At 68.8% G+C, this 57,515-nt stretch carries 50 protein-coding genes and 2 pseudogenes (2 of these 52 cut by a window edge); 27 read left to right on the top strand and 25 right to left on the bottom strand.

Translation table 11 applies throughout. The features are described 5' to 3' along the window. Positions 1 to 1,156: the 5' portion of a sensor histidine kinase gene (locus ACGFRG_RS32420; protein ID WP_393269725.1), read on the bottom strand. Its footprint begins 5 nt before the window's first position; only the first 1,156 of its 1,161 coding nucleotides appear in the window; its start codon is at positions 1,154 to 1,156; the stop codon falls past the left edge of the window. Between the two features lie 342 nt (positions 1,157 to 1,498). On the opposite strand from ACGFRG_RS32420, the gene ACGFRG_RS32415 reads away from it, so the two are divergent. From ACGFRG_RS32415 to ACGFRG_RS32385, 7 genes are all read left to right on the top strand, one after another. Beyond that, complete coding sequence (locus ACGFRG_RS32415) at positions 1,499 to 1,693, top strand: hypothetical protein (RefSeq protein WP_393269722.1); 195 nt, start codon at positions 1,499 to 1,501, stop codon at positions 1,691 to 1,693. Between the two features lie 520 nt (positions 1,694 to 2,213). Further along, positions 2,214 to 2,858: a polysaccharide deacetylase family protein gene (locus ACGFRG_RS32410; protein ID WP_361432920.1), complete on the top strand. Its 645-nt coding sequence runs from the start codon at positions 2,214 to 2,216 to the stop codon at positions 2,856 to 2,858. 220 nt (positions 2,859 to 3,078) lie between these two features. After that, positions 3,079 to 3,636 carry a GNAT family N-acetyltransferase gene (locus tag ACGFRG_RS32405; RefSeq protein WP_361432923.1) on the top strand — a complete coding sequence of 186 codons (558 nt, stop codon included), beginning with the start codon at positions 3,079 to 3,081 and terminating at the stop codon, positions 3,634 to 3,636. A 648-nt stretch (positions 3,637 to 4,284) separates the two neighbouring features. Then, positions 4,285 to 4,482 (top strand): hypothetical protein, encoded by a 198-nt coding sequence (locus ACGFRG_RS32400; protein ID WP_361432926.1) that lies wholly within the window; start codon positions 4,285 to 4,287, stop codon positions 4,480 to 4,482. A 44-nt stretch (positions 4,483 to 4,526) separates the two neighbouring features. Beyond that, entirely contained in the window at positions 4,527 to 4,754 is a 228-nt protein-coding gene (locus tag ACGFRG_RS32395) for a hypothetical protein (protein ID WP_393269718.1), read from the top strand. A 216-nt stretch (positions 4,755 to 4,970) separates the two neighbouring features. Continuing rightward, positions 4,971 to 5,189 (top strand): hypothetical protein, encoded by a 219-nt coding sequence (locus ACGFRG_RS32390; RefSeq protein WP_393269715.1) that lies wholly within the window; start codon positions 4,971 to 4,973, stop codon positions 5,187 to 5,189. Positions 5,190 to 5,215: 26 nt separating this feature from the next. Further along, positions 5,216 to 6,439: an aromatic acid exporter family protein gene (locus tag ACGFRG_RS32385; RefSeq protein ID WP_361432931.1), complete on the top strand. Its 1,224-nt coding sequence runs from the start codon at positions 5,216 to 5,218 to the stop codon at positions 6,437 to 6,439. On the opposite strand, the gene ACGFRG_RS32380 is transcribed toward ACGFRG_RS32385, so the two are convergent. After that, complete coding sequence (locus ACGFRG_RS32380; RefSeq protein ID WP_393269749.1) at positions 6,381 to 7,073, bottom strand: sigma factor-like helix-turn-helix DNA-binding protein; 693 nt, start codon at positions 7,071 to 7,073, stop codon at positions 6,381 to 6,383. The two genes, ACGFRG_RS32385 and ACGFRG_RS32380, sit on opposite strands and share 59 nt — an antisense overlap. A gap of 629 nt (positions 7,074 to 7,702) precedes the next feature. Between ACGFRG_RS32380 and ACGFRG_RS32375 the strand changes: the two genes are divergently transcribed. Genes ACGFRG_RS32375 through ACGFRG_RS32360 form a run of 4 tightly spaced genes read left to right on the top strand, consistent with a single transcriptional unit; the run spans position 7,703 to position 12,128 of the window. Continuing rightward, positions 7,703 to 9,718 (top strand): RICIN domain-containing protein, encoded by a 2,016-nt coding sequence (locus tag ACGFRG_RS32375; RefSeq protein WP_393269711.1) that lies wholly within the window; start codon positions 7,703 to 7,705, stop codon positions 9,716 to 9,718. After that, entirely contained in the window at positions 9,715 to 10,314 is a 600-nt protein-coding gene (locus ACGFRG_RS32370; RefSeq protein ID WP_393269709.1) for a hypothetical protein, read from the top strand. The genes ACGFRG_RS32375 and ACGFRG_RS32370 overlap by 4 nt, the downstream gene beginning before the upstream one ends. A gap of 54 nt (positions 10,315 to 10,368) precedes the next feature. Beyond that, positions 10,369 to 11,211, top strand: coding sequence for a papain-like cysteine protease family protein (locus ACGFRG_RS32365; protein WP_361432940.1), 843 nt, complete (start codon positions 10,369 to 10,371; stop codon positions 11,209 to 11,211). Between the two features lie 14 nt (positions 11,212 to 11,225). Then, complete coding sequence (locus tag ACGFRG_RS32360; protein WP_393269706.1) at positions 11,226 to 12,128, top strand: hypothetical protein; 903 nt, start codon at positions 11,226 to 11,228, stop codon at positions 12,126 to 12,128. Positions 12,129 to 12,345: 217 nt separating this feature from the next. Here ACGFRG_RS32360 and ACGFRG_RS32355 read toward each other — a convergent pair whose 3' ends face one another. Then, complete coding sequence (locus ACGFRG_RS32355; RefSeq protein ID WP_393269703.1) at positions 12,346 to 12,786, bottom strand: DUF6233 domain-containing protein; 441 nt, start codon at positions 12,784 to 12,786, stop codon at positions 12,346 to 12,348. Positions 12,787 to 13,473: 687 nt separating this feature from the next. Here ACGFRG_RS32355 and ACGFRG_RS32350 point away from each other — a divergent pair. Next, a complete protein-coding gene (locus tag ACGFRG_RS32350) occupies positions 13,474 to 13,683 on the top strand; it encodes a hypothetical protein (protein WP_361432946.1) in 210 nt (69 codons plus the stop codon). A 41-nt stretch (positions 13,684 to 13,724) separates the two neighbouring features. Here the strand turns inward: ACGFRG_RS32350 and ACGFRG_RS32345 are convergent, their stop codons facing one another. From ACGFRG_RS32345 to ACGFRG_RS32315, 7 genes and pseudogenes are all read right to left on the bottom strand, one after another. Next, on the bottom strand, positions 13,725 to 13,961 hold the full coding sequence (locus ACGFRG_RS32345) for a DUF5994 family protein (protein ID WP_393269746.1): 237 nt from the start codon (positions 13,959 to 13,961) through the stop codon (positions 13,725 to 13,727). Between the two features lie 328 nt (positions 13,962 to 14,289). Then, on the bottom strand, positions 14,290 to 14,493 hold the full coding sequence (locus tag ACGFRG_RS32340) for a cold-shock protein (protein WP_361432949.1): 204 nt from the start codon (positions 14,491 to 14,493) through the stop codon (positions 14,290 to 14,292). 213 nt (positions 14,494 to 14,706) lie between these two features. Beyond that, positions 14,707 to 15,000: pseudogene (locus tag ACGFRG_RS32335) on the bottom strand (MerR family transcriptional regulator). Between the two features lie 160 nt (positions 15,001 to 15,160). Then, positions 15,161 to 16,168 (bottom strand): HTTM domain-containing protein, encoded by a 1,008-nt coding sequence (locus ACGFRG_RS32330; RefSeq protein ID WP_393269699.1) that lies wholly within the window; start codon positions 16,166 to 16,168, stop codon positions 15,161 to 15,163. A 130-nt stretch (positions 16,169 to 16,298) separates the two neighbouring features. Further along, positions 16,299 to 16,838: a DUF5819 family protein gene (locus ACGFRG_RS32325; RefSeq protein ID WP_393269696.1), complete on the bottom strand. Its 540-nt coding sequence runs from the start codon at positions 16,836 to 16,838 to the stop codon at positions 16,299 to 16,301. A gap of 315 nt (positions 16,839 to 17,153) precedes the next feature. Continuing rightward, complete coding sequence (locus ACGFRG_RS32320; protein WP_393269693.1) at positions 17,154 to 18,383, bottom strand: ice-binding family protein; 1,230 nt, start codon at positions 18,381 to 18,383, stop codon at positions 17,154 to 17,156. 870 nt (positions 18,384 to 19,253) lie between these two features. Beyond that, positions 19,254 to 19,847, bottom strand: a complete 594-nt coding sequence (locus ACGFRG_RS32315) for a DUF393 domain-containing protein (RefSeq protein ID WP_361432955.1) — start codon at positions 19,845 to 19,847, stop codon at positions 19,254 to 19,256. A 525-nt stretch (positions 19,848 to 20,372) separates the two neighbouring features. On the opposite strand from ACGFRG_RS32315, the pseudogene ACGFRG_RS32310 reads away from it, so the two are divergent. The 3 genes and pseudogenes from ACGFRG_RS32310 (at position 20,373) to ACGFRG_RS32300 (ending at position 21,643) form a co-directional block, all read left to right on the top strand. Then, a pseudogene (locus ACGFRG_RS32310) lies at positions 20,373 to 20,728 on the top strand (PRC-barrel domain-containing protein). 36 nt (positions 20,729 to 20,764) lie between these two features. Continuing rightward, positions 20,765 to 20,938, top strand: coding sequence for a hypothetical protein (locus ACGFRG_RS32305; RefSeq protein ID WP_345502900.1), 174 nt, complete (start codon positions 20,765 to 20,767; stop codon positions 20,936 to 20,938). A gap of 591 nt (positions 20,939 to 21,529) precedes the next feature. Beyond that, positions 21,530 to 21,643: an alpha/beta fold hydrolase gene (locus ACGFRG_RS32300; RefSeq protein WP_393269688.1), complete on the top strand. Its 114-nt coding sequence runs from the start codon at positions 21,530 to 21,532 to the stop codon at positions 21,641 to 21,643. On the opposite strand, the gene ACGFRG_RS32295 is transcribed toward ACGFRG_RS32300, so the two are convergent. After that, a complete protein-coding gene (locus ACGFRG_RS32295) occupies positions 21,640 to 22,155 on the bottom strand; it encodes a DUF5994 family protein (RefSeq protein WP_393269686.1) in 516 nt (171 codons plus the stop codon). The genes ACGFRG_RS32300 and ACGFRG_RS32295 overlap by 4 nt on opposite strands. A 280-nt stretch (positions 22,156 to 22,435) precedes the next feature. Here ACGFRG_RS32295 and ACGFRG_RS32290 point away from each other — a divergent pair, with 280 nt between their 5' ends. From ACGFRG_RS32290 to ACGFRG_RS32275, 4 genes are all read left to right on the top strand, one after another. Continuing rightward, complete coding sequence (locus tag ACGFRG_RS32290; RefSeq protein ID WP_361432960.1) at positions 22,436 to 23,011, top strand: DUF5994 family protein; 576 nt, start codon at positions 22,436 to 22,438, stop codon at positions 23,009 to 23,011. Positions 23,012 to 23,016: 5 nt separating this feature from the next. Next, complete coding sequence (locus tag ACGFRG_RS32285) at positions 23,017 to 23,205, top strand: hypothetical protein (protein ID WP_158977171.1); 189 nt, start codon at positions 23,017 to 23,019, stop codon at positions 23,203 to 23,205. Between the two features lie 97 nt (positions 23,206 to 23,302). Beyond that, positions 23,303 to 23,569, top strand: a complete 267-nt coding sequence (locus ACGFRG_RS32280; RefSeq protein WP_361432962.1) for a hypothetical protein — start codon at positions 23,303 to 23,305, stop codon at positions 23,567 to 23,569. 54 nt (positions 23,570 to 23,623) lie between these two features. After that, positions 23,624 to 23,905, top strand: a complete 282-nt coding sequence (locus tag ACGFRG_RS32275) for a hypothetical protein (RefSeq protein ID WP_361432965.1) — start codon at positions 23,624 to 23,626, stop codon at positions 23,903 to 23,905. A 27-nt stretch (positions 23,906 to 23,932) separates the two neighbouring features. On the opposite strand, the gene ACGFRG_RS32270 is transcribed toward ACGFRG_RS32275, so the two are convergent. Both ACGFRG_RS32270 and ACGFRG_RS32265 read right to left on the bottom strand, forming a co-directional pair. Further along, the gene (locus ACGFRG_RS32270; RefSeq protein WP_393269682.1) at positions 23,933 to 24,784 is read right to left on the bottom strand and encodes an ATP-binding protein; all 852 of its coding nucleotides are present in this window, start codon (positions 24,782 to 24,784) and stop codon (positions 23,933 to 23,935) included. A gap of 12 nt (positions 24,785 to 24,796) precedes the next feature. Further along, positions 24,797 to 25,201: a GNAT family N-acetyltransferase gene (locus ACGFRG_RS32265; protein WP_393269679.1), complete on the bottom strand. Its 405-nt coding sequence runs from the start codon at positions 25,199 to 25,201 to the stop codon at positions 24,797 to 24,799. Between the two features lie 429 nt (positions 25,202 to 25,630). On the opposite strand from ACGFRG_RS32265, the gene ACGFRG_RS32260 reads away from it, so the two are divergent. The 4 genes from ACGFRG_RS32260 to ACGFRG_RS32245 all read left to right on the top strand — a co-directional run bounded on the left by ACGFRG_RS32260 (position 25,631) and on the right by ACGFRG_RS32245 (position 28,764). Beyond that, positions 25,631 to 26,830, top strand: coding sequence for a GAF domain-containing SpoIIE family protein phosphatase (locus ACGFRG_RS32260; protein ID WP_361432969.1), 1,200 nt, complete (start codon positions 25,631 to 25,633; stop codon positions 26,828 to 26,830). A 192-nt stretch (positions 26,831 to 27,022) separates the two neighbouring features. Next, positions 27,023 to 27,574, top strand: coding sequence for a DUF5994 family protein (locus tag ACGFRG_RS32255; RefSeq protein ID WP_393269743.1), 552 nt, complete (start codon positions 27,023 to 27,025; stop codon positions 27,572 to 27,574). A gap of 357 nt (positions 27,575 to 27,931) precedes the next feature. Continuing rightward, entirely contained in the window at positions 27,932 to 28,255 is a 324-nt protein-coding gene (locus tag ACGFRG_RS32250) for a hypothetical protein (protein WP_393269677.1), read from the top strand. A 308-nt stretch (positions 28,256 to 28,563) separates the two neighbouring features. Then, positions 28,564 to 28,764: a pirin gene (locus tag ACGFRG_RS32245; RefSeq protein WP_393269674.1), complete on the top strand. Its 201-nt coding sequence runs from the start codon at positions 28,564 to 28,566 to the stop codon at positions 28,762 to 28,764. A 324-nt stretch (positions 28,765 to 29,088) separates the two neighbouring features. Here the strand turns inward: ACGFRG_RS32245 and ACGFRG_RS32240 are convergent, their stop codons facing one another. The 4 genes from ACGFRG_RS32240 to ACGFRG_RS32225 all read right to left on the bottom strand — a co-directional run bounded on the left by ACGFRG_RS32240 (position 29,089) and on the right by ACGFRG_RS32225 (position 38,642). Beyond that, on the bottom strand, positions 29,089 to 29,376 hold the full coding sequence (locus tag ACGFRG_RS32240; protein WP_393269671.1) for an HNH endonuclease: 288 nt from the start codon (positions 29,374 to 29,376) through the stop codon (positions 29,089 to 29,091). A 943-nt stretch (positions 29,377 to 30,319) separates the two neighbouring features. Next, on the bottom strand, positions 30,320 to 30,616 hold the full coding sequence (locus ACGFRG_RS32235) for a DUF6881 domain-containing protein (protein ID WP_361432979.1): 297 nt from the start codon (positions 30,614 to 30,616) through the stop codon (positions 30,320 to 30,322). Between the two features lie 375 nt (positions 30,617 to 30,991). Continuing rightward, positions 30,992 to 31,282, bottom strand: a complete 291-nt coding sequence (locus ACGFRG_RS32230; RefSeq protein ID WP_393269669.1) for a hypothetical protein — start codon at positions 31,280 to 31,282, stop codon at positions 30,992 to 30,994. A gap of 154 nt (positions 31,283 to 31,436) precedes the next feature. Then, a complete protein-coding gene (locus ACGFRG_RS32225; protein ID WP_393269666.1) occupies positions 31,437 to 38,642 on the bottom strand; it encodes an RHS repeat-associated core domain-containing protein in 7,206 nt (2,401 codons plus the stop codon). A 764-nt stretch (positions 38,643 to 39,406) separates the two neighbouring features. Here ACGFRG_RS32225 and ACGFRG_RS32220 point away from each other — a divergent pair. Both ACGFRG_RS32220 and ACGFRG_RS32215 read left to right on the top strand, forming a co-directional pair. Then, positions 39,407 to 43,459, top strand: a complete 4,053-nt coding sequence (locus ACGFRG_RS32220; protein ID WP_393269663.1) for an FG-GAP-like repeat-containing protein — start codon at positions 39,407 to 39,409, stop codon at positions 43,457 to 43,459. A 734-nt stretch (positions 43,460 to 44,193) separates the two neighbouring features. After that, positions 44,194 to 45,135 carry an FG-GAP repeat domain-containing protein gene (locus ACGFRG_RS32215; protein ID WP_393269660.1) on the top strand — a complete coding sequence of 314 codons (942 nt, stop codon included), beginning with the start codon at positions 44,194 to 44,196 and terminating at the stop codon, positions 45,133 to 45,135. Between the two features lie 399 nt (positions 45,136 to 45,534). Here ACGFRG_RS32215 and ACGFRG_RS32210 read toward each other — a convergent pair whose 3' ends face one another. Together ACGFRG_RS32210 and ACGFRG_RS32205 are read right to left on the bottom strand one after the other, a co-directional pair. Beyond that, a complete protein-coding gene (locus ACGFRG_RS32210; RefSeq protein WP_393269657.1) occupies positions 45,535 to 46,089 on the bottom strand; it encodes an endonuclease/exonuclease/phosphatase family protein in 555 nt (184 codons plus the stop codon). 128 nt (positions 46,090 to 46,217) lie between these two features. Continuing rightward, entirely contained in the window at positions 46,218 to 46,733 is a 516-nt protein-coding gene (locus ACGFRG_RS32205; RefSeq protein ID WP_393269654.1) for an NUDIX pyrophosphatase, read from the bottom strand. Positions 46,734 to 47,125: 392 nt separating this feature from the next. On the opposite strand from ACGFRG_RS32205, the gene ACGFRG_RS32200 reads away from it, so the two are divergent. After that, positions 47,126 to 48,055: a hypothetical protein gene (locus ACGFRG_RS32200; protein ID WP_393269652.1), complete on the top strand. Its 930-nt coding sequence runs from the start codon at positions 47,126 to 47,128 to the stop codon at positions 48,053 to 48,055. 187 nt (positions 48,056 to 48,242) lie between these two features. On the opposite strand, the gene ACGFRG_RS32195 is transcribed toward ACGFRG_RS32200, so the two are convergent. The 4 genes from ACGFRG_RS32195 to ACGFRG_RS32180 form a co-directional block, all read right to left on the bottom strand. Then, entirely contained in the window at positions 48,243 to 49,766 is a 1,524-nt protein-coding gene (locus ACGFRG_RS32195; RefSeq protein WP_361430884.1) for an aldehyde dehydrogenase family protein, read from the bottom strand. 140 nt (positions 49,767 to 49,906) lie between these two features. Next, complete coding sequence (locus ACGFRG_RS32190) at positions 49,907 to 51,127, bottom strand: GAF domain-containing protein (RefSeq protein ID WP_393269649.1); 1,221 nt, start codon at positions 51,125 to 51,127, stop codon at positions 49,907 to 49,909. 156 nt (positions 51,128 to 51,283) lie between these two features. Beyond that, entirely contained in the window at positions 51,284 to 51,730 is a 447-nt protein-coding gene (locus ACGFRG_RS32185) for a hypothetical protein (protein ID WP_361430880.1), read from the bottom strand. Between the two features lie 218 nt (positions 51,731 to 51,948). Beyond that, positions 51,949 to 52,524, bottom strand: a complete 576-nt coding sequence (locus tag ACGFRG_RS32180; protein ID WP_361430878.1) for an N-acetylmuramoyl-L-alanine amidase — start codon at positions 52,522 to 52,524, stop codon at positions 51,949 to 51,951. 396 nt (positions 52,525 to 52,920) lie between these two features. Between ACGFRG_RS32180 and ACGFRG_RS32175 the strand changes: the two genes are divergently transcribed. Next, positions 52,921 to 53,283 (top strand): hypothetical protein, encoded by a 363-nt coding sequence (locus tag ACGFRG_RS32175; RefSeq protein WP_361430877.1) that lies wholly within the window; start codon positions 52,921 to 52,923, stop codon positions 53,281 to 53,283. A 49-nt stretch (positions 53,284 to 53,332) separates the two neighbouring features. On the opposite strand, the gene ACGFRG_RS32170 is transcribed toward ACGFRG_RS32175, so the two are convergent. Both ACGFRG_RS32170 and ACGFRG_RS32165 read right to left on the bottom strand, forming a co-directional pair. Further along, positions 53,333 to 54,634 carry an SWF or SNF family helicase gene (locus ACGFRG_RS32170; protein ID WP_393269647.1) on the bottom strand — a complete coding sequence of 434 codons (1,302 nt, stop codon included), beginning with the start codon at positions 54,632 to 54,634 and terminating at the stop codon, positions 53,333 to 53,335. Continuing rightward, positions 54,631 to 57,515 carry the 3' portion of a DEAD/DEAH box helicase gene (locus ACGFRG_RS32165; protein WP_393269740.1) on the bottom strand. 46 nt of this gene lie beyond the right edge of the window, so 2,885 of the gene's 2,931 nt are visible here — the last part of the coding sequence; its start codon lies beyond the right edge, outside the window; it ends in the stop codon at positions 54,631 to 54,633. Before ACGFRG_RS32165 ends, ACGFRG_RS32170 begins: the two co-directional genes overlap by 4 nt.

Here is a 57,515-nt window from a genome sequence, read left to right as displayed (position 1 = left end):
TCCGTTCGCTCGGCTGCCGACTCTCGGGACCAGGGCTTGAGCACGGCTCGAAAGCCGTCGGAGCAGGGGTGGGTTCTTGCTGCAGCAGCGGGCATTCGGCCTCCAGGCGGAACCAGCCGCCGTCCGCCGAGGTGCGCAGGCTGCCGTCGACCGCCTCAAGGCGGGCCGCCATGTTGTCGAGCCCGCTGCCCCGGCGCTCCGAGGCGAGCGGCGCGAGCGAGCCGGAGGCGCCGTCGTTGGCGACGCTGAGCCGGATGGTGCGGCCGCGCAGCGTGGAGTGGCGCCTGAGCTGGATCCGGCACTGCGTCGCCTGGCTGTGCCGCAGCAGATTGGTGACCGCCTCGCGCAGGACGACGGCCAGGACGCCGCTGACCCGGGGCTCCACCTTGTCGAACTCGCCCTGCACGCTCACCGTGAGCCCGGCGGAGTCGAGGACCCGGGAGGCCAGTTCGATCTCCTTGGACAGCAGCATCCTGCGGTTTCCGTGCACGACGGATCGGATCTCGGCGAGCGTTCTGCGGGTGATCTCCAGCGACTCGGAGAGCTCACGCCGGGCCCGTTCGTCATTGGTGCCGATCAGTCGGTACGAGAGCTCGCTCTTCAGGGTGATCGCGGAGAGGCTGTAGCTGAGTACGTCGTGCAGATCCTGGGTGAACCGGAGGCGTTCCTTCGACACCGCCACCCACGCCGTCTCCGCGCGCCGCCGGTGCAGATCGAAGACCAGATCCCCGAGTCGGCTCAGCGCGAAGGTGATCAGACCCACGGCACAGGTGGCGAGCGCCATGAAGAGCGTAGTGAGAAAACCGTCCTCTTCGGCCAGGGCTATCAGTACGACAGAAATCGCGATGAGCCCGAAGAGAGACCAGCCAAGACGGGGACCGAGAATGACGGTCGCGGCGCCGGCCAGAAATCCGCACATGATGCCTGATTGATGGCCGGTCTGCACGGGCGCGAAAGCGATGAACGCCTGTAACCAGAGTGTCCAGCGTCCGTACCGGGCCCGTAGCCGCTGGGTGTACGGACTGCAGTGCAGCATCTGAATCGCATAGCAACAGACCACCAGCACGATCGAGCTGTACGAATCGAGTGAACTGTCCGATATCTTCAGCAGGTTGGCCAGCCCGATGGCGGCGAAACCCGCGTACACCGCTGCCATCAGGTAGACGGCATACCGCGGAGCCATCATCGCGGAACGGGCAGGTCGAGCGAGGTACCCGCCAACGGTTCGATGGATTTCTCCCGCGTACCGACCATCTGGGTACCTCGCGCTTCTGGTGGGGGTCAGCGAAAAGACACGCGATCACGACTCCTACCCAGGCCGGTTGAACGTAAAACCGGAGTCTGTGCTAACTGCAAATAGCTGGCCGAAACACCGTGGTTGCGGCCGACGACCCGAGGCGTCCTCGACCACGAGTGGAGGCTTCGGGCCTGTCATTCGGGCCTGTCATACGTGCCCGGGCCTGTCATACGGGCCGGGTAGGGCACAGGGAGGTGCGGCATGGCTGATCCTGATGAATTCGACGTCAGCGCACGGGGGTTGCTGCTGTCCGTCTTCGAGAACGCACGGAGCTCGCTGGTGGCGCGGGTGGACCACGGCGCCTCGGCCGACGGGGGTGCGGCTCGCGCGGAGGCGCATACCTCCAAGGTCTGGGCGTCGGACGATGTCGATGTCCCGGTGCTGCGCTCTGCGTGATCTGCGATGTCCGGTTGCGAATTTCGGTTGCGCATAGGGGAGCCGCGCGGCAAGTGCCGCAGTTCGCGGTAGGCGGCCGAAGAGCCTTGCCGCCCTTCCTTGGGCAGATGCCGCGTCGTGCTCAGCGGGAGGGCGCGGCCGCCGCCCGCTCGACTCGGCGCGCCGTACTGTCGCGCTCACGGCGTCGGCTGCCGTCATCACCCCTCAACGTCGCTAGGCTGACCTCGTGCGGCGAGGGGCGCTGTGCGGGTTCGGAGGATGCGGCGCGATGGGTGTGAGTAGTCGGCGGACGGTGCTGGCGGTTGTGGCCGGTGGGCTGCTCGCCGGGTGTTCGGGACAGGGCTCCCCCCGGGCCTCGGGGGAGGGGAAGTCCACCCCTGCCTCTCCTGCCGCGCCCTCCGCGTCGGCGACACCTTCGCTACCTTCGCCCCAGGCCTCCGAGCCGGTCGCCGGTGCTCCGACGCGGGCCGAGATCGTCGCCCGGTACGGCAAACAGACCCCGCACAGTTGGGGGCTGACGGTGCCCGGGGCGCTGTCCCGGCTGCCGGGCGGCGGGAAGACGGCCGCGCTGACCTTCGACGCCTGCGGCGGCAAGGGCGGCAGCGGCTACGACAGCGCGCTCATCGGCTTCCTGCGCGAACGCCAGGTCCCCGCGACCCTCTTCCTCAACTCCCGCTGGATCGACGAGAATCCGGCGATCTTCAAGCAGCTCGCCGCCGACCCGCTCTTCGAGATCGCCAACCACGGCACCCGGCACCTCCCGCTCTCCGTCTCCGGCCGCTCCGCCTACCAGATCCCCGGCACCCGGAACGCGGGCGAGGTCTACGACGAGGTGTCCGGCAACCGAGCCAAGCTCACCGGACTGCTCGGTCGTCCGCCGCGCTTCTTCCGATCCGGGACGGCCTACTGCGACGACGTGGCCGCCAAGATCGTCACCGATCTCGGGGAGCGTTTCGCGAGCTTCGACGTCAACGGCGACGGCGGCGCGACCTTCACACCCGCGCAGGTGGAGCAGGCCATGCGGGCCGTGCGCCCGGGCTCGGTCGTCATCGGCCACATGAACCATCCGCACGGCGGCACCGCGAAGGGTATGCGCGCTGCCGTGCCGCGCCTTCTCGACAGCGGCTATCGCTTCGTACGCCTGTCGGACGCGGTCACGGCCTGACCCGCGGGCCTGGGACGGGGGCGTTCAGCTGCCCTCGATGCCCGCCGAGCGCATGCTGGTGACCGCGCCGGGGCCGGTGTCGAGGACCGCGTGGACGGTGTGTCCCACAGTCACGGTTGACTGCCGAACGTCCCCTGTATGCCGTGATGACACTGCATGCTCCGCCCCCACCTCGGCCGAAAGTCGCCAATACCGCTCAGACCGGTCGTACGTTCGTGCCATGACCATTGACGACGCGCCCCTTGTGTACCGGTTGGCTCGCCCCGAGGACACCGAGGCCATCCAGAGCCTCGACGGCTCCTTCACGACGCACTCCGTGTTCCAGGTGACCGTCACCGATGACGGGTTCGGCCTCCGGGAAGTCCCGGTGGACCCGCCCATCCACAAGGTCTTCCCCGAGGAGGAGCCCTCGGACGACGGGGACGACGTGGCGGACGCGGACGCCCGGACCTGGGTCGCGCTGGCCGGCGGCGAGCTGGCCGGCTTCGCCGCCGTCTCCTACGACCCGTGGAACCGGCGGCTGACCATCGAGGACATCGAGGTCTCGCCCGCCCGCCGTGGCCAGGGCGTCGGCCGCACCTTGATGGACCACGCCGTCGGCTTCGCGCACGAGCGCGGCGCCGGGCACATCTGGCTGGAGGTCACCAACATCAACGCCCCCGCCATTCGCGCCTACCGGCGGATGGGCTTCGCCTTCTGCGGGCTGGACACCGCCCTCTACGAGGGCACGCCCTCGGCCGGTGAGCAGGCCCTCTACATGAGCATGCCCTGCCTCTGAGCCGCCAGCAGCCGGGTTGCGGCGGGGGCGGACCCGTCGATGAGAGCGACCGTCACGGTCGGCAGCCAGTCGGCCGGTGCCGCCCCCGTTGCCGGGCTGTACCACTCGACGGCGCCTGACGGGTGAAAGACCACGTCAGGCGCCGTTTCCTGCGCAGGAGCCCGACGGCGACGGGGACACCCGCCTCGGTCATCATCAGCGCGTGCACGGCCGACTCATGGACCCCCGATGTGTCCTCGATCCTCGTACGCCGGTGCATCCACCAGTCGGCGACGCCCGGCAGCACCCACAACGGGAGGGCTGAACAGGAACCGCCGGTTGGCGTCCTCGACTCCGGACACGGGCGAGGAGATCGGGAGGTCGGGCCCCCGCCGCCAGCGAGCCCAGGTGCGGCCCCGCGGACCTACGGGTACGGGTGCGGTGGGAGTCGGCATGGCGATCCTTCTCGTCGCTGCTCGTGTCGTGATCTTCCTCGTACGGGCTGTGCGGACCGTACGGACAAGCCTCCCCCCGGGTGACCGGTGCCGCCTTTCGAAAACGTGGGTGGTCACCTGCGTGTGCGCCGACGGGCGCCCGGGCTTACGAGACACGGTCGGCCGCGGAAGCGAGTCGCGCCTCCTGGCCGAGCGCGGCGAGCGGGTCAGGGCGATGACACGGAACCCGCAAGGCGCGAGTCTGCCGGTGGAGGCCGTACGGGGAGACTTCGATGACCGTGGCTCCCGCGACAGCGCGGTGGCCGGGGTCGACGCTGTCTCCCTGCTGGACGCGCCGGGCACCTGGATCGAGCGGCACGACCTGGCGATGCTCGACGCTGTGCAGTCCCACGGCGTCGGGAAGGTGGTGTAGCTGTCCGCCATCGGCACCGAGGAGAACACCGAGCTGAGGGTCGGGTGCTCGGCCGGTCCATCGATACCGTCGACGTGCCGCTGGAGGCGGCGAGGGAACAGATGATCGCCGTCGGCCGGGACCCGGACTTCGCTGACGGAGCGATGCGCGGCCGGCGGTTCATCGCGGAGGGGGCAAACGCCCGGCTTACCAACGACGGGGCAAGCGTGATCGGCCGTACAGCGCGCACCTACGAGACCTGGGCCGACGACCAGCGGGCCGCGTTCGACTAGGTGGTCGAATGCGTAAGTCCTTCGGGGTAGAAGATCACGCTGCGGCGCGACGGTGGATTCTTCCTTGTGATCGGTGGTGTGCCGGTCGAGAGGCACGCTGCGCACCTATGCCACGGAAGTCACCCCCGACCACTGCGCCAACCGTTTCCGCCACGAGCAGCGCCCGCTGGAAGGGGCCGAAGGGCCGCCTTCCTGCTCTGCGGCTGTCTGATGGCGATGGCCGAACACCAACAGGGCAACCAGGCCGAGGCCGTGCGATGGTTCGAACGCAACCGTTCCGCCTGTGGTCCGCCCGGACTGTCCGCCGAGGAGTACGACATCAGCCAGCGCCAGCTCCGCGGCCACCTGCCCGAGGCCCTCGTCCACGCCCTCGTCCACGCCCTCGTGCCGGAGAGCGCCGTCCGCCTCGCCGCCCCGCCCGGCCCCTGCCCGTGAAGAGGGAGGGTGTGGGAGGTGCCCGATTGCCCGAGTTCGCTGACCCTCTCCTCGATTTCGCGCGCCGTCGCCGGGAACCCGCGGTGGTACAGACCCTGCGTTCCACGGCGGCCGCGGTCATTTCCTACGTGGTGGCACTTCAGCTGAGCAGTGAACCCGCGCCGCTCACGGCGCCGTTGACAGCTCTGCTCGTCGTGCAGGTCACCCTCTTCACCACCCTCGTCACCGCCGTGCGCAGGGTGAACTCCGTGGTGGCGGGTGTGCTGCTGGCCATCGGCTTCAGCGCTCTGGTGGGCCTGACCTGGTGGAGCCTGGGGCTGATCATCCTGGTGGCGCTGGTGGTCGGGCGTTTCGTGAAGGCGGGCGAATTCGTCCCCGAGGTGGCGATCAGCGCGATGCTCGTCCTCGGGGTGACACGGGTTTCGGCGACCGCCTGGGACCGCGTCCTTGAGACGCTGATCGGCGCGGGCGTCGGCATGCTGTTCAACGTGCTGCTCGCGCCGCCCGTCTGGGTCGAGTCCGCCAGCGGGGCCATCGAGGAGCTCGCCGGGCGGATGCGGCGGTTGTTGCTGGACCTGGGGGAGGAGGTCGGCGGCCACACGCCGGTGGCGCAGGCGGCGGCTCGGTTGCACGAGGCCCGGCGGCTCGACCACGACATCGTGCAGGTGGACGCCTCGCTGCGGCAGGCCGAGGACAGCCTGCGGCTCAACCCGCGCGTCAAGGAAGGGCTGCTGTCGCGAGTGGTGCTGCGCACCGGCCTCGACGCCCTGGAGATCTCGGCGGTGGTGCTGCGGGTGGTGTGCCGGTCGGTCACCGACCTGGCCAAGGAGCGAACGGAGGAAACGCTCTTCGAGACGGAGGTGAGTCTCGCGCTGAAGGATGTCTTCGAGCATCTGGCCGGGGCCGTGGAGAGCTTCGCTGTGTTGATCACCACGCAGGTCAGCGCGAATGGCGAGGAAGCGGAGCAACGGCTGACAGCTGAACTGACGGCCGGGCGCGCGAGCCGTGATCGGGTCGCCGGCCTACTGCTCGCCCAGGTGCAGCGGCATCCTCGGCAGTGGCAGTTGCACGGCGCGCTGCTCGCGGAGATCGATCGGATCCTCGACGAACTCGACCTGGAGGCGCGGTCGCAGCGCCTCATCGAGGAACTCGACCGGCAGGCGCGAGAACAGCGGGAACGCTATCGCCTCGTCAGCCGCGTCCGACAGCGCTTGCGGTTGCGGGAGCCCGACGAAGAGCGGGGCATCTGACACACCGGCCGCCACACTGCCCCCGGCCGGGATGGCGGCCTCGTTGGCGATCGGGCCACATGGCCTCGTCGCGCAGGAGCTCGCAGCACTGTCCGAGCAGGCGGCACACCTGCATCTGGGAGATGCCGAGCTCACGGCCGATGTTCTTCTGGGCCATGCCCTGGAAGTAGCGCAGGTACAGGATCCGTCGTTCGCGGACGGGCAGCGCGTGCAGCCCGGGCTCGACGGACTCGCGCTCGATGAGCGCACCCCCTCGACGCGGGCCGGGGCCGCCTTCTCGCCCAGGGCGAGCGCGATCTGCTTCGCCCGCATCCCGCCGTCGGCCTCCGGCTCCGGGACCGCCAGGATCCGCTGGTACTCCGGTGTGAGCACCTGCGCCCCCACGCCCTTGGCGCGGTGCGGCACCATCGAGCGCGGCGCCGCAGCGACCTGGACCTGCCCCGGTGTCTCGGCGTCCGGTTCGGCCGGCACCTCGGTGACAGTCTGTCGGGCCTGACCGAGCCGTTCCCGCGGGGCTTCCGCAGCGCCGAGCGCGGCCCGGCCCCGCTCGGCCTCGTCCCGCAAGCGGGCCACCCCCGCGCGGACCTTCTTCTCCCGGGGCTCCAGCAGACCGAGCACCGACGGCATCAGCCACTTCCACGAACGCGACGCGAGCGGACGAACGCCCGAACTCTTACGTCACCAACCGCAGTCCATGCCCGCCAGCCAAAACCCGGCGATTCACATTCGGAATGCGGATGGCTTCTGACACCACCCCACAAATTCACGACAGCGCGCTTGCGGGCTGCTGTGCGTACCTTCGGCTGCCAGGTGCGGCCTACCGCTGATTCGATGCGAGAGGCGAGGACGCCCGGCAGACTCCTCTATAAGCCGTCCTTGTGGTTTCCCAAGGAATACCCCGGGTAACGTGATCATGGGTAACAGCCTTGCCACGCTGCGCCGTTGCGCACAACCGGATTACACCATTCCATGGTAACGATCTTGTTACGGCAATGAGTCTCAATCTGCCAGGGATTGGCATGGACCATTTGTTTCCGGCCGGTAAGCATGCCGACTCCGCAGTCAGTTGACCGGCGATCACTCCGCTTCCCACCCTCTCGGCCGACATTCGCGGCCCGTTCCCGCATCAAGATCAAGACTGTCGGACACCGCGTCTGTTCTGACACACTTCCGGCCAACCACCCAACCCCCCACAGGAATTGAGGTATCGCTTTGCCTGGTCGCAGAAGACAGGTACGGCAACGGCCGCGAAAAGGAGCCCTGTTGGCAGTCGCAGTGGCCGTCACGGCAGGAGCACTGGCCGGTACGGCCGCATTCGGCGGCGTCTTCGACAACGAGTCGTCCCGGCCGCAGACCGCCGCCACCCAGGCGGCGGCCGACAGCCCCGCACCGGCCCCCGCGCACGACAAGACACCGGACCCGGTGACCCGAATACCCAAGGACGACCGTCCGCACGGCATCGTCTACAAGGGCCTGGCCCCCGCCCCGAAGGGCGACCGGTGCGCCGGCGTCCTGCGGACCGCCGACGGCCGGTGCACCCACGGCCCCGACAAACCTCCCCGCGGCGTGGACATCGCCAAGGACACCCAGCCCGTCGCGAAGACGCGCGACACCGCCGACATGCCAGGGACGTCCAACCCGGCCGACGACAAAAAGCCGGCGGACACGTCGTCGCAGAAGCCGACCGCCGGGACTACGGCCTCCGTCGACGCCCGCCAGGCCGGGACCGCCGCCGCCAATACCCCGCCCGCCGCCCCGAGGAAGGGCGTTGCGAGCGGCAAGGCCGGGCCCTCCGACCAGACGGTGCAGTGCGACGGCGACGGCGCCACCGGCAACCGCGTACAGGTCGTGTACGCGCACGGGCCCGGCAACGACCGGTACGCCGAGTACCTGGCCTCGTTCCGCAAGTGGGCCGCCGACGCCGACGCCATCTACTTCGCCAGTGCCCAGGAGACCGGCGGCGTACGGCACATCCGGTTCGTGACCGGCGCCGACTGCACGCCGTCCGTGCTCAACGTCGAAGTGACGGATTCGGCCCTGTCGGAGTTCGGCGCCCTCAACTCCGCGCTCGCGCAGAAAGGTTTCGACCGGCGCGACCGCAAGTACATGATCTTCGCGGACGCCAAGGTCTACTGCGGCATCGGCACCTTCGCCGGTGACGAGCGCCCCGACTCCAGCAACCTCAGCAACTTCGGCCCGTCCTACGGCCGTACGGATGCCGGGTGCTGGAGCGGCTCGACCGCCGCGCATGAACTCGGGCACAACCTCGGGGCGGTCAACAACAGCGCGCCCAACAGCAGCCACGCCGCGCACTGCACCGACGAGTGGGACATCATGTGCTACTCGGACGCGCCGTACTACCCGACGATGCGCACCGTCTGCCCCGACCGCGGCCACGACGAGCGCCTGGACTGCAACCACGACGACTACTTCCACACCAATCCGCAGCCGGGCAGCTACCTGGCCACGCACTGGAACGTCGCGAACAACCAGTTCCTGATGACCGGCAACAGCACCCGGCCCGACCCGAACCCCTCGCCCTCCCCCACGCCCACGCCGAAGCCGTCCGGCAGCACCGACCCGTCGCCGTCGACGGGCCCCGTGCCGGTCGTCGGGCAGCTGACCTCCGACTCGGCCGTCGTCAGCTGGCCGGCGGCGCGCTCCGCCGCCTGGTACCGGCTGCTGCTCGACGGCAACCACCTGGCATGGGTGCAGCCGAACTCGGCGCGGATCTACAACCTGCGGCCCGACACCGACTACACGGTCGCCGTCGCCGTCCGGGACACGGCCGGCCACGACTCCCGGCCCGGCCGCGCGGTGAAGTTCCACACCCCGTCCGTGGGCAGCACCGCCAAGCCCGGCGCGCGCTACACGCTCACCAACGGGTACAGCGGGCTGGCCGCCGAGGTCTGGGGCGGCAAGAGCGCCGACGGCACCGTCCTCGTCGGCTCCCAGCCCAACGGCTTCACGCTGCAGCAGTGGTACGTCGACGACGCCGGCAGCGGCCATGTGCGCCTGCGCTCGGCCGTCTCCGGCAAGTGCCTGCAACTCGGCGGGGAGCCGAGGGCCGGTCAGTGGGTCGCACAGCAGTCCTGCTCCCGCAGCGCCGCCCAGCAGTGGCGACTGGCCAGGTCGGGCGAGGGCCTGCGGCTGACGGCCGGGGACGGCTCGCTCTCGCTCGGCGTGAGCAAGCGGCCCTACTACGGGGACTGGCTGCTCGAACTGCAGAACCCGGACAGCTCCGGCTACCAGGCCTGGACCCTGCAGAAGGCCGCGTGATCAGCATGACCGACATGCCGTGCCGTCCTCGGACGGCATCGGCAGCCGTCGTCCTCGCGGGCCTCCTCGTTCTGGGGCCCGCGGCGACGGCGGGCGCCCACGGCGACTCCATCCGGCTGACCGTCACGGGGGTCACCGCCGGCCATCCGGTCGCAACGGCCGTGTGGGACAACGACGGTGACCCCGTCGACGAGGCGGTCGCCGGTACCGTCACCGCCACCGCGGCCGACGGCACGACGCTCGGGCCCTGGCGGTTCGTGCCGGTGCCCGGCAGGGCGGGGACCCTCACCACCGCCGAGGCGCTGCCCGCCGGGCACTGGTCCATCGCGGCGCAGACGGCCTTCCCCGCGCTCGGCCGCGCCGAGCCCACGACGGCCGAAGTGACCACGGCCTCCCTGGCAGCTCCGGCTGCGGGGCCGTCCGCCGGCCCACCGGTCGGCCCGTCCCCGGCTCCGTCCACGGCCCCGGCCGCGGCGAGCCCTGCCGGAGTCGGCTCCGGTCCCGGCGCGGTGACGATCGGCGTCACGGCCTCGGCCGTCGCCCTCGCAGGCGCCCTCGCCGCCCTGTGGTTCCGGCGCCGATCCCGCCGTCCCTGACCGGCACCGCATCGAAACCCATCGGTATCACTCAGCACCACCAAGGAACCCCCCATGCACAGACTCCGCATACCAGCGCGCAAGAAGGCGCTGCGCACCACCGTCGCCGCCGCTCTCTCCGGCGGGCTTCTGATGGCCTTCGGGTCGCAGGCCCAGGCCACCACCACCGGCACCGTCTACGGCGGACAGGGCAACTACAGCACCGTCAACCAGCGTTCGCAGCCGTCGCTGTCGGCCGGGGTCACCGGAACCTCACGGGTCGGCGACCAGGTCTCCATGGCCTGCCGCACCACCGGTGACGTCGTCGAGAACAACTCCCGCTGGATCTGGTCCGGCTGGTACTACATCGCCGACGCGTTCATCCGCGAGGACACCGGCGGCCTGCCGGTCTGCGGCACCAGCAGCCCCGCCACACAGAAGATCCTCAACATCGGCATGCAGAAGCAGGTCCGCGACCAGTGGTGCTGGGACGCCTCCGGCCTGACCATCGCCAACTACTGGGGCTACACCAACTACAACCAGTACGACTTCTGCCGCCTGGCGGCCCAGGGCAACAACGGCCTGGACTGCAACAACCAGCCCGCGACCCTCGACGACTTGGCCAACGGCCTTGCCAACATGGGTTTCCGCGACAGCGGCCGCGACCTCTACCGCAACGCGTCCTTCTCCGAGACGCGGAACGAGATCGCCAACGGGCGCCCGTTCGCCGTCCGCATCGGCTGGACCTCCGGCGGCGGCCACATGAACGTCATCTACGGCTACGACAGCAACAGCAACATGATCGCGGTCGGTGATCCCTGGCCGAGCACACAGACCTACACGTGGTGGGACTACTCCACCTACTCCGGAAACAGCTCCTTCCGGTGGACCCACTCGCGTACCGGCATCCAGGGCTGAGGAGAGGACCGATCATGCACCGCACGACCAGAGGCGCCGCGATCCTGCTCGCCGCCACTGCCGCGGCCACCCTGTGCGCGGTCGGCCCGGCGCAGGCCGCCGACGGCCCCGCCGCACCCGCCGCCTCCGACTACACCGCCGCCCAGCAGGTCCTCGGCTCCGACCAGGTCCACTCCACCGTGGCCCGCTTCCTGACGGCCGCCGCGCACCAGGCCCAGGGCCCCGCCCCGGCCGTCGGCGCGGACGGCGGCACGGGCGGCGAGCAGCGGGGACTCGCACAGGAGCCCTCCGCCGCACCCCGCTTCGACCTCCGCAAGCCGGTGCCGCTGTACGAGCTCGCCCCCGGGTTCGTCACCGGCAAGGCCCGGCCAACGGCCGGTACGGCACTGCGGCTGTCCGGCCTCGCCTCCCGCGTCTCGGCGGCCGACGGCCACCAGGCCGTCGTGTTCCTGGCGCCCAAGTCCGGCAGTGGCTCCTGGCACCTGGCCGGCATCCGCGACGGCGACGCGGACATCAGCGCCGCCGAGCGCGGCACCGACCAGGCACACACCTTCCTGGAACCACAGCTCCACGCCTGGTACCGGCTGACCAAGGCCGGTTCCGTGGAGCCCCTCAACAAGGAGGCGTCCACGGCCCTGCAAGGCAAGTCGCACGTCACGCTCGCCGCCTATCAGCAGCTCGTCGCCAAGCGCTACGGCGACAAGCTCCCCGGCTCGGCCTACGACCGCAAGGGCCTGGCCGGCGGCTACGCCCAGGCCGAGGACAAGGCCGGGGACAAGCCCGAGGCGCTCGCCGAGAAGCACGACGACGCGGCCGCGGGCGGCTCATGGCTCCCCGCCGCCTTCGGCACTGCCACACTGGCGGCTGCGGGCGCGACAGTGGTCGTGCTGCGCCGCCGTCGTCACACGGTGGGCTGACGTCACTTACGCCCGCAGGTCCGGCCCTCCCTTTCCGGGGAGGGCCGGACCTGCTTCCCCAACAGCGGCACTCCGCCCCAGGCGAGACCGGCAACTACCGCGGCAGCCAAACAAGCCCACAGGGAACGGGTACGGCTGTTCAAATGGCGAACTCCGGTGTCGCCGCGCTGACCTGGATGCCTGGTGGGGAGTCCCCCTCAGAGCCCGCCGCCACCGTTCAACGCCACAGTCCCGAGCAACCACTCACGGCCTGAGGCCTGGGGCGGTGTAGACGTCGCCGCCCGGGACGCCGAGGCCCGGACAGGGCTGCACCTGACAGGCATTGCCCTGTGGTCAGTCGCCGGGGGCGGGGCACGTCGTCCTCCTGGCCGTGCGTGAGGATCGGTATCTGCGCCTCGGCGGCGTCGCACACGGTGTAGGCCGTGGCCGTCGTGCTGGGCCGCGCGAGTACACAGAGTGCCTGCGTGGTGCCCAGCGGATGCGTGCGGTCGGTGGCCTTGGGGCAGCCCTCGGCGTGGACGGTGGTCGGCTGTCCGTGGGTGCGGTCGTCGAGCAGCCACGCCCGCCGGGTCGGCGTCGAGGTACGGGCACGGGGTGTGCGGGGACGCGGCCGAGGTCGACCCCGCGCAGCGGGCGCAGCTGCTCGGCGGTGACTCAATCGGCGAGAACGCGCGTTTGCGGCCGAGCGGCGCCCCGACCTTGCTGCCGGGAATCATGAACATCGCCATCACGAGGGCGTAGGCGGACCGCGCCCTGGATACCCGCCACAGTCGTGCCCACGTCTTCGGCCACCGTTTTCCGCCATGCCGGCAGGGAGAGGTACTGCCGAAAGTTCTGCAACAGCGCGGATCGTCCTGCTCACGTTCTCGGCCGGTCAGTTCCCGATGGCACTCGACGGCTCGGTCATGAACGTCTCGATCTCCGTCCCAGCCCACCCGGAGCGCGGATCCGCGACCTGTCACGCAGGTCAACCGATTAGCGGACTGCGCTACTCCATGCGGACGACTCCGATGCCTTCGGGCTTGTCGCGTGGGTGAGATTTTCGTCATCCGTTTCCATGACAAAGCCCCAGTTCACAGGCCTGGGGCCTTTCGTTGTCCAGAGCTTTCCGGGCTCTCATGCCATGCGCGTGGCACAAGTTCCCTCGCGGGGAGTCAGGTTGAGCCCCGGGGCCATTCGGTGTCGGGTGGCTGCCGTCAGTCGCCCTTCCTGGTGAGGCCGACGGGCGGGCTGGGGCGTCATCCGTGTGCGTCGCTGCGCGGTCGACATGATGCAGGCCGTCGCGGTGCGTGTCAGCGTGATCGCAGAGCAATCCGTACCCCACGCATCGAGAGGAGTCGCCGTCATGGACGGTAGGCAGGACAAGCGTCAGGAGCCGGGCAAGGGGAGCGAGGCGCAGGAACACCGTCGCCCCGGGGATCCCGCGCAGCCCCAGCCCGGCCGGTCGTCCCGAGAGAAGGGCGAGAAGGGACACAAGCCCGGTCAGAAGGAGGCCGCGCGCCGCCGCGAGGACGATCTCCTGCGCGAGGAGGACCTGCACGACGAGGGGCTCTGATCGGCGCACCACTGGACCACTCGGCCGCTGAGGATTCGGGGTCAGCCCGCCGCCCCGGCGGCGCCGTCCTCAGGTTCGGTGGCGATGAGAATCTGAGCGGCCTGCGTGATGTTGTCGGCGCGGACGGCGCGGGCCATCGCTTCGCGGGCGGCGTCGGCGGTGGTGTCCGGGGGGACCACCAGCAGGGCGAAGTGGTCGTTGTGACCACGGGTGATGAGGACGGTGTCGTCGCCGACGGGGTCGGAGTCGAGGTGCACGACCTGGCCGTCGATGACCAGACGGGTCGGGATGTCCCGCCAGGCGGAGGTGTCCAGGCCGACCCGCGTGATGGGTGATGGGCCCGAGGTGCGCGGTCAGTGCCGTGATCAGCAGCGGGAGGGGAGTTCGGCGAGATGCGGCCCGCTGTCCGGCCGCCAGCCCCCTCGGCCCATCCCCGGTCTCGACATGGATGAGGGCCGAACAGCAGCAGCTGCACGGCCCTTATCGCGTGCGCCTCGGATCCTGCCGACGTCGCCGGACAAGTCCGGCGACCAGCTGTTCGGGCCGGGCTGCATGAGGCAGCCCGCACGCCGAAACGCTGATTGGTCCGCAGGTGGGTGGGAAGAGTCAGGCCGGGGTGATGTTCTCGGCCTGCGGACCCTTCTGGCCTTGGGTGACGTCGAACGTCACGGTCTGGCCTTCCTGGAGCTCGCGGAAGCCCGAGGAGTTGATCGCGGAGTAGTGGGCGAAGACGTCCGGCCCGCTGCCGTCTTGGGCGATAAAGCCGAATCCCTTCTCCGCGTTGAACCACTTCACAGTTCCCGTAGCCATGTCACATGCCTCCAGTCGATGACGCCTCCCGCTTGCTGCGGAAGGCAGAGGTGATCGCCCTGGTTCCTGCGGCACAGCACAGCAAAACGCCCACGCCGAAGGTGTGGGCAAGGGGAATTTCCGAACCACGACAGCTGACGCAGACGGTACACGTCCACACGCCCTGTCCCAGGGACAACGACCACGCGTCAGGCCCTGGACGTGCGTGCGGGTCTACCCATGCTGGCGCACCCACCTCAGGCTGCGGTAGCTGGGTTCGGCGGCGCGGCGGTATTCAGCGTTGAGGCGCTGGCATCTTCGAGCCGGTCCTCGAGGATGACGATGCGGCAGGTGGCCTCGATGGGGGCTCTGGTCGGCGAGTTCCCGGGCGCGGGCGGCAATGCGCAGTTGGTGGCGGGAGTAGCGGCGGTGTCCGCCGGCGGAGCGGAGCGGGGTGATGAGGCGGCCTTCGCCGATGGCGCGGAGGAAGCTCTGGGTGGTGCCGAGCATTTCTGCGGCCCGGCCCATGGCGTAGGCGGGGAAGCCGTCGTCATCGAGATGGCCGAATGAGTCGTCTGCTGTCGTTTGATAGCCGTGCGTCCCCCGCCCGGCTGCACTGCCGCAGCTCGCAGTCGAGACGGGCCTGGGGGCCCTGGCCCCGGGCCGCCCGGTAGGCGTTCGGTCATCGCTATGTGCGGGGGGAGGCAGCGGGCTGCCGCGAGCCGGGCAGGCCGGTCCTGCTCTGCTGCGGTACCGATCCGGATCCCGGCCCCCGGGACACCGGCCGCGACGCGCCGGTTCGCCGTGTCGCGCGGCGGCACAGGTGAGCCAGGGAGGTGTAAAAGCGGTCAGGGAGGAACACGGCGTCCGCCACGATCATCGCTCCGGAGAAGAGAGGCAGCCCCATGACCACCGCGATGCCGACGTGCATCCCCAGCAACATGGCCAGAACCGGGTACTTGAGCCTGCCGAAGAGCACGAACGGGAAGGCCACTTGCAGGAGTACCGTCGCGTAGCTGGCGACCGCGATCAGGACCGCGTAGTCGTCCGCAAGGTGGGAGAGCGCGGGCCAGGGCTGGAAAAGTTCGAGGTTGAGGACGTAGTGGAGGGCGGTGCCGCCGACCCAGGAAGCGCCCTGGACCTTGTACAGGCCGGCTGACCCGTAGAGGAAGCAGACCTCTGCCGCCATGACGAAGATGCCGCAGTTGTGCACGACCGTCGTCAAGGTGCTCCGTGCTTGACGGAGTCGGGGCGAAGCGAATCTTCTCGCCCGTTCGGGATCGTCGCCCGCACGAGCCGTCTTGAGACGGTTCCTGCGTGCGTCCAGGGACCAGCGGCGACCGCACGCGGTGAAGACGAGGTAGACAGCCATCAGCAGAATCAGATTGTCGCCGCCGTCCGTCATGAAGATCGCTCTTGCATGGAACGAGGTCACCACGATGGCGAACAGGACGGACATGGCGCGGGTCCGCCACCCCAGCATGAACAGCGCGGAGGTGAAGAGGGCCGTCACATAGCAGAGTTCGAAGTAGGCCGGGCTGTCGGAGAGGGTCAGGATGCTGTTCCAGCCCGTCTGTGCGAAGAGCTGCTCCGCAAGCGCGGGCGTCCACGGGGAGCCGGGGCCCCAGATCTCGTGACGGTGCGGGAATTCACGCAGAAGGAAGACCAGGTAGAGCATTCCGTAGCCGGCGCGCATGACCGACACGGCGTACAGGGACACCGGCCGGCCGGTCAGGAGCGCGACGAACCGCTGGGCTGCGCCCGCGGTTCTCCGGCCGGCGGTGCCCCCCGATGCAGCTGCCGTGGAGGGGGGCTGGGTGATGTGCTCAGTTCCCACGGGGGGTCACCTTCCACCAGGGCAGAAGCCGCTCTTCGGCGGGCGTCGGCGGGCGGTTGCCAGCTGCTGCGCCCTGCGCGGCGACGGGCAACGTGAGGACACGAAGCTGGATGAAGCCGAAGGTGGCGCCTTGGTCGTGGGCGGCGACCCGGTCCGCAGCGATGTTGCGCAGGTACTTCTGCATCATCACGGCGCGATCCGAGTCTGTCCTGTCGTCTGCGCCGTGCGTGTCGACGTAGGAGGTCCAGGCGCGGCGCAAGAGATTCTGTGTCGTATGGCTCGGGAACACGTTGTGTTTGACCGCGGAATTGTCCACGGCAGTCAGATCGACCCAGCTGCTCACCTGAGTCGCACCGTCCGGGGCAGTGCGTGCGGTTCTCGCGAGAATGCGCCGGTTGACGGAGTCGGGATCCGGGGCGAAAAGCCGCCAATTCTGCTCGAAGAGGGGGTACACCCATGCGTTGATCTGTGGGCCGTACCGCTTCGAGACGGCATTGGGGGGAGCCACGTGGAGGAACACCAGAACCACATGGGTCAGAGTCGTCGCCAGGCACAGAGCCACGACGGTTCGCAGTAGCACTGCCAGTTGACGGGAACGCCGGGGTTGCCGGCACGGCGTGGCCGCTTCATCGTGACGCGCCCGGGGGGCCGGATCAGAATCGGACACCCGGAGTTCCTTCACGGCCGCTGATTCAATTCTGCTCGACATCGGCCCACCCTGTCTTTCTCATATCAACTGCTCGCGTCTGGGTTTCCCGCTGGATCCGGCGGCGGCGCACGACGGAATCGAAAGGGCTCCGCCGCGCGCCGCTGTCCGGTGAGCGGACCTCGTGCAGTCCGCTGGCTAGCCCTCGGTGCTCATGGGCTTGCTGCCGTATCCGTAGTCGTGGTCGTAGTGCTCGCCGTAGCCCGGCTTGCCGGGCTTCTCGCCCTGCTCGTGGTCGGGCTTGCCGGGTCCCTCGCCGTGCTCGTGGTCGGGTTTGCCGCCGTGCTGGTGGCCGGGCTTGCCGCCGTTCCCGCCCGTGACGTTCCCGCCGGTGATGCTTCCACCGGTGGTGTTACCGCCCGTGGTGTTCCCCGCGGTGCTCGCTCCCGTCGTATTGCCCGCGACGTTCCCCGAGGTGTTGCCGGAGATGTTCCCCGAGGTGCCGCCCGTCACGAGGCTGGCGATCGGGCCGCCCAGGAGGCCGCCTCCCGTCGTCACGCCACCGAGCACGCCGCCAAGGACGCCCGAGGTCGCACCCGAAGTCGTGGTGCCGGTCGTGGTGCCAGTCGTGGTGCCAGTCGTGGTGCCGGTGGTGGTGCCGGTCGTCGTTCCACCCGTGCCGCCGGTCGCGCACGTCCCGAGGAAGATCCGGTTGTTGTCGAGCGTCACCTCGCCGTTACGGGCCAGCGCCCGGCCCTCGATGTTCGCCCTCGTTGTCACGAAGATCGAGGTCAGAGCCATGATGGTGCCCACGAAGGTGGAGTCGGTACCGAGGGTCGCCGAACTCCCGATCTGCCAGAACACGTTGCACGCCGAAGCGCCGTTCGTGAGCAGGACCCGGCTGGAGGATGCCGTCGTCAGGGCTTCCGGAATCTGGAACACCCACACCGCGTTGGGGTCTCCCCCGGCGTTCAGGATCAGGTCGCCGGTGAGTCCGACACCGGACGTAGCCTTGTAGACGCCCGGAAGCAGCGTTTGGCCCGCGCCGATCCCCGCCGCAAGTGCGAAGTCCTGGGCCTGACCCGCCGCATTGTTGTACGCCACGGTCAGATCGCTCTTGGCCTGGAGGGCCGCAGCGTCCGCTGCGTGCACGGCACCGAGCACCAGGCCGGGCGGGAACCCGGTGATGGCCGGGTTCGGGTGCGTCCCGAGATCGTGGCTGATCACTGAGGGGCCGGTGTTGGTGACTCCCTGACCTGCCAGAACGGAGTAACTGGCGGTCGTGCCCAGAGGTACGGGTGTTGCGATGGCCGACGCCGGCGTCGACGTCGTGGCGACCATCGCAGCGGCAACTGTTGCGGCAAGGGCCGAGGCCAGCCAGCCGGACAGAGGACGGAGTCGAGCCGCTTGAGGAAATCTCAGCTTCATCGAGAGGCCATTTTCTGTGGGGGCCGTGGCGTCCCGGGCCCTAACCGATTGCCCGGGAAGCTGTACTAGTGAGATGGCATATTACGCGGGCAATTGGGTGCATCGATTTCAAGCGGCAGGGCGAGGCCCGTGATTGAGGACGGAGCACCGTAATATGCGCCCTTAATATCTGAGTTCATATGGATGGTCATCCGATGTCATGCCCGGGCGTAGGGGTGTCATTACCCCTATGTGGGCCATCGGCCTCAAATCAGTCCGACAATCCCACCCCGGCGCACATGTGAAAGTGTCGCCATTCCAGTGATTCGACGAGATCTGGAGTGAGTGGGCGTGGCGGCGACAAGGAAACCCGCACCGTACCGTCACCTGGGTGGAAGCATTCGCCCATCAATATGCCCCTTTCCTGCCTGGACCATGCTCGCGCACCAAAGCGACCTCTTCGACCCTCTGATGCCGGATGGGGCGAGTGGCGCACACTCCCACCGGTGCACCGAGAAGGCTCTGGACCTGCTCCGACCGAAAGTGCTGTTCCCGGCGAGACCCCGCCTCGCCCATACGACGGAGCGTTCTTCTTGGACTTGCGGAGCGGGGCCGTCACCACGCGCCCGCCGGTCCAAGGGCCCCAGGTGCATCGGCGAGGATCTCCACAGCGGGCCCCTCTGCAAGGAGCTTGAAGGACCCCGTGGTCGTGCGGGGGTCAACGCCGCCCTCGCCGGTGACTCCCAGCACTGCGCCCGGAGCGCTCAGGGCGCAGTGCTGTGACGCCATCTCAGTGGTCGGCAGGGGCCTGGGGTCGCCCGGTGCCGATGTCCCCGTCGCAGCTGGTGGCCACGATCACTGTGTCGTCTTCAGGCTTTGGCGGGTTCGCTGTCATGCACCATCACGCGCGGCAGATCGCAGATGAGCAGGCAGGGAACAGGCCACCGTGCCCCCCGGTAGATGGTGCCGGTTCAGGGCCACCACCCGGTACACGAACCGGGCGATCCAGCTGATCGGGGGCAGCGTCATGGCCTGCCCTGCGAGCCGCCAGGGCCGGCACGGGCCCTGTTTGAGCAGCTGCGCAACCGCCTCCGCGCCGCCGTGCACATCGGCCGTACCGGGCTCGATCCAAAGGGCCTCCCGGTCGGCTCGTTCGGCGGTGACGCCCAGTGCGTCCAAATCCGCGTACTGCCAGGGGGTGACGACGGCGTCGGGATCCAGCAGGCGCAAGGCGATGTTGACGGCTTGGGTGCAGAATCCGCAGTCGCCGTCGTACAGCAGCGTCGGCCGTTCGGCCATGGTGGATCTCCTTGTCTTACGGTACGTCCCCGGAAGCGGCCGCCGGGTCCGGATCTGCGGGCGCTTCAGGGATGCCTTGAACTTGTCGTTTCGTTTAACGAAGGGCGCAAGTGCCTCGAACGACGGGAGTTCCTGCAGGCCGTCGAAGCCGACGATTGGCGGTTTCTTCTCCTGATGGGCGGGCACAGGCCACGACGGGGACGGCGGCGAGGCCCCGGGAGAGTGTCGCGGCGGTATCTGGCTGTTCTGGGCGAGGTTGCTGGACGAGCTTGCTCTGAAGTGCAGCGTCATCGCTTCGCACGCAGGTCGTTCGCAGGTAATACTCGCCGTCTTCCCAGGGCGGCAGAGCCATGACAGGAAGACTGTCATGTGGACCGCTCAACTGGTGCCCCGTCTCGGATTGGCCGCCTGCTTGTGGTGGCTTGGGTGGGACTGCGGTCCGCCGGATTTCACGACCCGATCGACGTCGTAAACGACGGCCCGAGTGGCCACGATCGTCGTCGCGAGCCTCTCGATCGAGGTGCGCTAATTCCATGTCGATCGACCGGCCTGTATCGGCGGGACAAAGTCCCCACTGCCGGAGCGTCGCCAGGGGGCATATCCTAGTAGTAGGTCGTCGCACTCTCACGTGTGGCGTCCGGAAGGGCGACCCCGGCGTGTGAATGTGCCGGGGTCGTTGTATCACCGTCGTAGCGCCTCAGGGGGCGAGACATGATCCCTTCAGCCGATGTACGGGACTGGCGCGACTGTGACGTCCTCGACACGAAAGGGCACCGGATCGGCGCTCTGGAAGCGGTTTATGCGGACACCGCCACTGACGAGTCGGCCATGGCCACCGTCCGCACCGGATTTCCCACCCGCCGCCGCCTGTCTTCGTACCTCTCGGCGAGGCAATCCTGAGGCCCGGCCACGTCAAGGTCGCGCACGCCGGGGCAGTCGTGAAGGAGTACCCGGCCATCGGCACCGACGACATCCTGCCCGCCAAGCAGGAAGAAGCGATCTTCAAGCACTACGGCGTGCCCTATCAGCCTGGCGTCGGCGGCGAACGCCGACCGGCGCGCCGCTGAGCGCCCCAGCCCGACATCGGAGGAGGTGTTCGGCGAATGGTGATCTTCTTGTTGCTGCTGCTTGTGGCCTTCGTCCTGGGCCTCATCGGCGCGGTGATGGACGGGCCTGTTCTATCTCCTCGTCATCGCCCCATCGTGCTCGTCGTGGCCGACCTGGGGTTCATGGCCGTACGACGTTCCCGGTCCTCGAATCGTCGCCGCCTTCGGTAGCACCGGCCGCGATGTCCTACACCTCACCACTGCGGCAGGGCGCCGATCCACCGCGTCGGCGCTCTCCTTCAGGTGACGCCGGCAACTCCCCTCCGCGCTCGTCGTACAACGCGTGCGGGCGGGGTGTCGCGTTGCACAGCCTGGTGGAGGTCGCAAGACTTGATCGCCGGTGACCGTACGCGATCACCTGTTGCGCAGGGAATGTTGTGACAGGACTGGTCCTTCCGCACGACGTAGTGGGTACCGGCTCCGAGCGGGTCCTTCTGCTGCACAGCTGGTTCGGCGACCGGTCGGGCTTCGACCCGATGCGCGAGCACCTGAGCGGGGACGCGTTCAGTTACGCGTTCCTGGACTGCCGCGGGTACGGCGAGGCAATCGGCGCCGAGGTGCGTTCACGATGGAGGAAGTTGCCGAGGATGCCTTGGCCGTGGCCGACCATCTGGGCTGGGAGTCCTTCTCGGTCATCCGGTCATTCCATGGGCGCCAAGGCGGCCCAGTTGATGCTGCTGGACGCCCCGGAGCGGATCCGCTCGATCATCGGCATCTCGCCGGTGCCCGCCGCTGGGAGCCGAGGCCCTGCGGGCCCCCTGGATGCAGTGGTATCCGAACGCCCAGCTGGAGGTGCTCCCGAACACGGGGCACTACGCACCGGAAGAGTCCGCCCAGGCCGTCGCCGCGGCCGTCGAGCCGTACCTCGGCCGCTAAGGCTTCGGGAAGACCGCCGGGTCGGTGGGGCCGCCGCCCGTGCATTCGGTTGTGGTGGCGATGAGGATCTGTGCGGCCTGGGTGACGTTGTCGGCGCGGACGGCGTGGGCCATCGCTTCGTGGCCGGCGTCGGCGGTGGTGTCCGGGGGGACCACCAGCAGGGCGAAGTGGTCGTTGTGGCCGCGGGTGATGAGCACGGTGTCGTCTCCGACCGGGTCGGAGTCGAGGTGCACGACCTGGTCGTCGACAACCAAGCGGGTAGGGATGTTGTGCCAGGCGGTGGCGTCCAGGCCGATCCGTTCGATGGGCCCAAGGTGCCCGGTCAGCGCCGTGATCAGGGCGGGCAGCTCGGTCTCGATGTCGCGCGTGCGCGGCCACCACGCACCGTCCAGGAGCCCCTCCCGGGACCGCGTCGTCTCCAGCCGCAGCAGGGCCGTACCCGGTTTGACCGCCTGGTGGATCTCATCTGGCAGGAGCAGCGAGGAAGGGTGGGGGATGTCGGAGTCAGCCATGTGGGTCCGCCCGTCTACGGGTGCTGCGGTACTGCGTCACAGGTCAGCGTGGGTGCCGGTCGGGCGACGTGCGCGGGCCTGTCGTCCTTTCACGGTACTCCCGCCGCCCGCTCCGCCGCCCGCCGGAAAAATGCCTGGTCAGATCGGCCATGGCCAGCCGAACAGGCGTACAGTGAAAGCACCGGGAGTACTTCGCACACCGGCTTTCACGCGGGTGTCATTTCCGGCGATCGCCTAAAAACCGGACTGCTGACGGGCAGTCCGGGGGCAGGTCCGCATCATGACCTCCACCCTCGACCGGACCGCGCCCCGCGACCTCGCCGCAGTAGTCCCGGCCCGCTTGTCCCTCACCCCCAAGACCACCCTCGCCGGTCAGCTGGACGGGGCCTGGTGGCCCCACTCACGTGACCTCGAAGCCGAGCTTCCGGCGCTCGCCGCCGCACTGGACGAGGCCTGGGGGCGCATCACCCGCGTCACCGTGAATCCCGCCCGCTGGCCGGTCATCCCCCACACGGTTGCTGTGGACGGGCGGACGCTGCACGTGGGCTGGTTCACCGAGCAGGACCCCGACAAGCTGATCCTGCTCTCCTACACCGTCGGCCGCTGGGACCTCCTCGTCATCCCGCCCGAGACCGAGCCCGCGGCCGCGGCCCGGCTGATGGCCGCCGCCGCGATCCCTGGCAGCGTCCTGGCCGCAGACGTCCTGATGGCCAACGAAACCGTCATCGGGCGCGGCATCCGCGACGCCCGCCGCCGGGAAGCCACCTGGGAGGGTGAAGGCGGGGCCTGCATGTCCCCCTTCGGGGAGCCGATGGGCCGAAGCGCCCTGCCGCTGTCCGGAAACGGGTGGAGGTGAGCTCCGTGGAGACCGTCGTCCTCATCGCGGTGATCATCTTCATGATCGGCATCGGGATGCGCTGGATCCACCTGCTGAACGCCCAGCACGATGCGCGGATCGAGGCCTACCGCTTCAGCGACCCCCTGCCGAGGCCTCCCGGCCTGCCGGACGACACCGGTCGTCGAGCCCACCACACGGGTGCCGACCGGTGAGGAACAGACCTTCCTCCGACCGGGGGCAGCGGGCGGGACGCCTCGGCGCCCCGCATCCGCCGGCCTCCTCACCCACTCAGAAAGGGAACACGCCTACGTGAAGTTCATCGAGACCCAGACACTGCCCTCGCTCGGGCACGCCGAGGTCCGGATCATCGCGCACACGCCCGAAGCCGCCCGAGCGGTCGCGGAGGCGCTCCGCCGCTGTTTCGCAGGCGCGGAACAGCGCAGCTACCCCGCCCTCGACGGCGACACCCGCCTGCACCTCACCGTGGACACGGCGACACCCGCGGGCCTCGACCGCTCCCGGCCTGCCGCCATCAGGCCCTCCGCCGGCACCGGCGCACACTCCGACGAGATCTGAGAAGCCCCGACCGGTACCGGAGCCCACTCCACCCCACACACAAAGGACGCGGTCATGGCCACACTGCGCGAACGCAAGACCTACCGCGACCAGGTGCTCCGGGTCCTGTACGAAGCCGTCGAGGGCAACCGCCTCCTCGGCACCACCGGAGCACAGCTGCGGCGCGACCTCCACGTACCGGAACAGGACCTGGCCGCCGCCTGCACCTACCTGGCGGGCGAAGGACTGATCACCGTCGACTGGGAACCCGGCAACACCCCGGCGATGGTCACCCTCGCCCACGAGGGAATCCGGCACATGGAGGCCCAGGAGGAAGGGACGGCGGGCTCGGCCTGATCCGAGAGACAGGCCCCAACACAGGTCCTATACACGGGCGAACTTCTCGGTCTGCTGGGCGAACTCCTGGGCCATGGCCGCGCTGACCGTGGGCCTGGTTTCGCCGATGGTGCGCAGGTAGTCCTCCGTGGTGGGGCGGGCCCGGGTCCCGGTGTCGAAGGTGTGCTCGAACTGGACTTGGGAGACGGTGCGTGCCACATGGGCGATGTCGGCGGGGGTGAACCCCTCGCTGGTTGACGCCAGCGCCGCACTGTCGGCCTGCGCTCCCGCCCGGGTCAGGTAGCTCTCCCACAGCGCAGTCCTCGCGCGCTGGTCCGGGGGGCCGATCGGCAGGACGTAGTCGAAACGGCCGTGCCGTAGGAACGCGGAGTCGAGGGTGGTCACGTCGTTCGTGGCGCAGACGAGAAGCCTCCCGTCCTGGCCCCGGAACCGGACGATCGCCTTGAGCAGTTCGTTGACGACGCCGACCGCGGTCGCGTCCGCACCGCTCCGGGTTCCGGCGATCTCCTCGACCTCGTCGATGAAGACCAGGACGTGGTCGAGCCCGGCGATCTCGTCGAAGCGCCGGTACAGCCCGCTCGCCAGCCCGTACTCGGCGGCCAGCCGGGCGGGGAACAGTTCGAGGAACGGCCATTGCCGGCGGCTGGCGATGGCGTGCGCGAACGTGCTCTTCCCCGTCCCGGGCGGTCCGAACAGCATCACCGCCCGTGGCAGCTCCACGCCGTGCTGGGCGGCCATTTCGGGATGGGCCAGTGGCAGGACCAGGCGCCGCTCGATGAGCTCCTTCTCCTTCTGCATGCCGGCGACCTTCTGCCACAGATTCCCGGGCGACAGCTCCGCTCCCAGCGACGCGAGCATGCTGACCGCCTGAGGGGTCACTCGCCCACGCTTCTAGAAGAAGACCAGGCCCGGACGGGCCTCGAAGCCGCAGTTGTGCAAGGCGGTGGCGCCGGTCTCGCCGTCGGGCAGGACGGCGTGCACGGTTCGGACGCCACCGGCGAACAGCCGGTGCTCCAGGGCCGTGATCAGGTCGCTGCCCAGACCCTGGTGCCGCCAGGCGGGCGCCATGCTGATGCGCAGGATCCACGCCCGTTCACCGTCCACCCTGCTCACCACGGCGCCGACCACCACGTCGTCCGCGGTGGCCACCACCGCCGGGTGGAGGGCCTGGAGGGCCGCCACGGCGTCCGAGAGCGGAAAGAGCAGTGGCCCTTCGGCCGTGCCGCTCTCGGCGTCGACTCGGAGTACCGATTCGAGATCGTCCTGGGCGTAGTCCCTGACACGCCAACCCGTCATGATCAGCTCCGCGTGTTCGGCCGTACTCCCATCATCAGCCGATGTGCGCGGGACGCGCCCATCGGCCTTGAGGCCGGCGGCACTGGACGGTACGGCGGCACCTCACTGCGGCAGAGCCCCGCGCCTCGGCTGCCGTCCTCCGCTCAGTGAGGAAGTCCCAAGCCGGCGACGGTCTGGTTTGTCGCCAGGCGGCTCCCTTCTCACCACCGCGGGCCGGAAATGCCTGGTTGCAACCGGTCAGGCTCCCCCGACGCGCGACGGGACCCGGCCGCGCCGGCCCTGCGTGAACCGGCCCGCCGGGGAAGCCGGGCCGTGAAGGCCGCCGGGCACGAAAGCCGTGTGGCGTGCCCGGTCGCCGGGGAGCATCCTGGAAGCCACGCCGCCCGTGCAGCCCGGACGCCGGCCCGCCGCCCGGTTGGAGGCAACAAGATGACCGTCGGAGGCCGCGCGGACCCGGATCGCTCGGAGGGCTTCGGGGAAGAACTGCTCGGGCTGCTCCTGGATGGGGCGCACGAGCTGCCGCCCCATCTGGTCGGCCCGCTCGTTGCCGAGACGGCGGCCCGGATGGGCGGCCGCGAAACACAGATCCTGCTCCAGGACTACGGACAGCAACAGCTGGTCCCCCTGCCCACCGGCGGCGTGGCCGCCGGTGACCCGCAGCCCATCGACGGGTCCGAAGCCGGCCGGTGCTTCCTGGAGTCACGCCCCGTCGAAGTCCTGACGCCCGATGGCATTCGGGTGCACCTTCCCCTGCTGGACGGCGGCGACCAGGTGGGGGTACTCGCGGTCACCCTGGACGCGGTCGACGACGACACCCGCCGCCTCCTGCGCAGGACCGCGGGCCTGGCGGCCGACCTGCTGCAGACCAAGAACGGCTACACGGACCTCTTCTTCCGGACCCGCCGCGGTGAACCGATGAGCGTGGCTGCGGAGATCCAGTGGTCCCTGCTGCCCCCGTTGTCGATGGTGATGCCGCACGTCGCGGTCGCCGGAGTCCTGGAGCCCGCCTACGCCGTGGCGGGGGACAGCTTCGACTACGCCCTGAACGGCGACGTCCTGCACCTCGCCATGGTCGACGCCATGGGGCACGGCCTGGACGCGGCCACGATGGCCACCGTAGCCATCGGCGCGTACCGTCACGCCCGCCGGATCAGCATCGAACTGTCCGAGATCTACCTCTTCATGGACCGGGCGGTCGCGGAGCAGTTCGACCCGGACCACTTCGTGACCGCCCAGATGATGCGGCTGGACACGGACACGGGGCGCCTCCAGTGGGTCAACGCGGGGCATCCCGCGCCCATGCTGATCCGCGCGCACCGCGTCATACGCCGTCTGGACAGCCCCACGACCCTCCCCGTCGGCTTCGGAGGGGCTCAGCCACAGGTCAGCGCGGTGGCGCTGGAGCCCGGCGACCGCGTCCTCTGCTTCACCGACGGCCTGATCGAAGAACATAAAAGCGGGCAGGAGCAGTTCGGCGAGAAGCAGCTGATCGACTGGGTGAACCAGCTGGAGCAGGCCGACCACGGGATCCGCACGGTGGCCCGGGACCTGTCTCACACCCTCAAGCGGGCACGCGGCGAAGTCACCTCGGACGACGCCACCCTCGTCCTGGTCGAGTGGCGCGGATAACGGAGCGCGTGGGCACCTCGTCCCCAGGCGTCGCCGCCCAGGCCGACTTTCGAAGCCCCTCGTTTGACCCCGCCGCGGAGTAGGCTGGGATTACCGGGAGTAACTCGTGCACCCGTGTCCACGCGGACGTCGTTTCCGGCGATCAAGACATTGCCCCGCCCGGCAGGGCGGTCCGGGAACGAGTCCGCGATCATGACCACTACCGCTTCCCTGTTCTCTGCACGTTTGGCCCTGACACCGAAGACCGCCCTCGCGGGCCTGTTGGACGGCGCGTGGTGGCCCAGGTCCCGCGATCTCGCAGCTGAGCTCCCGCCGCTGGTCGACGCGCTGGAGGGCCGCTTCGGACGCATCACACGCGTCGCGGTGAATCCCACCTGCTGGCCCGTCGTCCCGCACAAGGTTTTCGTCGCGGGGCACATCGTGCACGTGGGCTGGTTCACGGAACAGGATTCCGACAAGATGATCCTGCTCTCCTACGCCATCGGGCGCTGCGACCTGCTGGTGATCCCGCCCGAGACCGAACCGACCGCAGCAGACCGGCTCATGACCGCCGCCGCCCTCCCCGGCAATGTCCGGGCCGTCGGCACCCTGATGACCGACGAAGCCGCGAACGGCCTCCGCATCCGAAACGCGCGAAGGGCCGAGGATGCCCGGGAGACCGATGGCGGAACCCCCGCGACGCCCCGTCGGCACCCCGTCGTCGGAGCCCGGATGATCCCGCTGCCGTGGAACATGCGGAGGTGACCGGCCGTCGCCTTCGAGAGCAACGCGCTCGCCGCATCGGCACTGCGAGCCCGGGGGGAGGTCCTGCTCGCCGAGGGCGATGCGTCCAGCGCGTCCGCGTCCTTCACCGATGCCGTCCGGGCCTGGAACGAGGTCGGCGCCCCCTACGAGACGGCCGAGTGCCGGCTCCGGCTCGCGGACGCCCAGCGGCCCTGGGCAACCTCCGGGCCGGGATCTTGGAGTGGGAGGCGGCGCGCACCGAGCTCGACCGGATCACCCGAGCTCCCACGACCGAGGAGCCGCGGACGGACACGGCCGAGCAGGACTCCTTCGTCCGGGAGGGCGACTACTGGAGGGTCGTCTTCGAACGGCCGGAGCGTGACCGCACGCGACAGCAAGGGCATGCACCACCTCGCCCGCCTGCTCGCCGCTCCGGGCCGGGAGTTCCACGTCCTCGACCTCGCCGCCGCCGACACCGCCGACCCTGACGCCGCAGCCAGGCGCGCCCGCGCCGGCGACGCCGGTCCCCTCCTGGACGCCCGCGCCGAGCAGATGTACCGTCGGCGGCTAGCGGAGATCGACGACGACAATCGGCAGGCAACCTCGGCCCTGTTCGTCACCGATCCCGCCCTGCCGGACATGGACACCCTCCACCACGGTTGGGTGCGGGAATCACGACGCCTTACGGACTGCTGCCGCTGATCAGCCGCAGCGGGAGAGGGCCGGCCCTCGGTCCGTGACTGGTCCGGAAGTGACGCGTGAAACACGATGACGATCGCTCAATACTGCCGTCCGTTCATGGGTGATGGAATGAGTGTTGCCTGGAGGGTGGCAACACCCCGTCCAGGCATCCGACTTCCTGCTCTAGAAGAGGCCCAGCTTCTTGGGGGAATAGCTGACCAAAACGTTCTTCGTCTGCTGGTGGTACGCGGGCTGCATCGTCGTTGACCAGCGGGAACAGATGAGTTTGGTGTGGTTGGCGGGGCGCTGGACCGTAGCTGGTCCGGATCTTGGATCTGCAGGCGGGATGGGGCCGACGCCCGAGAGAGCTGTGGTCGAACTTCATCGGGCGGATGCAGGCGGACATCGAGGAGGCGTGGGAGGAGTGGATGTCGGGGGCGCGGTTCGGTGAGGTGAAGGGGTACGACGGGGAGCGGCTGTCGGCGCCTGCGTTGCCGGCGGTGGCGTTGAAGGCCCGGGGGGGGCGCTGAACAGGGGTTTTGCTCGTTGAGCGTCTTGTCTTGGGGTGCGGTCGGTGCCTGTCCGGATCGGCTCGGGCGGCCGGCATGTGAGGCCGCGCCTCGTTGTGATCTTCTCGGAGGTCCTTCTGTCATCGCAGGTGTGAGCACGTGTGACCAGGTCTGATCAGACCGATGCTGATCCTTTGCTGACTCTACTGACTCGTCATCAGATTAGGCGGTGGAGTCCGGAGGGGCCGTGGCGGTGAGAGGGGGTGCAGTGCGTTGCCTAGGCAAGGGGGGCGGTGACGCTTGTCTGCGGCGGCGGCCCTGCTGTTATGAGATGCAGGTCGAATTTCATGCGGGTCCCAGCCAGCGCTGCCGGTGGTGGCGAATGTAGCGGGCGTCTATGAAGTGCCACTGATGGAGACGGATTTTCCCGTGAGGCTTACCAGTGACGGTGTCGATGATGGTGCAGTCGTCCGTCAGGACGCGTGCCCCGGCGTCGAACAGGACGTGGCAGTTCGGGCAGAGGCACAGCAGATTCTCGACGATGTCGGGGCCGTGGTCTTCTCTGGCCTGGATGTGCGCGGCTTCGCTGTAGCGGGCGCGCGGCGCAGGCAGCGTCAGAACGGTGTCGCACATTTGGCATTGGTCTTGGTACCAGTGCTTGAGCTGCCTGGCGGCGCGGTTACTGCGAGGAGCACGAACCGCAGCTGGTCGGCCCGGGGAGGGTCGGGACGGTTCTGCCGTGGCAGCGCTTGAAAGCAAGGGCGGGGCGGCATCTTCATACGCCGTCACGGCGAATACGGCTTCATCCAGCTGCGTGAGGACGGGCTGTACATTGCCGGGATCCGTACCGAGCAGCTGCAGGGTCTCCACTATGGACCGGCGGACGAGCGACCATGCGGATTCCACGTGGGAGCTGTGGATCGAAGTGCACCTTGCCGGCTCCGCTGCCCGCCTCGACCGGGGCCTCGGGTGCAGGTTCCGGGCTGTCGTGGGTGCCCGTGCGAGGCTTGCCGGTGTCGGCGGGCTTGGGCCGGGGGTGTGCCCGCGTCCGGGTCGTCGCGGAGCATCCTGCTGACGGTGCCCCCGGCTTCGCCGACCTCGCCTGGGCAGCAACTGCTGCCTTTTCGGCCTTGTAGTCCTTGGCGAGCTTGTAGATGCCGTAGCCGTCTGCGGCTACCTGGGCGACGGTTCCGGTCACCTCGCCGACGACGTAGCCCGTGGACTGTTTGTCGACGCCGAAGAGGTCGGCCAGCTGATGGCCGTCCGACTCCCAGGAGTTGTGCGGCAGTTCCAGGCCGCCCAGGAGGCCAGGCGGGCCTTCCCAGCCGGTCCACTCGTTGAAGGGTTCGTTTTCGCCGTTCCAGATGCTGGAGATGGAGTTGCCGAAGTATCCGAGGCCGTTGTTTCCTCATCCCCGAAGCCTTGCACGGGGATGAGGAAACAAGGAGGCAACAAGGTCTGCTCGAAGAATTTACCTGCTGTCAGCAGACGCGCTGTCGCCAGAAATTTCGCACTGAACGATCAGATTGTTAACACGCCCTCTCGCTTCTGCAGCCGATCCATCCCTGAGCTCTAGTCACCTTGTGCGGCGAGCACGCGCCCAAGCCGCCTCGAACTCTGCGGCGGTGATGTTCTCCGCGTGGAACTCCTCCTGGGAGTTGATCTCCTCCAGATCCGGGAACGGAACCTCGCCCAGGCCAATCGTGCCCGTGTCTCGGCTGGCATCGGCCCAATCGAGCCGTCCATCACGGTAGACCTCAACCTTGCGGACCTCGTAGTGGTCGTCACCGAACTCGCTGAAGACCTCCACCGGTTCCTCCGAGAACTCATGGTCCCAGCGCACCCTCACATACGACGTCATCAGCTCTGCCACAAGCTCACGACGCGGTTGCTCACGTCGAATACCCGAGTGGGGACCACGAACTCATTCGCCGTTACTCGATCACTCCCAAGCCGGTCACATCGTTCTCCAGCTCTTGTAGGTCTGCCGAAGCCCGTTTACGAACGCATCTGCCAGTTCACACCTCTTGGATCCGCCGGAGCGCGATTCCCTTCCACTTCTCCATGCTCTCCATGATGGACGCCTTCCGGGGTGGAACCCATCTCAGATTCCGCCAAGAGGGATCAAGGCCACTCCAGGCTGACGCCGCATTTGTAGCGACCACGGCCACCGTGCGCTCCGAGAAGCAGACGAACGCGATACCTACCGCTTGCATGCGTCCGCCTCGCCACTCCGTCAATCGGTCACCTATTCGGTGAACTGAAGCGCTTCCAAGTCCGCCACAGTCGCTCGCAAGGTGTCGGCTAGTTCACGGCGCTCATCTTGGGCGCCGCCTACTTTGCGCCCCGTCTCCTCATACCGAGCACGATAGGTGTTCCATGCCTGATAGAGCTTTGCCGTGATGCTCTCCAATGCGGCAGCACGCGCTAGGAGTTCTTCCGCATCGAGAGAACGCTTTCCCTCACGCTCGATCCAAAGATTGAATCTCGCATACCGCGAGAGCACGTCTCCCAGCATCTCAGTCAGGTCATTCCCCATGAACCCGCTTGAGAGCATAGAGATCGCCAGGTTATGCATCCAGTTTGAAGTGGGTGCTGTCAATTCCGCCGGCGGATCCCACCCAGGTTTCTCCATAATCCACTCCCACCCTTCCGGTACACACATCGGTTCACCCATCAATTGCACTGAGTCACTACCCGTGCTGCCGAATCAGCCATCCGGTGGCGCCGATCGTAGTGGAAGGGATATCCGTTACGCCACCAGCTCGCAGCACGTTCGCACAGTAGGTGACACAACTGTTGGTGGCGAGGTCGTAGGCGTGCAGATCGACCCCCATCGTAACCTCCTGATATGCCAAGGCCAGGTTTGCTTTAGGAAGTGGAACCCTGACTGCGATCGTAATGTTGCTGTGCGGCTCGACTCTGACTGCCCCCGTAGTCGTATTGCCCACAATCACCTGCTCGGTGTGAAGTGACTCCGCCCCGGACTCCACCATGATCGTCGCATGCTTCTCCGTTTGGTCCAGGTAGACCGTAGCCATACCGGGCTTCTCAGAGCTGAGCGCATGCACAATCACCCGAGGCGCAAGGATGGCTCTTGATGCCACCTTTTCGCCGCTCTTGATTCCAGCCCTCAGGGCGACTGACGCCACCGCCTCCTCTGCTGCCCCTGCGGGACTAGGGACCGGCAACGCGGCTGCTTCGCCCAGTACTTCACCGACCTTGAAGGGCAGCGAATTGTGATTCAGGGCCGGATTGTCGGTTCCGAACATCTGCTTGGCGATTTCGGAGGGTGCTGCCCTTTCGATCATGGGGCCCTCAAAGGGCCTGTCACGGTGGCAGTTGTGATCATCGCTGCCGAAGTAGCAGGAAATGTCCTCGAGCTTCCTATAGGTCTTCGACACGCCCTGGCCTATGCCGCCGAGCAGGTCAAGAAGGACACCGCTTCGGGGGTGGTCTCCCTGCCCTGGATTTTCCGGCGGGGTCCCCGGGGGCGGCGGGCCCGGGCTGGGCGTAGGAGTTGGAGTCGAGGAGGAGGTTCCCGAAGTGGCCGGAGGCGGGTCGGTATTGCAGGTGTGGATGGCGCCGCAGTCGCCGCCTCCATCCCGCATCAGGCCGGTTGGGTCGCTGCCGTTGACGGGGTCGTTGCCGGCGTAGGTGTAGCCGCCCATCTGGTTGGGGTCGCCGACTTCGAGTACCGGGTCGACGCTGAGGAACCGGCCGAGGGCGGGGTCGTAGTTGCGGGCGCCCAGGAGGTCGAGACCGCTGGCGGCATCGACCGGTTTGCCGAGGTAGCCGTGGTTGTCGATCCAGTTGGCGGGGGTGGTGCCGCGGGGTGCGCCGTAGGGGTCGTAGGCGCGGCGGGTGACGGTGAGGGTGGAGGCGTCGACCTGGAGTTGGGCGGTCTTCTGGGGGTTGGTGGGCTGGTAGGTCAGGGTTCCGGCGGAGGAGCGGGTGAGGCGGGTGCCGTCGGGGTTCGTGTAGTAGCGCAGGCCCGCGACCTTGTTGGTCGCCTTGGTGAGGGTGAGTTGCTCGGCGCCGCCGAAGAGGTAGAGGACGTTGGTGTCCGCGCCCTTTTGGAGGAGCAGGCCACCGTCGGCGTCGTAGAGGTAGTTGGAGGTCTGGGTTCCGCCGCCCGTCTTGGGGCTGGTGACGGTGTCGGTGCGGCCCTCGGTGTTGTAGGTGAGGGTCTGGGTGGTGGCCGCTGCGGTGCCGGTCTGGGTGTCGCGGCTGGTGGTGTTGCCCGCGATGTCGTAGTGCGGTGTGAGGGTGGTGGTTCCGCTCGGCCCGGTGGTGGTGATGCTGGTAGCGGTGTTGGGCCGCGCGGCCTGGGCGGTGCCGCCGCTGGGGTAGGCGCTGGTCTGGACGGTGTTCTTGAGGGCGTTGCCGGTGGTGTCGTGTTTGACCTGCTGGGTGCGGTCGCCGAGCAGGTTGTAGGTGAAGGACTGCCAGTACGGGGCCGGGCCGCCGAGGGTCGCGGCAGACGGGGAGCTGGTGTTGCACTGTGCGAGCTGGCCGACAGCCAGGCTGGTGGAGCCCTTGGTATCGGTCCAGGCCTCGGCGAGCCGGTTCAGCCCGTCGTAGGTGAAGCACTGGGTGTCGGTGCCGGTGATCGTGCCGCCTGCGGACTGGACGTCAGCAGTAGAGGTGAGGTTTCCGGCCTGGTCGTAGCTGTAGGTGGTGGCGTCGATCGGGTTGGTGCTGTTGGTCTGCAGGCTCACCGTGTTGGTGGCCAGGCGGCCGGTGGCCTGGTCGTAGGTCTGCGCGGTGCGCAGTTGCTTGCCGTACAGGCCGTAGGTGGACTGGATCACCTGGCCGAGCGGTGTGTAGAGGGTCTTGTCGAGGTACGGGGCCAGGTCGGAGCCGGTCTCAACGAGGCCGCCCTGGAGGTTGTAGCCGTAGCCGACGGTCTCCCCGGGCAGTCCTGCGTCGGCGCCATAGGTCGTGGACTGCAGCATCCCGACGGTCGGGGTGTAGGCCGCGCTGGTGGTGTAGGTGCCGGCGAGCTTGTCCTCGGCAGCCGGGATGACGGTGGTGGTGCCAGTGGGCTGGTAGGCGGTGTTGTAGTCGTTGACCTTCTTGACGTAGGCGCTGCCGTTCGCGCCGCCGACATAGCGGGTCGAGGAGGTCGGGTAGCCCTTGGCAAGGGCGTCGTAGGTCCAGGCGGCGAGCTGCTTGGTCGGGTCTGTGGTGCTGGTTCCGTCGTAGAGGCCGGTCTTGCGGCCAAGGCCGTCGTAGGTGGAGGAAAGGGTCTGTCCTCGACCGTCGGTGCTCTGGATCAGTCGGCCGAGTTCGTCGTAGCTGTAGGTGCTGGTGCCCGAGTCGGGGTCGGTCTGAGCGGTCTTCCGTCCCAGCAGGTCGTAGACGTAGGACCAGGTGTTGCCCAGGGTGTCGCTGATCGACTCTGTCTTGCCTGCCGCCGTGTAGGTGTAGCTCGTCGTCACATCCGCTGCCACGGCCTTGCCCTGAGTGCCCGAGTTCCAGACGCTCTTTCCTGCGGCGTTGTACATCTGCACGCTGGCGTCGTCGCCGACCATCGCGTACGCGCCGGTCACGCCAGTGGTGCCGCTGCCGGAGTTCCACAGGACGGTGCCCGTGGTACCGGTGACCACCAGGCTGCCGTCGGTGCGGACGGTGGCATTCGCGCCCGGGTTTCCAGCGGTGTTGGACGACCACAGGCTCTGGCCGCCGGATATGCCGGTCAGGACCAGGTTTCCGTCCGGTTGCATGGACAGGCGCACGCTGTTGGAGGCGATCTGGCTGCCCGAGGCGATGACGGTTCCGGCCGCCAGCTTGCGATCGGGGGTGGTGTCCTTGAGGCGGGTGGCGGTCTTCTGGCCCAGCCCGTTGGTGTAGGTGACGGTCGGCTGACCGCCGCCCGGCGGGGTGGTCTCGGTCCGGTCGGCGCCCGGGTAGGCGGTGGTGGACTCCCAGAGCTTGACGGCCCTGGACCACTGCTGGTTGGCGACGGTCCGGCCCTGCCCGTCGTAGACCGTGCGGGTCTGGGACGGGACGGTGTTCTCCTTCTCCACCCACAGCGTCGTGGAAGGCGAAGTCGTGGGCTCGGAGTAGGCGGCGATGCTGGAGACGGACCAGCCGTGGCTGTCGTAGCCGGTGGAGGAGATCAGCCGGCCCGCGGAGTTGTCGGCGGTGGTCGTCTGCTGCTGGCGGGTGCGCAGCAGTCCATCGTAGATCGAGATCGCTGTGCTGTACGTCCCGTCCTCACGCAAGGTCTGCGTGGTGACGGTGGACGGGTCGGGACTGTCGCCGCTGCCGTGGACGGCGTAACCGAACTTGCGGTCCGGGGTCTGCGTCGCCTTGTTCCGCCCCGGCATCCATACCTGGGTGCGGCGGCCGAGGGCGTCGTAGGTCATGTCCGTGACGCGATTGTTGGCGTCGACAGACTGGGTCGTCAGGCCGCGCCCCGGGTCGACAGTGACGGCGGTGGTCCAGCCGAAGGGCTGCGGGTTGGTCGTGGTGACCTTGGTCGGCAGGATCCCGGTGCTCGGGGAGTAGGCGGTGGTGGTGGCCTGTGACGCGGTGTCGAGCGTTTTGGTCACGCGCCCGTAGTCGTCGTAAGTGACGGCTGCGAGGGTCTGGTACACGAGGTCGCCGGAAACGTCGTACTTCGTCAGTGCCTGGGTTGCGGTCGCGTATCCGAGCGAATGTGACTTGCCGTCGGATTCCCAGGTCTGGCCGAGCTTCCCAAACGCGCCGGGTGAGGAGACCGTTCCGTCACCGTCGTAGAAGGTCCTCTCATGGCTGAGGGTCGTCTTGCCGTCCGGTTTGGTGTCGCATGCCCCGGAAACGGCCAGGGTTTCGCTCGGATAGGCGAGCATCATGGAGTTGCTTGCCGGGGCATCGGCGTAGTTGGTGATGTTGCATGACTCCAACTTGGGGTCGGAGACATCGCCCTGCTTGTCAAGCTGATGAACACGCCCGAAGTCGTCGTAACTGGTGACCGTCTTCGCAGTCCGCCAGCTACCGTCGGCAAGCACGCTGAGGCTGCGGCTGGTAGCCGAGGAGGTGCGGTGTGCGGCGAGGTCCGGCAATGTCGACAAGGTATCCGGTGCCGGGTCCTTGGACGTCCATGCGGTACGGGAGCTACTGGCCGTCGCAGCAACGGTGAAAGGACCATCTACCGTCTTGGAGACAGGGCTGCCGCCAGCGTTGCTGTAGCCATCCGTCTCCAGGACCATACCGGCCAGCCAGTCACTGTCGATCACCGACTGGTCGCCATCGACGGAATTCTTGATGGTGACGCTGCGCTTGCTGCCGTCGGCCTTGTAGTCGCCGTCCATACCCTGGAAGTAGGTGGAGACGGTCTTGGTGATCGGGTCCGGTGCCGTGCCGGTGGTGGTGGTGACGGTGCGGTAGCCGCGGAAATCGCTCCAGTCGCGGTACTGGTCGTCGGTGAGGTCGGAGTCGTCGCGGTGCCAGGCCGCGCCGCCGCCGTAGGTGTAGTTGGTGACCTTCGGCGGGGAGTTGGCCTTGGTCAGATCGCTGTCGGTGACCTGAACGACGAGCGTCTTGTGGAACCAGTCGTCGATCGGAGTGGCCGCGCCCGGCGGATACCAGTGCGCCGGGTGGCAGGCCATGGTGTTGCTGTCCGCAGAGGACGGCATGGTGTGGTTGACCCGCGAGCACTCCGGGTCCCGGTAGGTGACGGCGATGGACTCGCCGCTCTCGGTGCGAATGCTGGAGATCCGCGGGTGGTACAGCGGCGGAGCCCCAGGAACCAGGCCGTCGACCCGGTTGTCCGTCTCGATACCGCTGAAGGCAACGGGGTCCAGGGCGACCGGGTCGCCGCCGCCCGCGCTGCTGTCGAGGCCGGTGTGCTGGACGGAAGAGAGCCACATGACCGACTGCAGCTTGCCGGCGTTCTTCGGGTCGGTGGTCTTACCCGTGACCGGGTCGATCACCCCGCCCGCATCGGAGAAAAGATGGGTGAGGGTATAGGAGTCGACATCCTGGAAGCCGCTGTCGGTCTTGACCTGGGTGGTGATCTTCTTCAGCCGGTAGGTCGACCAGAAGGTCGGCGATGCGAACTTGCAGACGTCGTCGCCCTCGCCCTTCGTCTTGTACGTCGAGGGGCAGTTGGTGTCGTAGGGCACGTCCGGCCAGTTGGTGGCCGTGTCCTTCTTGAGGTTGTCGTACGTGCAAACGCTGTCGGAGGTGGTGCAGCGCTGGGCGGTGGTGAAGTTGATGCGTGCCGCGGGGTCCTTGCCGGCGATCGCGTCGGCCAGCTTGTAGCCGTAGGAGATGCGAGTGAGGTAGCCGCCGCGGGTGTATTGGGTGAGCGTGCCGCCGTCACCATTCGCAACGACTTGGCCGTAGCCCATGTTGTAGTAGTTGGACTCGGTCGCGTACTCGTAGCGCTGGGCGTTGCCGTGTGGGTCGACGACGAAGTCCAGGTTGAAGCGGTAGCCGACCGGCTTGGCGCACTGGGAGTCGTTTCCCTTGCCCGAGTCGTAGCAGGGGTCGCCCGACTTGGGGTGGTAGACCGGCATGCCCCAGGCGCTGTTGGTCGCGTCGTCCGAGGTGGTGCCGGGGGTGTGGTTGAGACCCAGGTAGTAGGCGGTGCCGTCGGTCGTGGTGACCTTGAAGTACTCGCCGTCCCACAGCCCGTTGCCCGCGCCGGTCAGGCGCTCGATCTTCGTGCCGTCGTCCGAGGACAGGTGGTATACGCCGTCCTTGTCCCGTACCAGCTGGCCGGTGTGGGAGCCGAGCGAGAGGGTGGCGTTGTAGCCAGCCCAGCACTCGTCGCCGGAGTCCTTGATCCCGTCGTACCGGCACGGCTTGTACGAACGCTCCAGGAAGCCGGGGCTGTACGACCAGCCGTCGCCGATCCACGAGGACTGCGAGTTGCGCGCGGAGGTCTCGCCGTCGATGGACTGGGAGTTGTACGAGAGCGCCACCGCTGGCGCGCCGCCACCCAAAGCCGGCGGGGCGGCGATCGGATAGCTGTAAGTGAACGCTCCCGACGCGGACTGCACCCAGGACCCCGAGGCCGACAGCGAGGTCGCCGTGTAGTCACCCTGGGAACCGCCGGTGCCGGCCACCGCTGCGACCGCCAGCGACATCGGCGCCATCGCGGGACTCGCCGCAGCTCCCGAGGCGGCCTTCGGCTTGAGCGTGCTCAGCAGGTCGCCAGCCGGGAGAGTCACCGAAGCGGTCAGCTTCTGCGCCGAGGCGTCATTGGTGGCGGCCAGCGGCGTCTGGACCTGGCAGGCCGACACCTGCGGGGTGGTCAGGGCACAGCCCGGCATCGTGACCAGATGCAGCCGTGAGCCCCAACCACCGCCGTACGCCTGGGCGATCGCGCTGTAGTCGAGTGTGACCTGGACCTGGCCGACGTCGTTCTTGCCGTCCGAGCGAGCCAGGCCGACCAGCAGGCCGTCGACGTTCGCGGCCTGCGCCTGGCGCCTGTCGGCTGTCTTGACCGTGACCGATGACGGCGGTGCCGTGGGCTGGGACGGTGCGCCGTTCTTCAGCTCCTTGGGTGCATTGTGGGCTGCAATCGGCCCCACCCACACTGGGGAGGTCCCCGCCCGCTTGGGCGGCACCGAAGCACTGATGCCGGAGCCACGCGACGGGCTTGCGCCTGCGCTCGGCGTCGACTCCTTCGTTACGCCCGCCGGGGCCAGGTCCACCGAATCAGTGCTGCCCGCAGGCCACTTCGGGGCCTGCGGGGCATGGGCACGCAAGGCATGGGCCCCCTTGGGAACGCCCGCGCGAGGAGCTCCCTTGGCCGCGGTGACCGGATACCCGTCCACGACGGGCTGGGTAGGCAGCTTGCCGACCGCCCACACCTCGCCGTCGTAGTGATAGCCACCCACTCCTTCGGCAGCCGCCAGCGGTACGACCAGTGACAGCGCGGCCAGTACGGCTGTCGCCATGGTGGCGCGACGTGCCGCGCCGCGCGTCCACAACCCGGAAAAAGGGCGTGCTGAAGAACGCACTCTCAAAGTCCCCACCCCAAGTGCGTGACCGTAAAGGCCCCCGTTATTAGCAGAGCTGTTGCCCAGCCCCGCGAGAATCACCGAACCGTATTGCTACACGCGTACGATTCGCAATAGCCTGCCTCGGCAGTGCAACCGGGACGACTCCCGGAACTTTTCCTTCTCTTTACTCCGTCACCACACGAAACGCACGGGGAATCGGAGACTTCACGCCACAGGGGGAGTGAATCGGCCATAACCCGGTTCACGGATCGCACACGGCGATCTATCGCCCGAGCAAGGACTTCTTCGCGAAAATCCATGGGGGGTACCACCACATGCGCAGACACCATCGTCCGACACCAATGCTCAGGAGACTTGGGCGAAAATTGACTCTCCTGTCGGCGTCACTCGGCCTGGCCATCTCGCTTTCCGGCCAAGCAATGGCCGACATCACGCCACCGGAATATCCGACTCAGCCCACCTCGGGCAATCCGCTCCTGGAAGCACTCAACAAGGCGAAGGCCGACGGGAAGTCCATTCCCGTTGAGAATCAGACAACCCAATTGAGCCAGACTCTGGCCAATCCGGACGGCACAGTGGCGACCACAACGAATCTGAAACCGGTTCGGGTGGAGAAAAGCGGAATCTGGAAGTCACTCGATGCCACGCTCGCGAGAAGCAGCGACGGGACCTACAGCCCTGCGGCCACACCGGGCGAGGTGGCACTGTCCAGCGGAGGCACCGGGCCGTTGGCGGCATTGGCCGACGGCACCGGGCACCGGCTCGCCATTTCCTTCCCCCACGAGCTGCCCGCCCCGACCGTGAAGGGCAACACCGCGCTGTACGCGCAGGTCCTGCCCGGGGTGGACCTGCAGGCGTCGGTCAGCGACCAAGGCGAGTTCAGTGAAGTCCTGATCGTCCACGATGCGACCGCGGCGGCCAATCCGGAGCTCAAGAAGCTGCGCCTGGCCACCAGCACCGACGGACTGGCGCTCAGCGCGGATGCCACAGGTCGCCTCGCCGCCAAAGCGTCCGACGGAAGCCTGATCTACGCCAGCGCCGCGCCCTTGATGTGGGACTCCTCCACCGGCCGGCAGTCGACCGCGGCCTCGCCGAAGCCCCTGACCCGCCGCAGTGGTGCGACCGCCGACGATCCCACCGGGACATCCTCGGCCACCGGTCCCGGCACCGGCGCCAAGGTCCAGCAAGTCGGTATGACCGCAGAGGCCGGTGCCCTCACCCTCACTCCCGACGCGGGCCTGCTCACCGGGTCCGCGACCACCTATCCGGTCTACATCGACCCCACGTTCAGCAGCCCGCTCCCTGGCCGGACCGGTCACTTCACCGTGGCCCAGGAGGGCTGCCCCAGCCCCGGCAACCCCAACCCCGCGTACGACAAGGCACAGGACAACGGCCAGGGCGTCGGCTACCAGCACTACTCCTCCCGCTGCTACGGCATGCAGGAGGCGTACTACGAGATCAACACCCGCAACCTCTACAAGAGCATGGTGATCTCCAAGTCCACCCTGACGCTGGCGGAGACCTACGGCGCGGACGCGGGCTGCGACAACACCTGGCCGGTCACGCTGAAGGAGACCGGTGCGATCAGCGACAGCACATCATGGGACAACAAGCCCAAGGTGTTGGCCACGATCGGCACCCAGGATGTCAAGAGCGCCTGGTCCGACTGCGGAACGCGGTATGTCAACTTCGACGTCACCAGCCGCATCAGGTCCGTTGCCGCTGCAGGGAACGACACCTGGACGTTCGGTTTGTACGGCGACGACAGCACCTCGTCGACGAACTACGGCTACATGCGGTTCAGCGCCAATCCGTACATCACCACGGTCTTCGACCTCCACCCGGCGGTCGACAGCCCGAGCACCACACCGGACTCGATGAACCCTGGCGGGGCCGCCTGCAACAACGGCACACCCGGCTGGATCGGCGCGACCAGGCTCACCGGGGGCAACAGCAACATCGACCTGAACGCCCGCGTCGCCACGTATATGAGCGGGGTCAACCTCAAGGCCGTGTTCAGTGTCTGGGACAACCGGAAGGACAACGGGAAGGGCGACGGCAGTACGGTGTCCACGCCCAGCAGCCCGTATGTGGCCTCCGGCACGACCGTGCACACCAACATCGGCACCGCGGTGCAGGACGGGCACGCCTACGGGTGGGAGGTCCACGCCACCGACGGCACCCTCGACAGCCCCCTGGTGACATTGTGTCATTTCAACGTGGACCTCACCCCGCCCACGCCCGCGGCCTTCGGTGATTCGGTCGCCTACCCGCCGCTCGGCAGCGACCGCACACCCACCGCGCACGCCGGCGACACCGGCATCACCATCCCGGTCACCAGCACCGACCCCACGCCGACCGGCTGCGAACTCGCGCCGTGCGTCAAGAGTGGCATCCGGCGCTTCGAGTACTCTCTCGACACCCCCATCCCGCCCACGGGCGCGAAATCAATCGCGGCCACGCCCGATGGCAGCGGCACGGCCAAGGTGGACATTCCCGTCAACCTCACCGCGCAGCAATGGGGCACCCACACGCTGTACGTGCAGGCCGTGGACGGCGCCGGCAACGCCCGCCCTTCCAGCTACCGCTTCTACGCTCCCTGGAACCCGGCGACCAAGGTCACCGCAGGCGACGTCACCGGCGACGGCATCCCCGACCTGCTCACCCCGGACAAGAGCGGCAGCCTGCTCCTCGTCCCCGGCAACACCGACCCGGCCGCGACCCCGGTGACCGCATCCGCCGCTTCCCAGAGCCCTGACGGCACCGGCTGGGACAACTACCTCGTCACGCACCGCGGCAGCCTCAGCCAGTCCGGCGTGGACGACCTGTTCGCGTACAACAAGACCACCCACAACCTCTATGCCTACAGCAACGACGCCTCCAGCAACGGCACTCCCGGCCACTTCACCAACACCAGCGGCCCCATCCCCATCACCGCCAAGCCCGCCTGCAACACGGCATCCGCCTGCGACGGGTACGACACCACCTGGTCGTCCGTCACCCAGCTCCTCGCCCCGGGCGGTTTCGACAACACCCGCGGCCTCGCTGATCTGATCACGGTCGAGAACAAGAAGCTCTGGTACTACCCCGGCAGTTCCACCGGCGGGCTTCACCTGGGCAAGGGCATGCTTCTGGGCACCGGAGACTGGTCGCACGCCACGCTCATCGCCCCCGGGACGGTCGGCGGCACGCCGACCGTGTGGGCCCGCGATGATGCGAGCGGCGTCCTCTACTCCTACCCCCTGCAGTTCGATGCCAACGGCGTCCCGACCACCATGCTCACCGCACCGGCCAGCCACGCACTTGTGTCCGGGGTGGCCGCATCAGGTGGCGGGAACCTCTGCCTGGACGTCGACCACGGCTCCACCACCAACGGCACCAAGATCCAGGTCTGGAACTGCAACAACAGCGCACCGCAGCAATGGGTCCTCGGCGCCGACAACACCGTACGCAACTACGGCAAGTGCCTGGACGCGACCGGCGGAGCCACCGCCAACTGGACTCCCATCGAGCTCTACTCCTGCAACGGGGGCGGGGCCCAGCAGTGGAAGCCCGGCCCGGGCGGCTCGCTCGTCAACCCGGCCTCCGGGCGCTGTCTGGCCGACCCGTCGTCCAATGCGACGCCCGGCACGCAGGTCATCCTCGCGGACTGCGCCACCATCGCGGACCAGGTCTGGTCCGGCAACACCACGAACCCGCTCCCGGCCCAAGCCGCACTCCTTGCCCCCTACCTCGACAAGGCGACCTATCCTCTGGTCGCCTCGCCCGGAGACGTGAACAGCGCGGGCGGCGACCCGGACGGCAACCCCGACCTCTACGCCACCACCAACCGCGACGCGATCACCGAATACTCCGGTAAGACACCCGCAAGCGGCCTCGCCCAGTTCAACGCACCGGTCACCCTCGGCTACCTGCACAAGCGCACCGGCGCCGACGCCGAGGGCGACCTCAACGGCGACGGCATCCCCGACCTGACCGCCATCGACAAGGACGGCCAGCTGCGCATCTACCCCGGAACCGGAAACGGCGGCCAGGCCAGCGGCCCGCACCTTGGCGGCGGCTGGGCCGGGGCCGACATCAGCCACCGCGGAGACTGGACCGGCGACGGATACGAAGACCTCGTCGCCCACCTGCCCGGCGACGCCTCCCACCTGTGGCTCTACCGCGGCACCGGCTTCTCCGGCTTCACCGCCCGCTACGCGCTCAACCGGCCCGCAGGCTCGCCCTCGCCCGACTGGTCCAAGACCACCCAGGTGATCACCGCCGGAGACCTCACCATGGACTCCCACCCGGACCTCCTCGCCATCGAGGACGACGCCCTCTACCTCTTCCCCGGCACCGCCGACGGCCAACTCGCCACACCCATCAAGATCGGCACTGCCGGCTGGAACGACATGCAGCTCCTCGCCCCCGGTGACGTCAACGGCGACGGCCTGGGCGACCTGTGGACCCGCCGCAAGTCCACCGGCGACATCTACCAATACCTCAACGACCCCCTCAACCCCGGCGTCACCCTCGGCATCGGCAGCAACGCCCAGACCATCGGCGGCGGCGTAACCACCACCGGCTACCCGTCCGTCGCGGCCATCGGCGACGGCAACCAAGACGGCCACCCCGACCTGTGGACCACCGTCACCTCCGACGACCACCTGCACTTCTTCGCCGGAAACGGCAGCAACAGCACCGGCTTCGCACCCGGCACCGACGTCAGCGGAGGAGGCTGGACCACCACCATCAAGCAGATCGCCTAACCAAAACCATCCGCCCCGCTTGCCCCTCCTCTGCGGAGGTACAAGCGGGGCTTCGTCTGCGATGAACACCGCCATTTCGGGCGCCTGGATGGTCATGGTGGCCATGTGGGGCTCTTTGCAGTCCGGATCACGAGCCGTCCGAGCAAGGCCAGGCCGGTGTCTCGATAGGGGCGCCGTCACGCCTGAACCGTCGGTCACAGCAGCGGAAGCGGCCGCATGACGAACACGTGCTTGCGCTGACAGCCCGAACCGGCGATGAGGGACCGCTCGCCGAGCCGTCAGGAGCGCGAGGTGCGGCCGAGGCCCCACGCCGGGACAGACGGGCGCCGCCGCTCGGGACCGCTGGACCTATCTCCGGGTACGGACGGGCAAGGCGGGCCGAGTTGCCGAACCGTGATTCCGTGTCGATCGTCCTTCTGCGGCACGAGCAGCACCCCGTTCTCGCCCCCTGCACATTGTTCCTCGACCTGACCGAGCCCGCGAGATCGTCCGCAGCCGTTCCGGTGGTCCGGCGCCGGGCCCATGGCGAACACCATGAAAAAGACCCCGCCCGCGCGGGTCGGACCACCTCGCACACCATCACTCTTCACACTTCACATGTGCGACTACACAAGCCGGATCCATGCGGGGACCCCGAATGTGCAGCTATGGATCGCCTGTGTGTAAGGTGCGGGAAACCTGCCGGCGCGGTCCAGACCAATCGCGCCGTGTGTGCTAACTATCACGGGGATCCTATGAGTTTCATCAAGCGTGGCCGCGCCTTCAAGGGCGCGCTCGCCTCCACCGCCGTTGCGGCCGCGCTGGCCGCGACCGCCGGTAGTGCGTTCGCGGCCGGGAACCCTGCCGATGCAGCGGCCCAGGCCGCCAAGGCTGCCGAGCAGCACCATGCCCCGGGCGTGAAGGGCAAGCTGGCCGCTCCGCGCGCGGCGGCCGGTGACTGGGAGCAGACGGCCACCTTCCCGATGGCGGCCATCGAGCGGGACGGGTGGCTGGACTGGTACGACCCGGACGGCCGGGGTGGCTTCAAGGCGGCACGGCTCACGGCCTCCGACCTCAGCTCCTTCAAGCACGTCATCCAGGTCGACCAGGACAAAGACGGGGAGAAGGACGGTGCCTGGAGCATCCTGAAGGACGGCACGCTCTTCTACGCCAGCACCAAGCAGGGGTCCGCGAAGACGATCGGCGGGGGCTGGCAGATCTACAACAAGGTGTTCTCCCCCGGCAATCTCGCCGGGGCCCGGGAGTCGGACCTGCTCGCGGTCGACAAGTCCGGTGTCATGTGGATGTACCTTGGCTACGCCGACGGTCGCGTCACCGCCCGCACCAAGGTCGGCGGCGGCTGGGGCCAGTACACCGAGATCGCAGGCCAAGGCGACCTGAACGGCGACGGCCGTACCGACATCGTCGCCCGCGACAAGGCTGGCGTGCTGTGGCTCTACACCGGCAACGGCGACCGCCAGGACCCGTTCAACCGCCGCGTGAAGATCGGCGGCGGCTGGAACACCTACAACCGCATCCTCTCGGTGGGCGACCTCGACGGCGACGGCCGCACCGACCTGGTGGCCCGCGGCAACGACGGCACGCTGTGGCGCTACTCCGGCAACGGCGACAGCCGTGACCCGTTCGACAACCGCGTCAAGATCGGCTGGGGCTACAACTCCCTCAACCTCATCTGATCACCGGTTGCGCCGGACCGTGGGAACGGGACCCCGGCGCGACATTCCCGTGGAAGGGCGGCCTTGCGAACAGGGCCGCCCTTCCGGTGTGCTGCGCCCCTGACCGGTTTTATTGTGTCAGGCGTAGGCGTGGGTCAGGGCCGTGTCCACGCGGGTGAGCTGGAGGGTGAACGCGATGCCGTAGTGGTCGGAGTGCTCGCCCGGGTCGATGCGCCGGTAGCTGTCGACGGCCGGAAGCAGCGCGGAGGTGACGTGGGTCTGGTCGACCCGGCCCCGCCCCGCTTTCCCGTGGGTTCCAGCAGCGACGGGTCGCCTTGCAGCGCGGCCTGGATTGCGGCGACATCGGTGAGGTCCACGTCGCGGAAGACCTGTCCGACGATGCGGTTGTCCCGCCACGGCTCATCGGGATGCTGGTGGCGCAGGCAGCGTGGCGCGGTTGTAGGGCGGGACACGGTCCCAGTCGGGCTCCGGATCACCCAGGGGCAGGTGGTTGATGTCCCCGCCGATCAATCCGATGGCGCCGTGCCGGTAGACCCGCGCGCACAGCAGCTGTGCTTCCTGTCCTGCGGCCTCGGCGGAGTACGGGGTCAGATGGGTGCTGATCGCCACCAGCGGCACCGGCCAGGCAGCGGGCAAGCCCAGGGGCCACAATTGGAGTGCACAGTAGCCGTGGTGCAGGTCCGTGGTGCTGCACTTCGTTTCGGTGCCCATCAGTTCCAGGTGCTCGGGGTCCCAGGCGATAGCGGTGGGTAGATTCCGGGACAGGGCGACAGCCAGTCGCAGCCCCAGGGCCTTCTCCGCCGTCGCGGCCTGCTCGGGGTCGGCGAGGAAGTCGACCTCCTGGAGCAGCAGGAGCTGCGGCTGGACAGTACGGATGCGGTCGACCAGCCCGTCCCATCTGCTGGTGTCGGTGGCTCCGTACTGGACGTTCTGGCTCATCACGATGAGTGTCATATCTTCCCCCTCATTTCGAATGCCACGACCTGGTCGCCGACTTGCGCTGCTCAGACGGCCAGCGGCAGACCGACAAGCCTTGGCCGAGGATCACTCTGCACAGTGGTCAGAGGATGCGCTGGGCACTGTCAATGGACCGGTCGGGGCAGGTCGGCGGCCAGCAGACGCTCGTGAAGTTCACTCAGAGCTGTGCGGTTGCTGTCGAATCGCAGCAGTTCGCTGGCTGCCTTGTAGTCCAGCCACTGGACGGCGGTGTGTTCGTGAGAGAGCTTGATCTCCACGTCGGTCAAGTCCGCAGCGAACGCGTACTCAGGCACAACGTACGTGCTCGTCGGCCAGCTGTCTCGGTCGGCGAAGAATCGTGCGGGGATGCTGGTGGTGGTCTGCAGCGGGTAGAGCGCGACTGTCCGGTCGAGGCCGAACTCTTCACGTGCTTTGCGGACGGCGGCCTGCTGCGGACTCTCGCCTGACTCACCGCCGCCTGCGACTGCCTGCCAGATATCCATGTCCCGGCGGCGGAGAACAGCGCATTCGCTCTCCTCGCCGACTCGGCGGAACGGGATGACGAGGATTTGGAATGGTGCTCGGGACATGTGGCTCCTGGTTAGGAATCGGATGGTTTCGCTGATCGCGATGTATGCCATCGTGATCAGCGCCAGGGTGGCGGGGCGAACAACCGAACGCGACGGGCTGGAGCAGGATCCCTGGATTGTCCGCTGTCTCTGTACCACCGCCGACCGGTGGTGCGACGGCGGAGTCGGACGCTGCCCGGGGGTACTCGCGGCCGGTGTGGCGGTGTGGCGGTGTGGCGGTGTCGGACATAGCTGTGTCCCCTGGATACCGGAGCCGTCTGCCATTGCCGTGTTCCTCCTGGTCCGTCGTATGTGCGGTCAGTCGAACGCGGTGATGAGCAGCCACATGAAGGCGAGCCACAGTCCCGCGATGGCCCCCAGCACCAGGAATGCCGCGAGTAGCGCCGGGCCGCTCCGTTCGCCTTCCTGTTCCTTCGCCAGGGCCTTGGCTTTCTCTTCCTCCCGTGCGGCTTGCCAAGAAGGCGTGGGAGGAAGAGCCGACCGAGGAGTGGCAGAAGGCTCTGGACTGGATCAAACGGAACTCTCTGCCTGTCAGCGCGCTCACTGAGGCAGATGTGTTGCGACGGGCTCTGGACGCCCTCTGCCGCAAGCTGGACGGCAAGGCGGCTGCGGCCAAGACGGCGCGACGGAAGAGGGCTGCTTTCAATGAAGTCCTCAACACCGCAGTGGAGAAAGGCTACTTCGCGGACAACCCGCTTAACGGATTGAGGTGGAACGCTCCGGCGGTCAACGAGGAGGTAGAACCAGCCGCTGTTCCCAACCCGGCCCAGGTGGTGCGACTCCTCGCGGGAGTTGCCCAGCAGCGAGGGCGTGGCCCTCACCTGGAGGCGTTCTTCGGCTGCATGTACTACGCGGCTATGCGGCCGGCAGAGGTCATCCGCCTACGCCTCGATCAATGCCACCTGCTCGAGAGCGGCTGGGGACTCCTTAATTTGTCGGGTGGTGTCGTGACAGCGGGCAAGGAGTGGACGGATGACGGCGCCGTGCACGAGGTGCACTCGCTCAAGCGTCGCGCGGCTACCGCAACCCGGCCCGTGCCCATCCCGCCGCAGTTCGTGCGCATGCTCCAAGTGCACGTCGAACGGTTCGGCGTGGCGCCGGACGGGCGGCTGTTCCGCAACCAGAAGGGCAAGTACGTGGACGCTTCCGCCTACGGCATGACGTGGTCGTGGGCACGGAAGGATGTGCTGACACGTACAGGCATGCCGGGATCTCGTTCTGGCTGTATTCCGGTGTGGACCCGGCCGAATGCGCTCGCCGCGCGGGCCAGAGTATCGAGGTCCTCTTTCGTCACTATGCCAAGTTCCTGGACGATGTCCGGGAGCAGGCCAACCGCCTCATCGAGCAGTCCATGCAGGAGTGGGACCGCGTGAGCCACGGCGCGCATCCCGCGGGCTGAGCCGGGACTTGGACCGGAAATAGACCGGAACAGCTGGTCAGGAGCGGGATAGCGGAGGGATGAACTGGGAGTTGCCACGCATTCCAGACCCGGCTCCCAGTGGATTGAACGGAAGGCGCCTGACCAGCAAAAGCCATGGTCAGGCGCCGTTTCTTCGGCCCCTAGAAGAAGCCCAGCTTCTTCGCCGAATAGCTCACCAACAAATTCTTCGTCTGCTGATAGTGGTCCAGCATCATCTTGTGGTTCTCCCGCCCGATCCCCGACTGCTTGTAGCCGCCGAAGGCGGCGTGGGCCGGGTAGGCGTGGTAGCAGTTGGTCCAGACTCGGCCCGCCTGGATCGCTCGGCCCGCTCGGTATGCCTGGCTGCCGTCGCGGGTCCAGACTCCTGCGCCGAGGCCGTAGAGGGTGTCGTTCGCCGTGCGGATGGCGTCGTCGAAGTCCGTGAAGGACGTCACGGCGACGACCGGGCCGAAGATCTCCTCCTGGAAGATCCGCATACGGTTGTCGCCCTCGAAGATCGTGGGCTGGACGTAGTAGCCGCCCGCCATCTCCCCGTCGTACTCGATCTGCTGACCGCCCGTCAGGATCTTCGCGCCCTCCTGCTGGCCGATGTCCAGATAGGAGAGGATCTTCTGGAGCTGGTCGTTGGAGGCCTGGGCGCCGATCATCGTGTCGGTGTCCAGCGGGTGGCCCGCCACGATGGCCTCGGTGCGGGCGATGCCCGCGTCCAGGAACTCGCCGTAGTGGCCGCGCTGGATCAGGGCACGGGACGGACACGTACAGACCTCGCCCTGGTTGAGGGCGAACATCGTGAAGCCCTCAAGTGCCTTGTCACGGAAGTCGTCGTCCGCCGACCAGACGTCGTCGAAGAAGATGTTGGGGGACTTTCCGCCGAGTTCCAGCGTCACCGGGCGGATGTTCTCGGACGCGTACTGCATGATCAGGCGCCCGGTCGTCGTCTCGCCGGTGAAGGCGATCTTCGCCACCCGCGGGCTCGACGCCAGCGGCTTGCCCGCCTCCACGCCGAAGCCGTTCACGATGTTCACCACGCCCGGGGGGATCAGGTCGGCCACCAACCCCAGCCACACGTGCACGGACGCCGGGGTCTGTTCGGCGGGCTTCAGGACCACCGCGTTGCCCGCCGCGAGCGCGGGCGCCAGCTTCCAAGTGGCCATCAGGATGGGGAAGTTCCACGGGATGATCTGGCCGACGACGCCGAGCGGCTCGTGGAAGTGGTACGCGACGGTGTCCTCGTCGAGCTGGCTCAGCGACCCCTCCTGGGCGCGCAGCGCGCCCGCGAAGTAGCGGAAGTGGTCGATCGCCAGCGGGATGTCGGCGGCCAGCGTCTCGCGGACCGGCTTGCCGTTCTCCCAGCTCTCCGCGACCGCCAGCTCCTCCAGATGCGCCTCCATCCGGTCGGCGATCTTGTTGAGGATGTCGGCCCGCTCGGTCGGGGCGGTCCGGCCCCAGGCGGGGGCCGCCGCGTGGGCCGCGTCCAGCGCGCGTTCGACGTCCTCCGCCGTGCCCCGGGCGATCTCGGTGAAGGGGCGGCCGTTGATCGGGCTCGGGTTCTCGAAGTACTGGCCGCCGACGGGCGGTACGTACTCGCCGCCGATGAAGTGGTCGTAGCGGGACTGGTACGTGACGATCGCGCCCTCGGTGCCGGGCGCTGCGTAACGGGTCATCTCCGTGGCCTCCCTCCGGCGCCACCCGCCCTCGGATGGCGCTCGGTGCGGAGGTTAGGCCCCCGGACGTTGCGCCCCCGTTGCGCCCATCGCGCCCCGTCGCGACGACGGCCGTCGCGGCCGGTCGGCGCCGAGCCGTGTCAGGTCGCCGTCGTCCCCCGCAGCGCCCGCCACGCCGTCCGGTCCTCCGCTCCCCACGGGCTGCGCGCCCAGTCGGCGAGCAGCCCCGGATCGGCGCGTTCGATCAGCGCCGCCCGCAACTGTCCGGCCAGCCGGGTCCGCATCCGTACGATCGCGGGCGCCTGCGAGCTGGGCAGCAGCGGACCCGCGTACGCGTTCATCGCCGCCGCGACCGCGCCCGAGCCGAGGCGGCGCGCCACCGTGTCGAAGTCGGCGTCGACCGGCAGAGCCAGCCGGTAGGGGCGGGAGCGCAGCAGGTCCGGGCCCAGGAGGCGGCGCAGCCGGGACAGCTCGGCGCGGATCGTCACGGGGGTGACCGACTCGTCCTCGTACAGGTCGACCAGGAGCTGATCACCCGTCAGACCCTCGGGGTGGCAGGCCAGGAGCACCAGGAGCTCGCTGTGGCGGCGGCTGAGGGGGACCTTGCGGCCCGCGGCCATCAGGACCGCTTCGTCGCGGCCCAGAGCGTTCAGGCCGATCGCCGCGCCGGTGGACGGTGGGGCGAGCAGAGCGAGTTCCGTCTCCGCCGCGCGGGCCACCGCCTGTACGAACGCCAGGCTGTGCGGGTGCGCGAGACCGTCGCCTCCGGTGATGTCCACGGCCCCGAGCAGCCGTCCCGTGCGCGGGTCGTGCAGCGGCGCCGCCGCACACGTCCAAGGGTGCACCGGCCGCCGGAAGTGCTCGGCGGAGAAGACCTGTACGGGCCGGTCCTCGGTCAGCGCGGTCCCGGGGGCGTTGGTGCCGACCGCGGACTCCGCCCACCGCGCGCCCGGCACGAAGTTCATCCGGTCCGCCCTGCGCCGGGTCACGGGATGTCCCTCGACCCAGAGCAGTCGGCCCTGCGCGTCGCAGACGGCGACCAGATGCTCGCCGTCCCGGGCGTACGCGCCCATCAGTTCCCTGATCACCGGCATCGCGCGGGCGAGAGGGTGTCCGTCGCGGTACGCGGCCAGCTCGTCCTCGCCCAGCTCCACGCTCGCGGTCCCGTCCGGGCACACCCGGGCCCGCGCCGAGCGCCGCCAGGACGCCGCCACCAGCGGTCGTACGGGCCGGACCACCCGCCCCGCCGAGGTGAACGTGTCGTGGGCGCGGCGCAGCGCACCCGTACGTTCGGCGGGATCGGCACCGGCTTCCAGGGCGACCCAGGACTCGTGCCGCGACTCGTACCGCGTATCGGTCAACTGGGCCTCCAGGAGGGCGGGGTGCGCTGCGACCGGTCCATCGTCGGCCCGTGCCGCACACCCGGCAAGGCACCGCGCACGCGCCTGGCGCATTGCCGCCCGTGCCCCGGGGGCGACCGGCTCGAACGAGCACCGGTCGCCCCGGGGATTCCCGTGCTACTCCGAGTCGATCGGGCGCACGAACTCCAGGGTCCACGTCTCCTGGAAGTCGGGCTTCGGCGGGACGAGTTCGAGCTGTGCGCCGCGGTGCCCGGCACGCAGGGCGAGGCCCTTGTCCGAGAGGATCTTGACGCCGCCGAGGACGCCCTCGAACGTGAACTTGGCCCACTCGGCGCGCGGCACGCTGTTGACGTAGAGCTTGTCCTCGGCGATCACGAGGCCCGTCGCCTCCTGCATGGCGAGACCGATCACATACGGCGACCCCGGGACGGGCTCGGCGGGCTCGATGGCCCACTCCTGCTCGATGGGGAGCGGGTTGAGCCGGTCGGCGATGACGGGAGCGCCGTGCTTGATGGCGTACTCGGTAGCCGTCACCAGGGTGGCGGGGCCGATGATGTGTGCGTGGATCTTGTAGATACCAGGTCGTACCGGGATGGGAGGCATATATGGAATTCCTCTCTCGCGGTTCGCTTTCACCAGAGTGTGGTCAGTTCCACCGGTGTGTGGTCAGTTCGGTTCCACCAGTGGACGCCCAACCTTCGCCTCATGTGCCGCCGCGCCAACAGGGCGCGATACCGCCAAGTTGGTACGGCTCGGACTGATCGGGCATAGGTGCGAATCTTGGTGCCGAGAGCGGAGTGCGTCCCCGTTGACGCCCCGTATCAGGCGAAGTTGACGAGGCGGATGTAGCGCACCCAGTCCCAGTTCGGCCCCGGGTCGGTGTGGTCGGTGCCCGGTACCTGGTAGTGGCCGATGATGTGGTCGCGGTCCTTGGGGATGCCGTACCGGTCGCAGACGGACGCGGTGAGCCGCGCCGACTGCTCGTACAGGGCGTCCGTGAAGTACGCGGGCTGGTCCACCCACCCCTCGTGCTCGATGCCGACGCTGCGCGTGTTGTAGTCCCAGTTCCCCGCATGCCACGCGATGTTCTGCTCACGCACCATCTGCGCCACATAGCCGTCGGCCGACCGGACCACATAGTGCGCCGAGACCTTCTTGGCGGGATTCTGGAAGATGCCGAGCGTGGTCGCGAACGACTCCTGGGTCACATGGATGATCACGTACTCGATCGGATACGTTTCGGGCCGGCCGGACGCCGTGTAGTTCGAGGGCGACGCCGCGACCCAGTGCGCACCCGGGTAGTCGGTGTCCCCGGCGGCCTCGGCGCGGGTCGCGGGGAACAGCATGCCGGCGGCCGCGCTGGCGGCCGCGCCCTGGAGGAGTCTTCTGCGGTTCACGGGAAACGGCGCTCCTGTACGTCGGGTGCGTCGATCGTCGCCACCGTGGGTCGGTGCCGATCGTCGACGTCAGTCGTTTCGTTCGGTCGATCGTCTCGTTCAACCGGCAAGAGCCGCGCCGAGGTTACGGTACGGGCCGCCGAACGCGGGACGGAAGGCTCGGTACGACTGACCGACTTTGGCGTAACTTCGGTACAGGGGTCGCGAGACGACCGATTCGGGCGGACTCTGGTCGCTATGGCCACGCCGCCCGTTCCGCCGCGCCCACCGGGGCCGCCACCCCCGTCCGGCGGGGGCTTCGGTCCTCCCGCCTGGCAGCCGCCGTCCTCACCACCGCCTCCGCCGTCGCCGGAAGGGGCGGGCGGGCGCAAGGGCGTCTTCATACTGCTCGGCATCATGCTGGCGGCCGCAGCCGTCGTCGCGGTGGTGCTGGTGGTGAACGGCAGCAGTGGTGGGTCAGGTGGGAAGTCGACCAAAAGCCCGACGCCGACGTCGACCGGCACCGCGACCCCGAATCCGACGCCCTCGCTGAGTCTGCCGAGCGTGCTTCCCTCGGGGCTGCCGTCGACCCTTCCGTCGGGGCTGCCTAGCGACTTCCCCAGCGACCTGCTGCCCAGCGACTTCCCGAGTGACTTTCCGAGCGGTGTGCCCACCGCGCTTCCGGGCGACATACTGCCGTCGGCGGGCTCCGACGGCGGCGACGAGCTGCCCTTCAGCGAGCTTCAGGCGGGCGCGGCGCTTGGCGGCAGCCTGGGATAGGGGATAGGGGAGAGGGAGGGCCTGGTGTGACGCCTCCCCGCCCCGTACCTCACCCCTCGGCCGCCACTTCCGGAGCCACCTGCAGCGCCATCTCCAGCGCCGCACCCGGATCCGAGTCCGCCGGCCCCGCCGGGGCCCAGGTCCCGCACTCCTTGCGGTACGGCCACCACCGCCCGTCCCGGCCGAGCCGCAGCTGTGCCCCGGCGCCGACGACGGTCCAGCGGTTCGGGCCGGCCGCGCGCAGCGTGGGGCGCCGCTCGTCCCGCCAGGCCCGGTCGAGGCCGTCCAGGGCGCGGGCCAGGGCCTCCGGCCCGGGCGTCCACTCCTCCTCCAGCACGGCGAGCGACGCGGCCCCGCCGCACCGCCAGGCCCGTACGGCAAGGTGCAGCTCGGCCGCCCGCCGCCCGGAACCGGTCGCCAGGTGCTGCGCGATCCGCTGGTCCTCGCAGGCCGCCGCCAGGCGCACGGCGTCCTGGTTGAGCGTCAATTCCGGCTCCGTCTCATGGTGTTCGTGATCGGGCGCCAGCGCATCGGCCAGCATCGCCCGCGCCCGTCGAGCCGCGTCCGCCGCCAGGAACTCCAGCGCTGCCGGGTCCACGCCCGGCTCGGGGCCGGTTTCCGTGTCGAGCCGTGGGGGCGCACCCGGCTCGCTCGGCACCTGCGGCACGCCGGGCAGCGGCGGCACGATGTCCCGCGCGGCGAACGTCTCCGCCGCCGAAACCCCCGACGGTCCGAACGGCTGCGTCGGCGGCGGCGCCGCGCTGCGCTCCTGCAGCTCCTCCAGGAGTGCGCGCTCACCCCGCCCCCGCATCAGCAGCAACACGAACGGGTCCTGGTCGAGAAGCCTGGCCACCTGGTAGCAGAGCGCCGCCGTGTGCGGACAGTGGTCCCATGCCTCACAGGTGCACTGAGGCTCCAAGTCACCTATGCCCGGCAGGAGGTCGACCCCGGCCGCCGCCGCGTCCTCCACCAGATGCGGAGGCATCTCACGTTCCAGCAGTGCCGCGATATGGCCCGCCCGCTCCACCGCCATCGACAGGAAGCGGTCCCAGTCGTCCTCGGAGAGCCGCTGCAACAGCACATCGCTGCGGTGCGACGTGCCGTACCGGTCCCGTACCACCGCGGTGATCCGGCCGGGCCGAACGGACACCGCGCCGACCGCGCCCTCGCGCGCGTGGGCGCGCCCCTTCTTGAGCTGCTGCCCGTCGAGCGCCGTGTCCTCAAGGGCCTTCAGCCACGCCTGACCCCACCACGTCTGCGCGAAGCCACGCCCCTGTGCGGGCGGCAGCGCTTCAAACGTCCGCTCGGCATCCAAAGGGGCCTCCTTGGACGGATTTCCGTACGCGCTCATCGTCCGCTCCCTCGTAGTGCCACCAGATCCGCCAGCTCGGCGTCGGACAGTTCGGTCAGTGCGGCCTCGGCCGACCCGCCCGTTCCCAGCACCGCGTCGGCGAGCTCCCGCTTGCGCGTCAGCATCTCGGCGATACGGTCCTCGATCGTGCCCTCGGCGATGATCCGGTGGACCTGTACGGGCTGGGTCTGGCCGATGCGGTACGCGCGGTCGGTGGCCTGCGCCTCGACGGCCGGGTTCCACCAGCGGTCGTAGTGCACGACATGACCGGCGCGAGTGAGGTTGAGGCCCGTCCCCGCCGCCTTCAACGAGAGCAGGAACACGGGGACTTCACCCTCCTGGAACCGCCGCACCATCTCCTCGCGCCGCTCCACAGGTGTACCGCCGTGCAGGAACTGCGTCGCGACTCCGCGCGCCGACAGATGCCGCTCGATGAGCCGCGCCATCTGCACGTACTGGGTGAAGACCAGGACCGAGCCGTCCTCGGCGAGGATGGTGTCGAGGAGTTCGTCGAGCAGTTCCAGCTTTCCCGAGCGGTCGGGGATGCGGGGCTGCTCCTCCTTCAGGTACTGCGCCGGGTGGTTGCAGATCTGCTTGAGCGCGGTGAGCAGCTTCACCACCAGGCCGCGCCGCTCGAAGCCGTCCGCGGCCGCGATCTCCGCCAACGTCTCGCGCACGACGGCCTCGTACAGTCCGGCCTGCTCCTTGGTGAGGGAGACGGCGCGGTCGGTCTCGGTCTTCGGCGGCAGCTCGGGCGCGATGCCGGGGTCGGACTTTCGGCGGCGCAGCAGAAACGGTCGGACCAGGCGGGACAGCCGCTCGGCGGCCGCCGGGTCGGTGCCGCTCTCGACCGCCTGTGCGTACTGCGTACGGAACGTGCCGAGCTTGCCGAGCAGTCCCGGCGTCGTCCAGTCGAGGATGGCCCACAGCTCGGAGAGGTTGTTCTCGACGGGTGTGCCGGTGAGCGCCACGCGCGCGCGGGCGCCGATCGCGCGCAGTTGCCGGGCGGTCGCCGAGTGCGGGTTCTTGATGTGCTGGGCCTCGTCCGTGACGACCATGCCCCACGCCGTCTCGCCGAGCTTCGCCGCGTCGAGCCGCATCGTGCCGTACGTCGTGAGGACGAACTCGCCGTCCGCCAGGTCCTCCAGGCGCCGCGCGGAACCGTGGAAGCGGCGTACGGGGGTGCCGGGGGCGAACTTCTCGATCTCCCGCTGCCAGTTGCCCATCAGCGACGTCGGGCAGACGACCAGCGTCGGGCCGGCGGTGGCGGGGGTGCTCTGGCGGTGCAGATGGAGCGCGATGAGGGTGATGGTCTTGCCCAGACCCATGTCGTCGGCGAGACAGCCGCCGAGCCCCAACGAGGTCATGTCGGCGAGCCAGTTGAGGCCGCGCAGCTGGTAGTCGCGCAGCTGGGCGGCGAGGGCTGCGGGTTGTTCGACGGGGTGCGCACGGGCGCTCTCGGGCGCGGCGAGCCGGTCGCGCAGCCGGGCGAGCCAGCCGGACGCCTCCACGTCGACGCGGCGGCCGTCGATCTCCGTCGAGCCGGTCAGGACGGTGCTGAGCGCGTCGACCGGGGTCACCTTGCGGTCCTGTGCCGCGCGGGCGCGCCGGACCTCCTCCGGGTCGATCAGCACCCACTGGTCGCGCAACCGCACCACCGGGCGGCTGCTCTCGGCGAGTTGGTCGAGCTCCTCGCGCGTGAGCCGGGTGTCGCCGAGCGTGAACCACCAGTTGAACGAGAGCAGGGCGTCCGTGGAGAGGACGGAGGGGGCGGCGGAGAGGGAGCGGTCGCGGGTGGCCGCGTCATCGGTGCTGCCCGTCGTCGAGCCGGCGGCTGCCGCCATGTCGTCCGCCGGGCCGATCACCGCGCGCGTGGTGAACTTACGGGCCATGTCCTTGGGCCAGTGCACCTGGACGCCGATGGTGGCGAGCGTGCGCGCGGCCGGACCGAGGAGTTCGCCCACCTCCTCGTCCGCCAGCTCGACGGCGTCCGGCACGGCGGCCGACAGGAGCGGTGCGAGCGGCGGCCACGCGCGCGTGGCGCGTCGCAGAGCGACGAGCGCGTCCATACGCGCGCGTGGCCCGAACGCGCCCGCAGCGGCCCCCGACTCGGCCCACACCTCGGCCGCGTCCGCCACCAGCGCCGGGTCGCTCACGCTGTGCAGCTGGAGCACGGCACGGAAGACCGGGCCCGGTCCATCGGCATCCACCGCGTCCAGGCCGGGCAGTTCGATCCGCAGCGAGATACGCACGCCCGCGTCGTGCCCGGCGGCCACGTCGGCAGCCCAGGCGCGCTGTTCGGGCAGCCGTTGCGGCGCCTCGGCGGCGAAGGCGGGGGAGCCCGCCGCGAGCGCGGCGGCCGGGGTGCGCGGCAGCCCGTCCGCGACCGCGTCGAGGAACTGCCGCAGCAGCGCTTCGGGTTCGGGCAGCAGCACCGGCTCGGCCGTGGCGTCGAGCGGCACCGCGTGCGCCTGCGGCGGCATCGCGGCCGCCAGCTCGCGGATCCGCGCCAGCTCGTCGGCGCCGAGGGGGCCGATCCGCCAGGCGTCGTGGTCGGTGGCGGTCAGGCCGGGCAACAGCAGCCCCTGGGCCGCCAGTTGCAGCGCGCGCAGGGCGGCCGTGCCCCAGAAGGCGGCGGCGTGCGATGCGTTCGCTCGCGGCCGCGCCCTGGTCAGAACGGGCAACGCCGCGCGTACGGGCAGCAGCACCGCGCGTACCGCGTACGGCACGACATCGGCCGCCACCACCCTCAGCTCGTCGACATGGTCGGGGAAGGCGGCCGGTGCGGTGCCGTCGGCGTGCCAGAAGGCGATACGGCCGGTACGGGCGGGGTCGGCGGGCAGGAAGGCGACGTGGCAGCGGGCGAGTTCGTCGATCGCGG

It is taken from the genome of Streptomyces sp. NPDC048696 (genome assembly GCF_043198895.1).
In the GTDB taxonomy this organism is placed as follows: Bacteria; Actinomycetota; Actinomycetes; order Streptomycetales; family Streptomycetaceae; genus Streptomyces.
Note: the sequence above shows the minus strand (reverse complement) of the source record. Positions and strands in the feature narration are given on the sequence as shown.

Bases quoted from the DNA above. Each gene is read 5' to 3' on its own strand.
- ACGFRG_RS32330 (WP_393269699.1), bottom strand. From the start codon at position 16,168: ATGCGCGCCGGCTACGGAATGCTCTACCTGGTCTTCCTTCTGCGTGAA.
- ACGFRG_RS32225 (WP_393269666.1), bottom strand. From the start codon at position 38,642: ATGGCGACAGCCGTACTGGCCGCGCTGTCACTGGTCGTACCGCTGGCG.
- ACGFRG_RS32360 (WP_393269706.1), top strand. From the start codon at position 11,226: ATGCACCGCACGACCAGAGGCGCCGCGATCCTGCTCGCCGCCACTGCC.
- ACGFRG_RS32295 (WP_393269686.1), bottom strand. From the start codon at position 22,155: ATGGCTGACTCCGACATCCCCCACCCTTCCTCGCTGCTCCTGCCAGAT.
- ACGFRG_RS32255 (WP_393269743.1), top strand. From the start codon at position 27,023: ATGACCACTACCGCTTCCCTGTTCTCTGCACGTTTGGCCCTGACACCG.
- ACGFRG_RS32350 (WP_361432946.1), top strand. From the start codon at position 13,474: ATGGACGGTAGGCAGGACAAGCGTCAGGAGCCGGGCAAGGGGAGCGAG.
- ACGFRG_RS32390 (WP_393269715.1), top strand. From the start codon at position 4,971: ATGGCCGAACACCAACAGGGCAACCAGGCCGAGGCCGTGCGATGGTTC.
- ACGFRG_RS32275 (WP_361432965.1), top strand. From the start codon at position 23,624: ATGGCCACACTGCGCGAACGCAAGACCTACCGCGACCAGGTGCTCCGG.
- ACGFRG_RS32340 (WP_361432949.1), bottom strand. From the start codon at position 14,493: ATGGCTACGGGAACTGTGAAGTGGTTCAACGCGGAGAAGGGATTCGGC.
- ACGFRG_RS32205 (WP_393269654.1), bottom strand. From the start codon at position 46,733: ATGGCATACATCGCGATCAGCGAAACCATCCGATTCCTAACCAGGAGC.
- ACGFRG_RS32185 (WP_361430880.1), bottom strand. From the start codon at position 51,730: ATGCCTCCCATCCCGGTACGACCTGGTATCTACAAGATCCACGCACAC.
- ACGFRG_RS32230 (WP_393269669.1), bottom strand. From the start codon at position 31,282: ATGGGGAATGACCTGACTGAGATGCTGGGAGACGTGCTCTCGCGGTAT.
- ACGFRG_RS32415 (WP_393269722.1), top strand. From the start codon at position 1,499: ATGGCTGATCCTGATGAATTCGACGTCAGCGCACGGGGGTTGCTGCTG.
- ACGFRG_RS32240 (WP_393269671.1), bottom strand. From the start codon at position 29,376: ATGTGCGACACCGTTCTGACGCTGCCTGCGCCGCGCGCCCGCTACAGC.
- ACGFRG_RS32265 (WP_393269679.1), bottom strand. From the start codon at position 25,201: ATGACGGGTTGGCGTGTCAGGGACTACGCCCAGGACGATCTCGAATCG.
- ACGFRG_RS32300 (WP_393269688.1), top strand. From the start codon at position 21,530: ATGCAGTGGTATCCGAACGCCCAGCTGGAGGTGCTCCCGAACACGGGG.
- ACGFRG_RS32400 (WP_361432926.1), top strand. From the start codon at position 4,285: ATGACACGGAACCCGCAAGGCGCGAGTCTGCCGGTGGAGGCCGTACGG.
- ACGFRG_RS32405 (WP_361432923.1), top strand. From the start codon at position 3,079: ATGACCATTGACGACGCGCCCCTTGTGTACCGGTTGGCTCGCCCCGAG.
- ACGFRG_RS32290 (WP_361432960.1), top strand. From the start codon at position 22,436: ATGACCTCCACCCTCGACCGGACCGCGCCCCGCGACCTCGCCGCAGTA.
- ACGFRG_RS32260 (WP_361432969.1), top strand. From the start codon at position 25,631: ATGACCGTCGGAGGCCGCGCGGACCCGGATCGCTCGGAGGGCTTCGGG.
- ACGFRG_RS32195 (WP_361430884.1), bottom strand. From the start codon at position 49,766: ATGACCCGTTACGCAGCGCCCGGCACCGAGGGCGCGATCGTCACGTAC.
- ACGFRG_RS32215 (WP_393269660.1), top strand. From the start codon at position 44,194: ATGAGTTTCATCAAGCGTGGCCGCGCCTTCAAGGGCGCGCTCGCCTCC.
- ACGFRG_RS32305 (WP_345502900.1), top strand. From the start codon at position 20,765: ATGGTGATCTTCTTGTTGCTGCTGCTTGTGGCCTTCGTCCTGGGCCTC.
- ACGFRG_RS32170 (WP_393269647.1), bottom strand. From the start codon at position 54,634: ATGAGCGCGTACGGAAATCCGTCCAAGGAGGCCCCTTTGGATGCCGAG.
- ACGFRG_RS32320 (WP_393269693.1), bottom strand. From the start codon at position 18,383: ATGAAGCTGAGATTTCCTCAAGCGGCTCGACTCCGTCCTCTGTCCGGC.
- ACGFRG_RS32210 (WP_393269657.1), bottom strand. From the start codon at position 46,089: ATGACACTCATCGTGATGAGCCAGAACGTCCAGTACGGAGCCACCGAC.
- ACGFRG_RS32175 (WP_361430877.1), top strand. From the start codon at position 52,921: ATGCTGGCGGCCGCAGCCGTCGTCGCGGTGGTGCTGGTGGTGAACGGC.
- ACGFRG_RS32365 (WP_361432940.1), top strand. From the start codon at position 10,369: ATGCACAGACTCCGCATACCAGCGCGCAAGAAGGCGCTGCGCACCACC.